The 54,542-nt window shown below is 72.7% G+C and carries 54 protein-coding genes, 2 tRNA genes, 1 pseudogene and 2 riboswitches (2 of these 59 cut by a window edge); of the genes and pseudogenes, 20 read left to right on the top strand and 37 right to left on the bottom strand.

The genetic code is table 11. The features are described 5' to 3' along the window. A protein-coding gene (locus ABD954_RS21680; RefSeq protein WP_345487993.1) for a transglycosylase domain-containing protein crosses the window boundary here: on the top strand, nucleotides 1-1,011 show its final stretch. Its footprint begins 1,467 nt before the window's first position; only the last 1,011 of its 2,478 coding nucleotides appear in the window; its start codon lies off the left edge, out of view; it ends in the stop codon at nucleotides 1,009-1,011. On the opposite strand, the gene ABD954_RS21675 is transcribed toward ABD954_RS21680, so the two are convergent. From ABD954_RS21675 to ABD954_RS21665, 3 genes are all read right to left on the bottom strand, one after another. After that, nucleotides 989-1,309, bottom strand: coding sequence for a DMT family transporter (locus ABD954_RS21675; RefSeq protein WP_345487991.1), 321 nt, complete (start codon nucleotides 1,307-1,309; stop codon nucleotides 989-991). The genes ABD954_RS21680 and ABD954_RS21675 overlap by 23 nt on opposite strands. A gap of 32 nt (nucleotides 1,310-1,341) precedes the next feature. Then, a riboswitch (guanidine-III (ykkC-III) riboswitch) is annotated at nucleotides 1,342-1,408 on the bottom strand. Nucleotides 1,409-1,491: 83 nt separating this feature from the next. After that, nucleotides 1,492-1,830, bottom strand: coding sequence for a GroES family chaperonin (locus ABD954_RS21670; protein WP_345487989.1), 339 nt, complete (start codon nucleotides 1,828-1,830; stop codon nucleotides 1,492-1,494). A 64-nt stretch (nucleotides 1,831-1,894) separates the two neighbouring features. After that, nucleotides 1,895-2,215, bottom strand: a complete 321-nt coding sequence (locus ABD954_RS21665) for a DUF3618 domain-containing protein (protein ID WP_345487987.1) — start codon at nucleotides 2,213-2,215, stop codon at nucleotides 1,895-1,897. Between the two features lie 131 nt (nucleotides 2,216-2,346). Here ABD954_RS21665 and bcp point away from each other — a divergent pair, with 131 nt between their 5' ends. From bcp to ABD954_RS21645, 4 genes are all read left to right on the top strand, one after another. Continuing rightward, on the top strand, nucleotides 2,347-2,820 hold the full coding sequence (gene bcp / locus ABD954_RS21660; protein WP_345487985.1) for a thioredoxin-dependent thiol peroxidase: 474 nt from the start codon (nucleotides 2,347-2,349) through the stop codon (nucleotides 2,818-2,820). 145 nt (nucleotides 2,821-2,965) lie between these two features. Next, nucleotides 2,966-4,462, top strand: a complete 1,497-nt coding sequence (gene proP / locus ABD954_RS21655) for a glycine betaine/L-proline transporter ProP (RefSeq protein ID WP_345487984.1) — start codon at nucleotides 2,966-2,968, stop codon at nucleotides 4,460-4,462. A 117-nt stretch (nucleotides 4,463-4,579) separates the two neighbouring features. Further along, entirely contained in the window at nucleotides 4,580-5,632 is a 1,053-nt protein-coding gene (locus tag ABD954_RS21650; RefSeq protein ID WP_345487982.1) for an HNH endonuclease signature motif containing protein, read from the top strand. Further along, a tRNA-Leu gene (locus tag ABD954_RS21645) sits at nucleotides 5,598-5,681 on the top strand. Before ABD954_RS21650 ends, ABD954_RS21645 begins: the two co-directional genes overlap by 35 nt. A gap of 55 nt (nucleotides 5,682-5,736) precedes the next feature. On the opposite strand, the gene rdgB is transcribed toward ABD954_RS21645, so the two are convergent. The 4 genes from rdgB to ABD954_RS21625 form a co-directional block, all read right to left on the bottom strand. Beyond that, on the bottom strand, nucleotides 5,737-6,339 hold the full coding sequence (rdgB, locus tag ABD954_RS21640) for an RdgB/HAM1 family non-canonical purine NTP pyrophosphatase (RefSeq protein ID WP_345487980.1): 603 nt from the start codon (nucleotides 6,337-6,339) through the stop codon (nucleotides 5,737-5,739). Between the two features lie 40 nt (nucleotides 6,340-6,379). Continuing rightward, complete coding sequence (locus tag ABD954_RS21635) at nucleotides 6,380-6,796, bottom strand: hypothetical protein (RefSeq protein WP_345487979.1); 417 nt, start codon at nucleotides 6,794-6,796, stop codon at nucleotides 6,380-6,382. 58 nt (nucleotides 6,797-6,854) lie between these two features. Further along, on the bottom strand, nucleotides 6,855-7,586 hold the full coding sequence (gene rph / locus ABD954_RS21630; protein ID WP_345487977.1) for a ribonuclease PH: 732 nt from the start codon (nucleotides 7,584-7,586) through the stop codon (nucleotides 6,855-6,857). Between the two features lie 87 nt (nucleotides 7,587-7,673). Further along, nucleotides 7,674-7,907, bottom strand: coding sequence for a PTS sugar transporter subunit IIB (locus tag ABD954_RS21625; RefSeq protein ID WP_345487976.1), 234 nt, complete (start codon nucleotides 7,905-7,907; stop codon nucleotides 7,674-7,676). Nucleotides 7,908-8,127: 220 nt separating this feature from the next. On the opposite strand from ABD954_RS21625, the gene ABD954_RS21620 reads away from it, so the two are divergent. Together ABD954_RS21620 and ABD954_RS21615 are read left to right on the top strand one after the other, a co-directional pair. Further along, complete coding sequence (locus ABD954_RS21620; RefSeq protein ID WP_345487974.1) at nucleotides 8,128-9,429, top strand: PTS transporter subunit EIIC; 1,302 nt, start codon at nucleotides 8,128-8,130, stop codon at nucleotides 9,427-9,429. Nucleotides 9,430-9,698: 269 nt separating this feature from the next. Continuing rightward, the gene (locus ABD954_RS21615; RefSeq protein WP_345487972.1) at nucleotides 9,699-10,964 is read left to right on the top strand and encodes a PTS transporter subunit EIIC; all 1,266 of its coding nucleotides are present in this window, start codon (nucleotides 9,699-9,701) and stop codon (nucleotides 10,962-10,964) included. Nucleotides 10,965-11,040: 76 nt separating this feature from the next. On the opposite strand, the gene ABD954_RS21610 is transcribed toward ABD954_RS21615, so the two are convergent. Then, entirely contained in the window at nucleotides 11,041-11,793 is a 753-nt protein-coding gene (locus ABD954_RS21610) for an MBL fold metallo-hydrolase (RefSeq protein WP_345487970.1), read from the bottom strand. Nucleotides 11,794-11,993: 200 nt separating this feature from the next. Between ABD954_RS21610 and ABD954_RS21605 the strand changes: the two genes are divergently transcribed. Next, on the top strand, nucleotides 11,994-12,479 hold the full coding sequence (locus tag ABD954_RS21605) for a type II toxin-antitoxin system PemK/MazF family toxin (protein ID WP_345487968.1): 486 nt from the start codon (nucleotides 11,994-11,996) through the stop codon (nucleotides 12,477-12,479). 15 nt (nucleotides 12,480-12,494) lie between these two features. Here ABD954_RS21605 and ABD954_RS21600 read toward each other — a convergent pair whose 3' ends face one another. The 10 genes from ABD954_RS21600 to clpS form a co-directional block, all read right to left on the bottom strand. Further along, nucleotides 12,495-13,445, bottom strand: a complete 951-nt coding sequence (locus tag ABD954_RS21600) for a PLP-dependent cysteine synthase family protein (RefSeq protein WP_345487966.1) — start codon at nucleotides 13,443-13,445, stop codon at nucleotides 12,495-12,497. Between the two features lie 5 nt (nucleotides 13,446-13,450). After that, nucleotides 13,451-13,729 (bottom strand): MoaD/ThiS family protein, encoded by a 279-nt coding sequence (locus tag ABD954_RS21595; RefSeq protein WP_345487964.1) that lies wholly within the window; start codon nucleotides 13,727-13,729, stop codon nucleotides 13,451-13,453. A gap of 102 nt (nucleotides 13,730-13,831) precedes the next feature. Next, entirely contained in the window at nucleotides 13,832-14,005 is a 174-nt protein-coding gene (locus ABD954_RS21590) for a putative leader peptide (RefSeq protein ID WP_345487963.1), read from the bottom strand. A 44-nt stretch (nucleotides 14,006-14,049) separates the two neighbouring features. After that, on the bottom strand, nucleotides 14,050-14,826 hold the full coding sequence (locus tag ABD954_RS21585; protein WP_382745920.1) for an ABC transporter ATP-binding protein: 777 nt from the start codon (nucleotides 14,824-14,826) through the stop codon (nucleotides 14,050-14,052). 83 nt (nucleotides 14,827-14,909) lie between these two features. Further along, a complete protein-coding gene (locus tag ABD954_RS21580; RefSeq protein WP_345487961.1) occupies nucleotides 14,910-15,941 on the bottom strand; it encodes a FecCD family ABC transporter permease in 1,032 nt (343 codons plus the stop codon). Beyond that, nucleotides 15,938-16,918: an ABC transporter substrate-binding protein gene (locus tag ABD954_RS21575; protein WP_345487959.1), complete on the bottom strand. Its 981-nt coding sequence runs from the start codon at nucleotides 16,916-16,918 to the stop codon at nucleotides 15,938-15,940. Before ABD954_RS21575 ends, ABD954_RS21580 begins: the two co-directional genes overlap by 4 nt. A gap of 39 nt (nucleotides 16,919-16,957) precedes the next feature. Beyond that, nucleotides 16,958-17,072, bottom strand: a riboswitch (cobalamin riboswitch). A gap of 44 nt (nucleotides 17,073-17,116) precedes the next feature. Further along, nucleotides 17,117-17,542 carry a M67 family metallopeptidase gene (locus ABD954_RS21570; protein WP_345487957.1) on the bottom strand — a complete coding sequence of 142 codons (426 nt, stop codon included), beginning with the start codon at nucleotides 17,540-17,542 and terminating at the stop codon, nucleotides 17,117-17,119. 85 nt (nucleotides 17,543-17,627) lie between these two features. Beyond that, entirely contained in the window at nucleotides 17,628-19,055 is a 1,428-nt protein-coding gene (locus tag ABD954_RS21565) for an amino acid permease (protein WP_345487955.1), read from the bottom strand. A gap of 331 nt (nucleotides 19,056-19,386) precedes the next feature. Beyond that, complete coding sequence (locus ABD954_RS21560) at nucleotides 19,387-19,971, bottom strand: DUF2017 domain-containing protein (RefSeq protein ID WP_345487953.1); 585 nt, start codon at nucleotides 19,969-19,971, stop codon at nucleotides 19,387-19,389. Then, entirely contained in the window at nucleotides 19,971-20,276 is a 306-nt protein-coding gene (gene clpS / locus ABD954_RS21555; protein WP_345487951.1) for an ATP-dependent Clp protease adapter ClpS, read from the bottom strand. Before clpS ends, ABD954_RS21560 begins: the two co-directional genes overlap by 1 nt. Nucleotides 20,277-20,402: 126 nt before the next feature. Between clpS and ABD954_RS21550 the strand changes: the two genes are divergently transcribed. Both ABD954_RS21550 and ABD954_RS21545 read left to right on the top strand, forming a co-directional pair. Continuing rightward, a complete protein-coding gene (locus tag ABD954_RS21550; RefSeq protein ID WP_345487950.1) occupies nucleotides 20,403-21,731 on the top strand; it encodes a nicotinate phosphoribosyltransferase in 1,329 nt (442 codons plus the stop codon). 108 nt (nucleotides 21,732-21,839) lie between these two features. Next, nucleotides 21,840-22,433 (top strand): isochorismatase family protein, encoded by a 594-nt coding sequence (locus tag ABD954_RS21545; RefSeq protein ID WP_345487948.1) that lies wholly within the window; start codon nucleotides 21,840-21,842, stop codon nucleotides 22,431-22,433. Between the two features lie 44 nt (nucleotides 22,434-22,477). Here ABD954_RS21545 and ABD954_RS21540 read toward each other — a convergent pair whose 3' ends face one another. Then, complete coding sequence (locus ABD954_RS21540) at nucleotides 22,478-22,783, bottom strand: hypothetical protein (RefSeq protein WP_345487946.1); 306 nt, start codon at nucleotides 22,781-22,783, stop codon at nucleotides 22,478-22,480. 144 nt (nucleotides 22,784-22,927) lie between these two features. Beyond that, a complete protein-coding gene (locus ABD954_RS21535) occupies nucleotides 22,928-25,336 on the bottom strand; it encodes an immune inhibitor A domain-containing protein (protein WP_345487944.1) in 2,409 nt (802 codons plus the stop codon). Nucleotides 25,337-25,667: 331 nt separating this feature from the next. Between ABD954_RS21535 and ABD954_RS21530 the strand changes: the two genes are divergently transcribed. Next, nucleotides 25,668-25,949: a hypothetical protein gene (locus ABD954_RS21530; protein WP_345487942.1), complete on the top strand. Its 282-nt coding sequence runs from the start codon at nucleotides 25,668-25,670 to the stop codon at nucleotides 25,947-25,949. Between the two features lie 34 nt (nucleotides 25,950-25,983). Here the strand turns inward: ABD954_RS21530 and ABD954_RS21525 are convergent, their stop codons facing one another. Both ABD954_RS21525 and ABD954_RS21520 read right to left on the bottom strand, forming a co-directional pair. Continuing rightward, the gene (locus ABD954_RS21525; protein WP_345487940.1) at nucleotides 25,984-26,676 is read right to left on the bottom strand and encodes an RDD family protein; all 693 of its coding nucleotides are present in this window, start codon (nucleotides 26,674-26,676) and stop codon (nucleotides 25,984-25,986) included. 164 nt (nucleotides 26,677-26,840) lie between these two features. Beyond that, nucleotides 26,841-28,442: an RDD family protein gene (locus tag ABD954_RS21520; protein WP_345487938.1), complete on the bottom strand. Its 1,602-nt coding sequence runs from the start codon at nucleotides 28,440-28,442 to the stop codon at nucleotides 26,841-26,843. A gap of 295 nt (nucleotides 28,443-28,737) precedes the next feature. On the opposite strand from ABD954_RS21520, the gene ABD954_RS21515 reads away from it, so the two are divergent. Further along, on the top strand, nucleotides 28,738-29,229 hold the full coding sequence (locus ABD954_RS21515) for an SsgA family sporulation/cell division regulator (protein WP_345487936.1): 492 nt from the start codon (nucleotides 28,738-28,740) through the stop codon (nucleotides 29,227-29,229). Nucleotides 29,230-29,267: 38 nt separating this feature from the next. Here ABD954_RS21515 and ABD954_RS21510 read toward each other — a convergent pair whose 3' ends face one another. Then, on the bottom strand, nucleotides 29,268-30,719 hold the full coding sequence (locus ABD954_RS21510; protein WP_345487934.1) for an FAD-binding oxidoreductase: 1,452 nt from the start codon (nucleotides 30,717-30,719) through the stop codon (nucleotides 29,268-29,270). 97 nt (nucleotides 30,720-30,816) lie between these two features. Between ABD954_RS21510 and ABD954_RS21505 the strand changes: the two genes are divergently transcribed. Beyond that, nucleotides 30,817-32,229, top strand: coding sequence for a tetratricopeptide repeat protein (locus ABD954_RS21505; protein WP_345487932.1), 1,413 nt, complete (start codon nucleotides 30,817-30,819; stop codon nucleotides 32,227-32,229). Nucleotides 32,230-32,436: 207 nt separating this feature from the next. Here the strand turns inward: ABD954_RS21505 and hppD are convergent, their stop codons facing one another. Then, nucleotides 32,437-33,582 (bottom strand): 4-hydroxyphenylpyruvate dioxygenase, encoded by a 1,146-nt coding sequence (gene hppD / locus ABD954_RS21500; RefSeq protein WP_345487930.1) that lies wholly within the window; start codon nucleotides 33,580-33,582, stop codon nucleotides 32,437-32,439. A gap of 121 nt (nucleotides 33,583-33,703) precedes the next feature. Here hppD and ABD954_RS21495 point away from each other — a divergent pair, with 121 nt between their 5' ends. From ABD954_RS21495 to ABD954_RS21475, 5 genes and pseudogenes are all read left to right on the top strand, one after another. Further along, a complete protein-coding gene (locus tag ABD954_RS21495) occupies nucleotides 33,704-34,186 on the top strand; it encodes an Lrp/AsnC family transcriptional regulator (protein WP_345487928.1) in 483 nt (160 codons plus the stop codon). 4 nt (nucleotides 34,187-34,190) lie between these two features. Further along, nucleotides 34,191-34,330 (top strand): annotated as a pseudogene (locus ABD954_RS21490) (ABC transporter permease); the annotation flags it as partial. A gap of 102 nt (nucleotides 34,331-34,432) precedes the next feature. Further along, nucleotides 34,433-35,158: a helix-turn-helix domain-containing protein gene (locus tag ABD954_RS21485; protein WP_345487927.1), complete on the top strand. Its 726-nt coding sequence runs from the start codon at nucleotides 34,433-34,435 to the stop codon at nucleotides 35,156-35,158. 38 nt (nucleotides 35,159-35,196) lie between these two features. Beyond that, nucleotides 35,197-35,385 carry a hypothetical protein gene (locus ABD954_RS21480; protein WP_345487925.1) on the top strand — a complete coding sequence of 63 codons (189 nt, stop codon included), beginning with the start codon at nucleotides 35,197-35,199 and terminating at the stop codon, nucleotides 35,383-35,385. 30 nt (nucleotides 35,386-35,415) lie between these two features. Next, complete coding sequence (locus ABD954_RS21475; RefSeq protein WP_345487923.1) at nucleotides 35,416-36,864, top strand: MFS transporter; 1,449 nt, start codon at nucleotides 35,416-35,418, stop codon at nucleotides 36,862-36,864. On the opposite strand, the gene ABD954_RS21470 is transcribed toward ABD954_RS21475, so the two are convergent. Together ABD954_RS21470 and ABD954_RS21465 are read right to left on the bottom strand one after the other, a co-directional pair. Further along, nucleotides 36,797-37,600 carry a hypothetical protein gene (locus ABD954_RS21470; protein ID WP_345487921.1) on the bottom strand — a complete coding sequence of 268 codons (804 nt, stop codon included), beginning with the start codon at nucleotides 37,598-37,600 and terminating at the stop codon, nucleotides 36,797-36,799. The two genes, ABD954_RS21475 and ABD954_RS21470, sit on opposite strands and share 68 nt — an antisense overlap. 53 nt (nucleotides 37,601-37,653) lie before the next feature. Continuing rightward, on the bottom strand, nucleotides 37,654-38,835 hold the full coding sequence (locus ABD954_RS21465; protein ID WP_345487919.1) for an alpha/beta hydrolase family protein: 1,182 nt from the start codon (nucleotides 38,833-38,835) through the stop codon (nucleotides 37,654-37,656). An 85-nt stretch (nucleotides 38,836-38,920) separates the two neighbouring features. Here ABD954_RS21465 and ABD954_RS21460 point away from each other — a divergent pair, with 85 nt between their 5' ends. Beyond that, the gene (locus ABD954_RS21460) at nucleotides 38,921-39,898 is read left to right on the top strand and encodes a helix-turn-helix domain-containing protein (RefSeq protein WP_345487917.1); all 978 of its coding nucleotides are present in this window, start codon (nucleotides 38,921-38,923) and stop codon (nucleotides 39,896-39,898) included. A 261-nt stretch (nucleotides 39,899-40,159) separates the two neighbouring features. Here the strand turns inward: ABD954_RS21460 and ABD954_RS21455 are convergent, their stop codons facing one another. The 5 genes from ABD954_RS21455 to ABD954_RS21435 form a co-directional block, all read right to left on the bottom strand. Continuing rightward, the gene (locus tag ABD954_RS21455) at nucleotides 40,160-40,801 is read right to left on the bottom strand and encodes an IclR family transcriptional regulator (protein ID WP_345487914.1); all 642 of its coding nucleotides are present in this window, start codon (nucleotides 40,799-40,801) and stop codon (nucleotides 40,160-40,162) included. A gap of 359 nt (nucleotides 40,802-41,160) precedes the next feature. Continuing rightward, nucleotides 41,161-42,954, bottom strand: a complete 1,794-nt coding sequence (locus ABD954_RS21450; RefSeq protein WP_382745918.1) for a DEAD/DEAH box helicase — start codon at nucleotides 42,952-42,954, stop codon at nucleotides 41,161-41,163. 105 nt (nucleotides 42,955-43,059) lie between these two features. After that, nucleotides 43,060-43,479: a type II toxin-antitoxin system death-on-curing family toxin gene (locus tag ABD954_RS21445; protein WP_345487910.1), complete on the bottom strand. Its 420-nt coding sequence runs from the start codon at nucleotides 43,477-43,479 to the stop codon at nucleotides 43,060-43,062. Next, nucleotides 43,476-43,724, bottom strand: coding sequence for a hypothetical protein (locus ABD954_RS21440; protein ID WP_345487908.1), 249 nt, complete (start codon nucleotides 43,722-43,724; stop codon nucleotides 43,476-43,478). Before ABD954_RS21440 ends, ABD954_RS21445 begins: the two co-directional genes overlap by 4 nt. 147 nt (nucleotides 43,725-43,871) lie before the next feature. Further along, nucleotides 43,872-45,344 (bottom strand): MFS transporter, encoded by a 1,473-nt coding sequence (locus ABD954_RS21435; RefSeq protein ID WP_345487906.1) that lies wholly within the window; start codon nucleotides 45,342-45,344, stop codon nucleotides 43,872-43,874. A 202-nt stretch (nucleotides 45,345-45,546) separates the two neighbouring features. Between ABD954_RS21435 and ABD954_RS21430 the strand changes: the two genes are divergently transcribed. Next, a tRNA-Cys gene (locus tag ABD954_RS21430) sits at nucleotides 45,547-45,621 on the top strand. Between the two features lie 413 nt (nucleotides 45,622-46,034). On the opposite strand, the gene ABD954_RS21425 is transcribed toward ABD954_RS21430, so the two are convergent. The 6 genes from ABD954_RS21425 to ABD954_RS21400 all read right to left on the bottom strand — a co-directional run. Beyond that, nucleotides 46,035-48,320, bottom strand: coding sequence for a xanthine dehydrogenase family protein molybdopterin-binding subunit (locus ABD954_RS21425; RefSeq protein ID WP_345487904.1), 2,286 nt, complete (start codon nucleotides 48,318-48,320; stop codon nucleotides 46,035-46,037). After that, the gene (locus ABD954_RS21420; RefSeq protein ID WP_345487902.1) at nucleotides 48,317-49,846 is read right to left on the bottom strand and encodes a 2Fe-2S iron-sulfur cluster-binding protein; all 1,530 of its coding nucleotides are present in this window, start codon (nucleotides 49,844-49,846) and stop codon (nucleotides 48,317-48,319) included. Before ABD954_RS21420 ends, ABD954_RS21425 begins: the two co-directional genes overlap by 4 nt. Next, nucleotides 49,843-50,730, bottom strand: a complete 888-nt coding sequence (locus ABD954_RS21415; RefSeq protein WP_345487900.1) for an FAD binding domain-containing protein — start codon at nucleotides 50,728-50,730, stop codon at nucleotides 49,843-49,845. Before ABD954_RS21415 ends, ABD954_RS21420 begins: the two co-directional genes overlap by 4 nt. 233 nt (nucleotides 50,731-50,963) lie before the next feature. Next, a complete protein-coding gene (locus ABD954_RS21410; protein WP_345487898.1) occupies nucleotides 50,964-52,655 on the bottom strand; it encodes a beta-N-acetylhexosaminidase in 1,692 nt (563 codons plus the stop codon). Nucleotides 52,656-52,659: 4 nt separating this feature from the next. Next, entirely contained in the window at nucleotides 52,660-53,445 is a 786-nt protein-coding gene (locus ABD954_RS21405) for a carbohydrate ABC transporter permease (protein WP_345492365.1), read from the bottom strand. A gap of 137 nt (nucleotides 53,446-53,582) precedes the next feature. Continuing rightward, on the bottom strand, nucleotides 53,583-54,542 hold the 3' portion of the coding sequence (locus ABD954_RS21400; protein WP_345487896.1) for a carbohydrate ABC transporter permease. It continues 18 nt past the right edge of the window; the window shows 960 of its 978 coding nt (coding positions 19-978); the start codon falls outside the window, past its right edge; its stop codon occupies nucleotides 53,583-53,585.

Raw genomic sequence — 54,542 nt, 5'->3', positions numbered from 1 at the left:
CCGGCGAAGACCCCCGACCTCACCGCCGGCCCCTCCATCGCGCTCGGCCCGGCCACGGCGAGCGTCCTGGACCTCGCACAGGCGTACGCCACCCTCGCGAACCACGGCCGACGCGCCGCGTACACCCTCGTCGAGAAGGTCACCAGGGACGGCGAGGAGTTCACGCTCCCGGCCGGCGAGGGCCGGCAGGTCATCGCCCGCGAGGCCGCCGACACCACGACCGCGGTCCTGCGCAGCGTCGTCGAGGGCGGCACCGGCACGGCGGCACAGGCGGCCGGGCGACCCGCGGCGGGCAAGACGGGCACGGCGGAGGACGACAAGGCCGCCTGGTTCGCCGGCTACACCCCCGAACTCGTCACCGTGGTGGCGATGATGGGCCAGGACCCCGAGTCGGGCCGGCAGCAGCCGCTGTACGGGGCGCTCGGGGAACCCCGGATCAACGGCGGCGGCACGCCGGCGGAGATCTGGGCCCGCTTCACCCGCGAGGCGCTGGCGGGCGTGCCCGCGAAGGACTTCGACCTGCGGCTGATGGCGGGCGTCGCGCCCGTACCACCGCTCGGGGAAGGGCGCGAGGGCGACGAGGGGCGCCAGGGACACGAGAACTACGACGGACACGAGGGGCACGACGGGCACGAGGGGCACGAGGGGCCGGCTGCGGCCGGCCGGCCGCAGCCGCCCAAGCCCTGGGCGCCGTGGACACCGGGATCGGTGGTACGGGCCGAGCCCCACGGAGCAGCAGGGCCCGCCGGACCGGACGGGCCCGCCCCCCGCGGGGAGCCCGGGCACCTCCAGGACCGGCGGGCACCGGCGGCCGGGCCGCAGCCCCCGGCACACCGGGAAGACCCACCGCCCGACACCCCCGCGCACCCGGTCGAAACAGGACCGGACCCCGGACCCGGACCCGTCTCCGAACCCGGACCGCAGCAAGCCCCGCCACCGGCCCCCGGCCCCGCCGACGGCCCGGTGGACGCCCCCGCCGACGCCCCGGTCAGTGCCCCGAGGTCGCCTTGAGGCCGACCACGGCCACCAGCAGCAGACACACGAAGAAGATCCGCGCGGCGGTCGCCGGCTCACCGAGCACCACCATGCCGAGCACCGCCGCACCGGCCGCGCCGATGCCGACCCACACGCCGTAGGCCGTACCGATCGGAAGGGACTTGGCGGCCTGCGAGAGCAGCACCATCGACGCGACGATCCCGGCAGCCGTGAAGACACTGGGCCACAGCCGGGTGAACCCGTCGGTGTACTTCATGCCGATCGACCAGCCGACCTCGAGCAGACCGGCGACGACGAGAAGAACCCAGGCCATGACGACGAACCTCCGCGAGACGGAACAACAAGGGTGCGTCGTCTTGTCGTGAAACCCGGTACGGCGCGTCTCGTCGGGGTACTTCCAGGCTAGCAAAATCCCCCCGGAAAACGGCGAAGAGCCCGGTGACGGTCGCCACCAGGCCCTAGTGCCAGTCCCCTCCACGACCCCGCCGCGGACGGCTACAGATACAGGCCCGTCGAGTCGGACGCCCCCTGGAAACGGTCCGCGGCCACCGCGTGCAGGTCGCGCTCCCGCATCAGGACGTACGCCACGCCCCGCACCTCGACCTCCGCACGGTCCTCGGGGTCGTACAGGACCCGGTCGCCGATCTCGACGGTACGGACGTTCTGCCCGACCGCGACGACCTCGGCCCAGGCAAGACGGCGGCCGACCGCCGCGGTCGCCGGGATCAGGATGCCGCCGCCCGAGCGACGCTCCCCCTCAGGGGTGTCGGACCGGACCAGGACGCGGTCGTGGAGCATCCGGATGGGCAGCTTGTCGTGGGTGTTCTCGCTCACGGCTCGAACCTACCTGCCCGGGCGTGTCGCCCGTACCCGGGACCGGCACACCGGACGCCGAGCGTCACCGCTTGCCCTTGCGCGAGGAGGCCGCGATCAGCCCGATGACGGCCACGGCCACCAGCGCCACCGGCACCACACGCTCCAGACGCGGCGCGCCGTCCGCGTCCGTGAAGCGGGCCTTCACGTCCGACACGACGCGATTGACCGCGACGAACGCCCGCCCCGCCGTGTGGTCGACCTGGGCGGCGACCTTCGCCTTCGCATCACCGACGATCGTCTTCGGGTGCAGCCGAATCCCGATCTCGTCGAGAGTGACGGCGAGCTGCTCGCGCCGGCGGACGATGTCCGCCTCGATCTGCGCAGGGGTCCTGGCGTCCGACACCGCGCTGCCTCCGTAGTCGTGTTCCGGTCGTTGTGGACAGTCTGTCAGCTCGGAGCCGCCGGGGTCGGCACAGACCCCCATTAGGCTGGGTTCGCGTACGCGTACGACCTGTCGAGGAGAGCCAGAGAGCCATGAGCGAGCGACTGCAGCCCGGCGACACCGCCCCCGCCTTCACCCTGCCCGACGCCGACGGCAACGAGGTCTCCCTCGCGGACCACAGGGGCCGCAAGGTCATCGTCTACTTCTACCCCGCCGCCCTCACCCCGGGCTGCACCAAGCAGGCCTGCGACTTCACCGACAACCTCGAGCTGCTGGCGGACGCCGGCTACGACGTCATCGGCGTGTCGCCGGACAAGCCGGAGAAGCTCGCCAGGTTCCGCGACAAGGAGGACCTCAAGGTCACGCTCGTCGGCGACCCGGACAAGAAGGTCCTGGAGGCATACGGCGCCTTCGGCGAGAAGAAGCTCTACGGCAAGACGGTGACGGGCGTCATCCGCTCGACCGTCGTCGTCGACGAGGAGGGCAAGGTCGAGCGCGCGCTGTACAACGTCAAGGCCACCGGCCACGTCGCCAAGATCATCAAGGACCTGAAGATCGGGGCCTGAGCCCTCCCCCGCCGCCCCGGCCCACCGCCACCCGCGCACGCCTCCGGCGTGACGAGGGTCGCACTCACGCCCGGAATCCGTTTGGGAACGGCGTGACCGTGCAGAAGTCCTTGCCGGAAGATCCCCGGAGAAAGGACGTACGGCCATGCCGGCCCCCGAGCACGACACCCCGGCCGATCCGGACGCCCTGCGGCGGCATCCCCGGCTGTTCCGGGCCGTCACCCGCCGACGACACCCCCGGCTGCGCCGCACCGACATCACGGTGACCGACGAGACGGCGGTCAAGCGGGCCGTACGGGCGGCCTCCCTCGGCAACGCCATGGAGTGGTTCGACTTCGGCGTCTACGCCTACCTCGCCGTGACCCTCGGCCACGTCTTCTTCCCCTCCGGCAACGAGACCGTCCAGCTGCTCTCGTCCTTCGCCACCTTCGCCGTCGCCTTCCTCATCCGGCCGCTCGGCGGCATGGTCTTCGGCCCGATGGGCGACCGGCTGGGCCGCAAGAAGGTCCTCGCCCTGACCATGATCCTCATGGCCGTGGGCACCTTCGCGATCGGCCTGATCCCCTCCTACGACTCCATCGGCTACTGGGCGCCCGTCCTCCTGGTGTTCTTCCGCATGCTGCAGGGCTTCTCGACCGGCGGCGAGTACGGGGGCGCCTCCACCTTCATCGCCGAATACGCCCCGGACCGCCGCCGCGGGTACTTCGGCAGCTTCCTGGAGTTCGGCACCCTCGCCGGCTACGTCGGCGCGGCCGGCCTCGTCACCGCCCTGACCGCCTGGCTCGGCCAGGACACCATGGAGACCTGGGGCTGGCGCGTGCCGTTCCTGGTCGCCGGGCCACTGGGCCTCGTGGGCCTCTACCTGCGGATGCGGCTCGACGAGACACCGGCCTTCCGGAAGCTGGAGTCCGAGTCGGCACACGCATCGGAAGCCGCGGACACCGTGGAGACGACCACCAAGGGCGACCTCGGCCGGATCTTCCGGGAACAGTGGCGGGCCCTCGTCCTGTGCGTCGCCCTGGTCGGCGCGTACAACATCACCGACTACATGCTCCTGTCCTACATGCCGACGTACCTCTCCGACGAACTCGGCTACAGCGAGACCCACGGCCTGCTGGTACTGCTGGTCGTGATGGTCCTGATGATGCTCCTGATCACCCAGGTCGGCCGGCTCAACGACCGCTTCGGCCGCAAGCCGGTCCTCATGACGGGCATGCTCGGCTTCCTCTTCCTGTCCCTGCCCGCCTTCCTGCTCATCGGCCAGGGCGGGGTGGTGGCGATCACCGCCGGCATGCTGATGCTCGGCCTCTCCCTGCTCTGCATGCTCGGCACCATGTCGGCCGCCCTCCCGGCCCTCTTCCCGACGTCCCTGCGCTACGGCTCCCTGTCCGTCGGCTACAACGTCTCCACCTCCCTCTTCGGCGGCACCACCCCCCTCGTCATCACCGCCCTCATCGGCGCCACCGGCAGCAGCCTGATGCCCGCCTACTACGCCATGGGCGCCGCCCTGGTCGGCGTCATCGCCGTCGCCTGCATGAAGGAGACCGCCCAGCGCCCCCTGGAGGGCTCGCCCCCGGCGGTCGAGACGCACGAGGAGGCGGCGGAGATGGTGATGGCGGGCGCGCCGGAGCCGAGGTTCTGACACCGCTCACGGGAGAGGGCACGCGATAGGGGTACGCGATATGACGTGACCGTCCGACGGCCGGCTCGTTAGTCCGTGCGAGGCCACGAACGGGTGGCCGAGCACGGAGGGGGCTCGATGGGGACGAGCGCGTACACGAAGGAACGCCTGAGCAGTGCCGTGGCGGAGTCGAGGGGCTGGGCTGATCTGATGCGCCGACTCGGTGTTGCCGAGAGCGGCGGGCGACGCCGGACGCTGCAGTCGAAGGTCGCCGAGTACGGCATCGACACCAGTCACTTCAAACAGCGCAGCCCCTGGCGCAAGTACACGGACAGCGCCATTGCCGAAGCGGTCGCCACCTCGACGACGCTGCGCGAGGTCGTGCAGAAGCTCGGCGTGCCGCCGGCGACCGGGACACTCTCGCACATCCGGCGCCGAATCGAGGCGGCCCGAATCGACGTCAGTCACTTTCCCGGCCTGAACCGTTCCACGACGGACCTGCCGTTCACCACGGACGAGCTACGAACGGCGGCGGCGTCCGCGCACAGCGTCAGGGAGATGGCCCGCTTGTTGGGTGTCGCCGAGGACAGCCGGACCCGTGCCGCACTGCGGCACATGCTTCACGAGCGGGGAGTCAACATCGCCCACTTCACCTACAGGCGGGCCGACGTGCCCGACGACAGGCTACGGGCGGCGGTGGCCGGCGCCACCAGCTTCGCCGACGTGATGCGAGCCCTCGGGCTCCCACTGAGCGACCAGAACCATCGGCGGGTCAGGCGGTGGGTGGCCAGACTCGGCCTCGACACCTCTCACTTCAAGCGGCGGACGTGGGGCTCGGTTCGAGCCGTCGCCCCCAGGAGCATCGCCGGCGCGGTCTTCCGTATACGCCCCGAGGGGTCGACGCGGGAGAACCGCGACCGGCTGCACCGCGCCCTTGCCGAGGTAGGCGTCCCCTATCGCTGCGTCGAGTGCGGGAACGAGGGCGCATGGCGGGGGCGACACATCACCCTGCACATCGATCACATCAACGGAGACTGGCTCGACAACCGTCGGGAGAACCTTCGTTACCTCTGCCCCAACTGCCATGCAGCCACCGATACCTGGTGCCGGGGAGGGGCAAGCCGGCAGGCGGGCCCCGGTACGATGACAGGCGAGAGCGGCGGTGGCGCAATGGCGACGCAGCAGACTTAGGATCTGTGGCCCTTGACCGGGCTTGAGGGTTCGAATCCCTTCCGCCGCACCGAGAACGGCCTGCGAATCGAAGAATCGATGCGCAGGCCGTTCCTGCGCGCCCCTCAGCCCAGCAGTTCCTTCACCACCGGCACCAGTGCCCGGAACGCCTTCCCCCGGTGGCTGATCGCGTTCTTCTGGTCCGGCGTCAGTTCGGCGCAGGTCACCTCGTGGCCCTCCGGCTGGAGGATCGGGTCGTAGCCGAAGCCGTTGGTGCCGACGGGCTCGTGGCGGAGGACGCCCGGCATGCGGCCTTCCACCACGCGCTCGGTGCCGTCCGGCAACGCCAGGGCGGCCGCGCAGGCGAAGTGGGCCGCGCGGTGGGGGGCGGCGATGTCGGCAAGTTGGGCCAGGAGGAGGTCGAGGTTGGCCTTGTCGTCGCCGTGGCGGCCGGCCCAGCGGGCGGAGAAGATGCCGGGGGCGCCGCCGAGGACGTCGACGCAGAGGCCGGAGTCGTCGGCGACGGCGGGCAGGCCGGTGGCGCGGGCGAGGGCGTGGGCCTTGAGGAGGGCGTTCTCGGCGAAGGTGACGCCGGTTTCCTTGACGTCGGGGATGTCGGGGTACGCGTCCGCGCCGACGAGCTCGTGGTCGAGGCCTGCGTCGGCGAGGATCGCGCGGAGTTCGGTGATCTTGCCCGCGTTGCGGGTGGCGAGGATCAGACGGGTCATGCCCTGATTATCCGGTCCTCGCCGGGCGGCCGGCCGCGGGTCAGCCGGGGGTGCAGACCTTGCCGATCTCGGCGGCGGCGTCCGTGACGGGCTTGATGTCGGGGGTGGTGTCGCCGTTCTTGACGGCCTGGCGGACGGTGTCGACGCCCTTGTTGAGGTCCTCGACGGCCTTGGACAGGTCGGCGTTGTCCGTCGTGTTCTTGAGGTTGCCCAGCTCGGTGTCGATGCTGTTGAGGGCCTCTTCGATCTTGGTGGGGTCGTTGGAGGCGTCACCGACGGCCTGGGTGAGCTTGTCGACGGAGGTGGCGATGGCGTCGGCGGTCTTGACGCAGTCCATCGCCTTGTCGAGCGCCCCGCAGCCGACCAGGCCGGTGACTGCGACGGCGGCCGTGGCGACGGCGAGGGCTATGGTGCGGCGGCGCTTCACGTTTCGGGTCCTCCCCCAAGCTGTGTACATGTGGACGGGGCGCACGGTTCGACCCGTGCGCCCGTGAGCGTAGAGACGCGGTGGCGTTCTACAGGGTTCCTTCGAGGGCCTTGCGCTGGAGTTCGGCGAGTTCGGCGCAGCCGCCGGAGGCGAGGTCGAGGAGGGCGTTGAGCTCCTTGCGGTCGAAGGGCTCGGCTTCGGCGGTGCCCTGGACCTCGACGAAGCGGCCGTCGCCGGTGCAGACGACGTTCATGTCGGTCTCGGCGCGGACGTCTTCCTCGTAGCAGAGGTCGAGGAGGGGGACGCCGTCGACGATGCCGACGGAGACGGCGGAGACGGTGCCGGTGAGGGGTTTGCGGCCGGCTTTGACGAGCTTCTTGTTCTGGGCCCAGGTGATGGCGTCGGCGAGGGCGACGTAGGCGCCGGTGATGGCGGCGGTGCGGGTGCCGCCGTCGGCCTGGAGGACGTCGCAGTCGAGGACGATGGTGTTCTCGCCGAGGGCCTTGTAGTCGATGACGGCGCGCAGGGAGCGGCCGATGAGGCGGGAGATCTCGTGGGTGCGTCCGCCGATCTTGCCGCGGACGGATTCGCGGTCGCCGCGGGTGTTGGTGGAGCGGGGGAGCATCGAGTATTCGCCGGTGACCCAGCCTTCGCCGCTGCCCTTGCGCCAGCGCGGGACGCCTTCGGTGACGGAGGCGGTGCAGAAGACCTTGGTGTCGCCGAAGGAGATGAGGACGGAGCCTTCTGCGTGCTTGCTCCATCCGCGTTCGATGGTGACGGGGCGGAGCTGTTCGGGGGTACGGCCGTCGATACGAGACATGGGTCGAGCGTAGTGTGTCGGGGCCGTCATGACGGAGGGGCTCGTTCCCCTGCCGGAACGGGCCCCTCGTCGGCTGGTGTCAGCTGCTCACATCATGTCTTCGATGTCGGCGGCGATGGGGTCGGCGTCGGTGCCGATGACGACCTGGATGGCGGTGCCCATCTTGACGACGCCGTGGGCGCCGGCGGCCTTGAGGGCGGCCTCGTCGACGAGGGCGGGGTCGACGACCTCGGTGCGGAGGCGGGTGATGCAGCCTTCGACCTCTTCGATGTTGTCGATGCCGCCGAGGCCGGCGACGATCTTCTCAGCCTTGCTGGCCATGTGTGTCTCCCTGTCCGTTCTGCGCACCGGTGGTCCGTTGTGTCACGGTAACCCACGGTTGGCCCAACCTCGCGCGCGCATACCGCCGTTCTGTCGAATGATGACGATCACCGGCGGCTTGCCCTTGGTGGCCTCCGTGAGCCTACCGCAACTGGTCTACACCAGTGCAGTGGCTGCCCTCGTTCGCAGCACCCGTCCGCAGGCCCCAGGGAGGACGCCGATGAGCAGCGCACGTGCCGCCGCCCCACCGAAGAAGTCGATGTGGGGCGGTTTCTTCCAGGGGCTGCAGAAGATGGGGCGCAGTCTTCAGCTGCCGATCGCCGTCCTGCCGGCCGCGGGCATCATCAACCGGCTCGGGCAGCCGGACGTCTTCGGTTCTGACGGCCTGGGCTGGGACAACGTCGCCAAGGTCATGTCGGGTGCGGGCGGCGCGCTGCTGGACGGCAGCCTGGGTCTGCCGTTGCTGTTCTGCATCGGTGTCGCCATCGGCATGGCGAAGAAGGCGGACGGTTCGACCGCGCTCGCCGCGGTGGTCGGCTTCCTCGTCTACTACACGGTGCTGCGGCAGTTCCCGAAGGACTGCCCGGCCGGGACGAGGGACGTGGGCGGTGGGTGCCTGGGCGCGGACGACGCGTTCGCCGGTTACACGTACCAGAATCCGGGTGTTTTCGGCGGCATCGTGATGGGTCTGCTGGCGGCCTATCTGTGGCAGCGGTTCCACCGGACGAAGCTGGTCGACTGGCTGGGTTTCTTCAACGGCCGCCGGCTCGTGCCGATCATCATGGCCTTCGTCGGCATCGTCTTCGCGGCTCTGTGCCTGTGGATCTGGCCGCCGATCGGTGATGCCCTGGAGAGCTTCAGCGACTGGCTGGTGGGGCTCGGGGCGTGGGGTTCGGGCATCTTCGGCGTGGCGAACCGGGCGCTGCTGGTGATCGGTCTGCACCAGTTCCTGAACGTGCCGATCTGGTTCCAGTTCGGTTCGTACACGAAGCCGGACGGGTCCACGGTCCACGGTGACATCAGCATGTTCCTGGCGGGTGACCCGGAGGCCGGTCAGTTCACCACGGGCTTCTTCCCGATCATGATGTTCGCGCTGCCGGCGGCGGCGCTGGCGATCACGCACTGCGCCCGGCCGCAGCACCGCAAGCGGGTGGGCGGCATGATGCTGTCGGTGGCGCTGACCTCGTTCGTCACCGGCATCACGGAGCCGATCGAGTACTCGTTCCTCTTCATCGCGCCGGTGCTCTACGCGATCCACGCGGTGCTGACGGGTGTGTCGATGGCGGTGACGTGGGCGCTCGGGGTCAAGGACGGCTTCAGCTTCTCGGCGGGTCTGATCGACTACCTGATCAACTGGAACCTGGCGACCAAGCCGTGGTTGATCATCCCGATCGGTCTGGGTTTCGCGGTCCTCTACTACGTGATCTTCCGCTTCGCGATCACCCGGTTCGACCTCCCCACGCCGGGCCGTGAGCCCGAGGAGGTGGAGGAGGAGATCGACCGCGACACGACCAAGGCGTGAGCGTGCGTGCCGTGGGGTGAAGCCGCGGCCTGAACCCGCGGCCACCAGGGCCCTCGGACCTCCGGTCCGGGGGCCCTTCGCCGTCCGCCGTCCGGTTATGGCTCAGTGCACAGAATTCACAGGTTCCTTATCTAAGTCCCACGTGCTACAACAGGTCTACACCAGTTATTGGTGTAGACCACGCGGTCCAGACCACCGCGTTCCCGAGACGCCGCCGTCACCCCCTTTTCCCTGTCCTCTGGCGGCGCCTTGCCTACTGGAGGAAGTTGATGAGTACGGCCACCGCCCAGGCCGCCGCTCCCGCGAAGAAGCGCGGATCCGGCCTGTTCCAGGGCCTGCAGAAGGTCGGTCGCAGCCTGCAGCTGCCGATCGCCGTACTGCCGGCCGCGGGTATCTTGCTCCGTCTCGGCCAGGACGACGTGTTCGGCAAGGACGGTCTCGGCTGGGACCAGGTGGCGAAGGTCTTCGCCACCGCCGGTGACGCGGTCTTCGCGAACCTGCCCCTGCTGTTCTGCGTCGGCATCGCCATCGGCTTCGCCAAGAAGGCCGACGGATCCACGGCCCTCGCCGCGCTCGTCGGCTTCCTCGTCTACAAGAACGTGCTGACCGCGTTCCCCGTAACCGACGCCGTCGTCAACACCACCGCCAACAAGGGCGTCGACGTCGCCGCGACGTACAACGACCCCAAGGTACTCGGCGGCATCGTCATGGGCCTGCTGGCCGCGGTCATATGGCAGCGCTACCACCGCACGAAGCTGGTCGACTGGCTCGGCTTCTTCAACGGCCGCCGACTCGTCCCGATCATCATGGCCTTCGTCGGCACGATCATGGGCGTCTTCTTCGGTCTGGTCTGGGAGCCCATCGGCAACGTCATCGCCGACTTCGGCGAGTGGATGACCGGCCTCGGCGCCGTCGGCGCGGGCATCTTCGGCGTGGTCAACCGCGGTCTGCTGCCCATCGGCATGCACCAGTTCGTGAACACCGTCGCCTGGCAGGAGATCGGCTCCTTCAAGGACTCCGCCGGCGCCATGTGGCACGGTGACCTGCCCCGCTTCTTCCACGGCGACCCCACCGCCGGTCAGTTCATGTCGGGCTTCTTCCCGATCATGATGTTCGCCCTTCCGGCCGCCGCGCTCGCCATCACGCACTGCGCCCGCCCCGAGCGCCGCAAGGCCGTCGGCGGCATGATGATGTCCCTCGCGCTGACCTCCTTCGTCACCGGCATCACCGAGCCGATCGAGTTCGCGTTCATGTTCATCGCGCCGGTCCTCTACGTGATCCACGCGCTCCTGACCGCCATCTCCATGGCCGTCACCTGGGCGCTGGGCGTGCACCACGGCTTCAGCTTCTCCGCCGGCGCGATCGACTACTTCCTCAACTGGGGTCTCGCCACCAAGCCCTGGATGATCATCCCCATCGGTCTGGTCTTCGCCGCGATCTACTACGTGGTCTTCCGCTTCGCGATCACCAAGTTCAACCTCCCCACCCCGGGCCGCGAGCCCGAGGAGGAGGTCGAGGACCTCACCAAGGCGTGAGCCTCGCCCCCCGCACGCACCAGGGGCCCGGAACCGTACGGTTCCGGGCCCCTGGCCGTCGGCGGGTCCGTACGGCTCAGACCTCGTAGACCGCGCCGGCGTACGCCAGCTCCGCCGGCCCCGTGAACACCTCGCGGGCGTCCGCCAGGTTCCGCTCGCCGTCCGTCCACGGCGGGATGTGGGTCAGCACCAGACGGCGCACGCCGGCGCGGGCGGCGTGGGCGCCGGCCTCGCGGCCGTTGAGGTGGAGGTCGGGGACGTCCTCCTTGCCGTGGGTGAAGGACGCCTCGCAGAGGAAGAGGTCCGCGCCGCGCGCCAGCTCGTCGAGGGCGTCGCAGACGCCGGTGTCACCCGAATAGGTGAGCGTGCGGCCGGCGTGCTCGATCCGGATGCCGTACGCCTCCACCGGATGGCAGACCTTCTCCGTACGGACGGTGAACGGCCCCACCTCGAAGGTGCCGGACTTCAGCGTCTGGAAGCCGAAGACCTCGCTCATCGACGTCGGCGACGGCGTGTCCGCGTACGCCGTGGTCAGCCGCTGTTCCGCGCCCTCGGGGGCGAAGACCGGGATCGCGTCGCAGCGGCCCCCCTCGTGGCGGTAGTACCGGGCCACGAAGTAGCCGCACATGTCGATGCAGTGGTCGGCGTGCAGATGGCTGAGGAAGATCGCGTCGAGGTCGTACAGACCGATGTGGCGCTGCAGCTCGCCGAGGGCGCCGTTGCCCATGTCGAGGAGCAGCCGGAAGCCGTCGGCCTCTACCAGGTAGCTCGAACAGGCCGATTCCGCGGACGGGAACGACCCGGAGCAGCCGACGACGGTGAGCTTCATGGAGCGTGAACCTCCGTGGACGGGTGCGGAAAGCGCGCTGAGAGGGGAGGTCGTGCGGTGGGTCGAGCGTACGGTGCGTGGCCGCCTGTCGCTCCTCCGTGGCGGCCCGTTGTGGGCGAACTCACGGGCTCTGTCACCGGTTCGGATGGATGGCGGGGCGTCCCGGCCGAGTGGCGGGCGCGACGGTACGGTCTTGAGGTATGGACACGTCGTGGTGGCCCGCGCTGATCGCGGTGGTGGTGCTCGCGCTGGTGGTGGCGCTCGCCGACGGATGGCGCCGCTCGGGGCGCCGTCCGGCCGGGCGGACCCGTCCGCCGGGGCGGCCGCCGGTGCGTCAGGCTCCGCGGGGCCGGGCTGCGGGGCGGATGCCGGAGCGGCTGCCGCGGGCCGGGGAGATCTGGTGGGCGGACGTGCCGTACGAGGACGGGCCGGGCTCGAAGGACCGGCCGTGCCTGGTCCTCGCGCTGCGCGGGGACCGTGCGCTGGTCGCCAAGATCACCAGCAGGTACCACGACGAGCGGCCGGGGGTGATCGCGCTGCCGCCGGGCGCGGTGGGCGATGCCCAGGGGCGTCCGAGCTTCCTGGAGACGGACGAGCTGCGGGACGTGCCGGTGTGGGAGTTCCGCCGGAGGGTGGGGACGGCGGACCCGGTGGTGTGGGACCAGGTCCGCCATCTGGCGCGCTGACGTGCGGCGGGGGGCTCAGGCCCAGAGCTGGTCCTGGACCGTCGCGATGGCCTCTTCCGTGGTGGCCGCGGTGTAGAGGCCGGTGGACAGGTACTTCCAGCCGCCGTCGGCGACGAGGAAGACGATGTCGGCGCTCTCGCCCGCCTTGAGGGCCTTCCTGCCGACGCCGATGGCGGCGTGCAGGGCCGCGCCGGTGGAGACGCCCGCGAAGATGCCCTCCTGCTGGAGGAGTTCGCGGGTGCGGGTGACGGCGTCGGCCGAGCCGACCGAGAAGCGGGTGGTGAGGACGGAGGCGTCGTACAGCTCGGGGACGAAGCCCTCGTCGAGGTTGCGCAGGCCGTAGACCAGGTCGTCGTAGCGGGGCTCCGCGGCGACGACCTTCACATCGGGCTTGTGTTCGCGCAGGTAGCGGCCGACGCCCATGAGGGTGCCGGTGGTGCCGAGTCCGGCGACGAAGTGGGTGATCGAGGGCAGGTCGGCGAGGATCTCGGGGCCGGTGGTGGCGTAGTGGGCGCCCGCGTTGTCCGGGTTGCCGTACTGGTAGAGCATGACCCAGTCCGGGTGCTGTCCGGCGAGCTCCTTGGCGACCCGTACGGCCGTGTTGGAGCCGCCCGCCGCGGGGGACGAGATGATCTCGGCGCCCCACATGGTGAGCAGCTGCCGGCGCTCCTCGCTGGTGTTCTCCGGCATGACGCAGACGATGCGGTAGCCCTTGAGCTTGGCCGCCATGGCGAGGGAGATGCCGGTGTTGCCGCTGGTGGGTTCGAGGATGGTGCAGCCGGGGGTGAGCCGGCCGTCCTTCTCGGCCTGCTCGATCATGTGGAGCGCGGGGCGGTCCTTGACCGAGCCGGTGGGGTTGCGGTCCTCCAGCTTGGCCCAGATGCGGACGTCGTCCGACGGGGAGAGCCGCGGCAGCCGGACCAGCGGCGTGTTGCCGACCGCCGCCAGCGGGGAGTCGTAACGCATGTGGATCAGACCATGCCGCCGGCCACGGCCGGCAGGATCGTGACGTTGTCACCGTCGGCGAGCTTGGTGTCGATGCCGTCGAGGAAGCGGACGTCCTCGTCGTTCAGGTAGACGTTGACGAAGCGGCGGAGCTTGTCGCCGTCGACGATGCGGGCCTCGATCCCGGCGTGGCGGGACTCCAGGTCGGCGAAGAGCTCGGCGAGGGTCTCACCGCTGCCCTCGACGGCCTTGGCGCCGTCGGTGTAGGTGCGGAGGATGGTCGGGATGCGGACCTCGATGGCCATGACGTGGGCTCCTGTCGGAAGGGCGGAGTGACGTGGTGGGCGCGCGGCTGGGGCCCCCGCGCGGGAAGGGGGTCGTGCTGGAGGTGCGCTCGAGCCGGTCGTTCAGCGAGCAGCGCGCGGCGGACACATCGCGCTGGCGAGGCGGCACAGGTCGACGTGCAGCCGCGCCGCTCCGCCTCCGAAGGCTCCGAGGAGCGCGGAGGCGGAGTGAGCGCCGGCGGACGCGGCGGGCAGGGGTGTGCCCGGCGCCTCTTCGCTCACGTCGTGGGAAACCATGCGGTCATCGTATCGATTCCCGGTCCGGGTTCCGGAATGTGATCTCACATGACGGACAGATCTCGCTCGAGGCGCGGACGGGGCAGATAGACGACGAGCGGGGTTCCGGTGCGCGGATGCGGGATGACCTCGGCTTCCACGCCGTATACGGCGTGGAGCAGGGCCGGGGTGAGCACGTCCGCGGGCGGCCCTTCGGCGACCACTCGTCCCTCCTTGAGGACGTAGAGGCGGTCGCAGTGGGCCGCGGCGAGGGTGAGGTCGTGCAGCGCGAGGAGGTTGGTGGTGCCCACGTCGCGGACGAGGGCGAGGGTTTCCAGCTGGTAGCGGATGTCCAGGTGGTTGGTGGGCTCGTCGAGGACGAGCAGGGCCGGGTCCTGGACGAGGGCGCGGGCGACGAGGGCGCGCTGCCGTTCGCCGCCGGAGAGGTCGGGGAAGGGGCGGCCGGCGAGGCCGGCGAGGCCGACCCGGGCCAGGGCCCGGTCGGCGAGGGCACGGTCCCGGGCGGTGTCGCCCTCCCAGAAGCGCTTGTGCGGGGAGCGGCCGAGGGCGACGAGTTCGCGGACGGTGAGCTCGAACTCGGCGGTGTTCTCCTGCGGCACGGTGGCCACCCGCCGGGCCCGCGCCCGGGGTCCGATCGCCTGGAGGTCCTCGCCGTCGAGCAGGGCGCGGCCGGTGGTGGGGGCGAGGGTGCCGTAGACGCAGCGCAGCAGGGTGCTCTTGCCGCTGCCGTTGGGGCCGACGAGGCCGACGGTCTCGCCGGGCCGCACCACGAGGTCGGCCGCGTGCAGCCGGTCCTCGTAACCGAGCCGCTCGACGCGCAGTTCGGGCGGGCGGCGGCGCGCCGGGTCACCGTTCTCGACCGGGCGGGGGCGCGCGGGGTCACCGTTCTCGACCGGGCGGGGCGTCACGCCGTCGCTCCTTCGGGGCGGCGGCGCATCAGCCACAGGAGGAACGGGCCGCCGGTCAGGGCGGTGAGGACCCCGACGGGGATGTCCTGGGGCGGGGCGACGGTACGGGCGGCGAGGTCGGCCAGGACCAGGGCGAGCGCCCCGCCGAGGGCGGTGACCGGCAGGAGGCGGCGGTGGGGGGCGCCGACGGCCATGCGGGCGGCGTGCGGGACCATCAGGCCGACGAAGCCGACGGCGCCGCTGGCCGCGACCAGGACGGCGGTGACCAGGGAGGCGAGGACGAAGACGGCGGCGCGGAAGCGGGCCGCGTCCAGGCCGAGGACGACGGCGTCCTCCTCGCCGACGAGGAGCAGGTCGAGCGGCCGGGCGAGGGCGATCAGCAGGGCGGTGCCCGCGGCGACGGCCGTCACGGGCAGCAGGAGGCTGTCCCAGCGGGCGCTGCCGAGGCCGCCGAGGGACCAGAACAGGGCCTCCTGGAACTGCTCGGGCCGCCCGGCGACGACCAGGAGCAGGGTGGTCAGGGCGGACAGGATGTAGGAGACGGCCACGCCGGCGAGGACCAGGCGGGCGCCGGTCATGGTGCCGCCGCGGCGGGCCAGGGCGTAGACGAGGACGAGGGCGAGCAGGGCGCCGGCGAAGGCACCGGCGGGCAGGGCGAGGGTGGTGGTGACGCCGCCGCCGACGCCGACGACCAGGACGAGGACCGCCCCGGCGGAGGCGCCGGAGGAGATCCCGAGCAGGAAGGGGTCGGCGAGCCGGTTGCGGACCAGGGCCTGCAGGACGGCGCCGACGACGGCGAGTCCGGCGCCGACGACCGCGCCGAGCAGCACCCGCGGCAGCCGGACGTCCAGGACGATGGTCCGGTACGGCGAGGGTCCGGCCCGGCCGGTCAGGGCGTCGAGCACCTGGCCGGGCGGGATGCGGACGGAGCCGAGCGCCAGCGAGGCCAGGACGGCCGCGGCGAGCGCCACCAGCAGTCCGGCGACGACGGCGGGGTGGCGGACGCGGCCCGTCGCGGCGCGCTTCACGGGGCGGAGGCGGCGGCCGGGTGCAGCTGGGCGGCCAGCTTGTCGACGGCCGCCGGGACCCGGACGCCGAGGACGGTGTCGGACAGCGGCAGGACGGCGAAGCGGCGGTTCTTCACGGCGGGGACCTCGCGCAGGGCGGGGTCGTCGAGGAGGCGCCGCTTCTTCTGCTCGACGGTGGTGGAGCCGTAGTCGTAGATGAGGATGACGTCGGGCTTGCGGGCGACGACCTGTTCCCAGCCGGCGTCGCCGAAGGGCTTGTCGAGGTCGGCGAAGACGTTGCGGCCGCCGGCGCGGGTGATCAGCTCGTTGCCGATGCCCTTGCCGCCGGCGGTGAAGGCGGTCTTGTCGCCGCTGTCGTAGACGAAGACGGAGACGGGCGGGGTGCCCGTCAGGCGCTTGTCGGTGGCGGCGAGGCGGGCGCGGGCCTCGCGGGTCCAGCGTTCGGCGCGGTCGGGCACGCCGAAGGTGCGGCCGACCTCGGTGACCTCGCGGTAGAGGTCGTCGAAGGAGGGGGTGCCGGAGGGGCAGTACTCGGTGTTGAGGCGGGTGGCGATGCCGGAGCGCTCGAGGTCGTCGCGGCCGCGGCCGGCCTTGGCGTCGAAGGCGGTGGAGTAGCCGCCGTAGACGAAGTCGGGATTCGCGGCGAGGAGTGCCTCCTTGGAGGGGTACTCCTTGGCGAGGACGGGGACGGAGTCGTACGCCTTCTTGTAGGCGGGCAGGACCGCGTCGTCCAGGTAGGCGGTGCCCGCCAGGGACGTGTGCAGGCCGAGGGCGAGCATGATCTCGGTGACGTGCTGGTTCATGGTCACCGCGCGCTTCGGCGGGGCCTGGTAGGTGGTCGTCACGCCGCAGTTGGTGACGGTGTACGGGAAGCCGGGGGCGGGCTTCGCGGTGGGCTGCTCGGCGGCCGGTGCGGAGCAGGCGGCGAGCAGGGGCAGCAGTGCGGCGGCGGGCAGCACCGTGCGGCGCCAGGACATGGCGGTTGCCTCCTGACGGGGATTTCCTCGTCCCCGGTCGGTGGTGAGAGGCGGCAGGTCAGTTCCTGGCTCGCGCCCCCGAGGGGGCGGTCACAGTGGCGGGACCGCGCCGGATTCGCACCGGCTTCCTGGGTCCTGCCGCCCGTTGGTCGCGCTCAGTGTCGCACGCGCGCGGGGCCGTTCACGCGGACGGGTCGTTCACTCGTACGCCTCGACGATCCGGACCTCTTCCTCCTCCACGACGCCGTCGACGATCGTGTAGGAGCGGAACTGGAAGGGGCCGGCGCCGTCGGTGTCGGCGGTGGAGACGAGGACGTAGTGGGCCTGCGGCTCGTTGGCGTAGGAGATGTCCGTACGGGAGGGGTACGCCTCGGTCGCCGTGTGCGAGTGGTAGATGATCACGGGCTCCTCGTCCCGGTCGTCCATCTCGCGGTAGAGCTTCAGCAGGTCGCCGGAGTCGAACTCGTAGAAGGTGGGCGAGCGCGCCGCGTTCAGCATGGGGATGAAGCGCTCGGGGCGGCCGCTGCCGACCGGACCGGCGACCACGCCGCAGGCCTCGTCGGGGTGGTCCGCGCGGGAGTGTTCCACGATCTGGTCGTACAGGGCCCGGGTGATGGTCAGCATGACGACAGGATAAGCAGACGGGCCGCCCCGTACCGAAGCTTGGTACGAAGCGGCCCGGATGCTGAGACCGTGCAGGTCGGGGGTGTTACGACCGCTTGGTGAAGGCGGCGCCCTCGGGGTTGCGGGCCTTGAGCACGAGGTAGGACACGGCGAGGATCAGGCCCCACAGCGGCGCGCAGTACAGCGAGACGCGGGCGCCCTCGTCGATGCCCATCATCACGATGACCATGCCGATGAAGAGCAGCGCGAACCAGCTGGTCCAGGGGGCGCCCGGGGCCTTGAAGGTGGACTCGGGCAGCTCGCCGCGGTCGGCCTTGGCGCGGTAGCGGATCTGGCAGACCAGGATCATGATCCAGGCCCACATGCCGGAGATGGTCGCGAAGGAGACGACGTACTCGAAGGCCTTGCCCGGGGCGACGTAGTTGATCCAGACGCCGACGAGCATCAGGGCGGCGGAGAAGGTCAGGCCGAGCAGCGGGGTGCCGTTCTTCGTCAGCCGCGTGAAGACCTTCGGGCCCTGGCCGTTGAGCGCGAGGTCGCGCAGCATGCGGCCGGTGGAGTACATGCCCGAGTTGCAGGAGGACAGGGCCGCGGTCAGGACGACGAAGTTGACGATGGCGGCGCCGACGCCGAGGCCCATCTTCTCGAAGGCCGCGACGAACGGGGAGACGCCGGGCTTGAACTCGGACCACGGCACGACCGACAGGATCATGATCAGCGCGCCGACGTAGAAGACGGCGATGCGCCACGGCACGGTGTTGATGGCCTTGGGCAGGACGGTCTTCGGGTCCTTGGACTCGCCGGCGGTGACGCCGACCAGCTCGACCGCGAGGAAGGCGAACATGACGATCTGGAGCGTCATCAGCGTGTTGCCGATGCCGTTCGGGAAGAAGCCGCGGTCGTTCCAGAGGTTGGCGACGGAGGCGGTCTCGGCGGCGTCGGAGAAGCCGACGGTGAGGATGCCGGCGCAGATCAGGATCATGCCGATGATGGCGGTGACCTTGACCATGGAGAACCAGAACTCCAGCTCGCCGAAGAGCTTCACGGAGATCAGGTTGGCGCCGTAGAGGATCACGGTGAAGACGAGGGCGGAGATCCACTGCGGGATGTTCCACCAGTACGTCATGTAGGTGGCGGCGGCGGTGACCTCGGTGATGCCGGTGACGACCCAGAAGAGCCAGTACGTCCAGCCGGTCACGAAGCCCGCGAAGGGGCCGATGAACTCGCGCGCGTACTCCGAGAAGGAGCCGGACACGGGGCGGTACATGAGCAGTTCGCCCAGGGCCCGCATGATGAAGAAGATGACCAGGCCCGCGATGGCGTAGGCGAGGATCAGGCTGGGGCCGGCCTTGGCGATGGCCTTGCCCGCGCCGAGGAAGAGGCCGGTGCCGATGGCGCCGCCGATCGCGATCATCTGGATCTGCCGGGCGCCGAGGCCACGCTGGTAGCCCTCGCCGCCGTCCACGGCCCCGTCGGTGCCGTCGTGCTGCTTGTCGACCTGCACTGAGGTCATGGTGGTGCGCCTTTCTCCATGCTGATCCGCGCGCCGGCCGCTGGGCCGTGTGTGCTGCGGATCAGGTCCTGATCCCCCCGGATGTGGATGGAGTGCCACCGGCGGTCAGCCGGTCGAAGCGCCCCCGGGGACAGGGGTGGCGTCCCCGGGTGGTCGTGAAGATTTATCACGGCGTTCACAGTGATCGACGGGGGCTTTCGTGACCCACATCACACCAAAATGTGGACAAAGAGGACTGGGCGCGGCAAAGGTGGACTCTTTGGTGACGTATTCGTTATGCGGATTTGAGCGTCCGCTGAGCGAACGCCCGCCGGCGCGGACGGGGGCCGCGTTACGGCATCAGGGTGCCGACGAGCGACTCCTGCAGGCCGCCCAGCCAGAGGTAGGCCATCACCATGGGCTTGCGCGGGTCGGAGTCGGGCAGCCGGTAGAGGCGCTCGCCCTCGTCGTCGTCCGTGACCTCGAGCCGGGTGCCGATCGTCAGCCGCAGGTCGTTGAGCGCGCCGAGCCAGCAACGGGACTGGTCCGCGGTGAGCTCGAGGACCCCGCCGCCCTCGCCGGCCGCCGCCGAGGCGACCGCGTCGAGGGTGCGGACCACGGTGAGCGCGTCCTCGCGCTTGCGGGTCCGCAGGTCGTTCTCGGTGAAGCGGCGGAAGTCGGCAGCGGCCTGCCGCAGCTCGTCGGTGTCGTCCCCGTACGCGTCGGGGAACAGCCGGCGCAGCGCCGGGTCGGAGGGCGGCTCGCTGGGCCCCTCGGCGAAGAGGGCGGCCAGCGGGTCCTCACCCTCGGCGGGCTCGTCGCCGGGACCGATCAGTTCCATGAGCTGGACGGCGAGGGAGCGCAGGATGGAGATCTCGACCTCGTCGAGCGCGACGGCCGCGCCGCCGCCGGGCAGCGCCTCGAAGTGCCCCGCCATCAGCCGCGGTCCTGCGACAGGGTCGCCCACAGGCCGTAGCCGTGCATCGCCTGCACGTCCCGTTCCATCTCCTCGCGGGTGCCGCTGGAGACCACCGCGCGGCCCTTGTTGTGCACGTCGAGCATCAGCTTGTGCGCCTTGTCCTTGGAGTAGCCGAAGTACGCCTGGAAGACGTAGGTGACATAGCTCATCAGGTTGACCGGGTCGTTGTGCACGAGGGTCACCCAGGGCACGTCGGGTTCGACGACGGCGGAGACCTCCTCGGCCGATGCGGTCCGTTCGATCTCGATAGGCGCAACGCTCACTCAGCCCATGCTGCCACCCCGACCGGCCCGCCGCACAAACGGGGCCACCCGCACGCGGCACGCCCGGTGCCACCTGCCCGGACCGCCTATTCGTCAATGTGACGAATACTGCGGTAGCATCCTCACATGAACGCTGCGGACCTTGGGCTGCCGGTGGACGTGCCGTCGACCGCGCTCTTCACCGACCAGTACGAGCTGACCATGCTCCAGGCGGCCCTCAGGGCCGGGACGGCGGACCGCAGGTCCGTCTTCGAGGTCTTCACCCGCCGGCTGCCCGAGGGGCGGCGCTACGGCGTGGTGGCGGGCATCGGGCGGGTCCTGGACGCCGTCGAGAACTTCCGCTTCGACCCGGCCGTGCTCGGCTTCCTGCGCGAGCGGGGCATCGTCGACGAGCCGACCCTGGAATGGCTCGGGCACTACCGCTTCTCCGGCGACATCTGGGGATACCCCGAGGGCGAGGTGTACTTCCCCGGCTCGCCGATCCTGCGGGTCGAGGGCTCCTTCGCGGAGTGCGTGCTCCTGGAGACCGTGATCCTGTCCATCCTCAACCACGACTCCGCCATCGCCGCGGCGGCCTCCCGCATGTCGGCCGCCGCGGGCGGCCGGCGGCTGATCGAGATGGGCGCCCGGCGCACCCACGAGCTCGCCGCCGTGGCCTCCTCGCGGGCCGCCTACGTGGGCGGCTTCGACTCCACCTCGGACCTGGCGGCCGGTTTCCGCTACGGCATCCCGACCGTCGGCACCTCCGCCCACGCCTTCACCCTGCTGCACGACACCGAGCGCGACGCCTTCCGGGCCCAGGTGGACTCGCTGGGCGGCGGCACCACCCTCCTGGTGGACACCTACGACGTCACCGAGGCCGTCCGCACCGCCGTCGAGGTGGCCGGGACCGGGCTCGGGGCGGTCCGGATCGACTCCGGCGACCTGCTGCTCGTCGCCCACCGGGTGCGGCAGCAGCTCGACGAGCTGGGCGCGACCGGCACCAGGATCGTGGTGACCTCCGACCTGGACGAGTACGCCATCGCCTCGCTCGCGGCCGCGCCGGTCGACGCGTACGGGGTGGGCACCCAGCTGGTCACCGGCAGCGGTCACCCGACCTGCTCGATGGTCTACAAGCTGGTCGCCCGTGCCTCCTCCGCCGATCCGAAGGCGCCGCTCGTTCCGGTGGCGAAGAAGTCGGTGGGCGGCAAGGCCTCCGTCGGCGGGCGCAAGTGGGCCGCCCGCCGGGTGGACGCCGACGGGATCGCCGAGGCCGAGGTCGTCGGCACCGGCCCCGTCCCGGCCGCCCTCGTCGACCGGCAGCTCCTGGTCGAGCTGGTCAAGGGCGGCGACGTGGTGGCCCGCGAGCCCCTGGAGGCGGCCAGGACCCGTCACATCGCGGCCCGCGCGGCACTGCCGATGTCGGCGATCCAGCTGTCGCGGGGCGAGCCGGTCCTGCCGACCGAGTACGTGTGACGCCCCGCGCGACCCGCGCGACGCCTCGAGAGCGCCCCCTCCCCCGCGGAGGGGGAAGTCTCTAGGCTCGAACCCGACCCCGACCGCCCGCTCGCGAAGGAACCCGCCATGCACCGCGCACTGATCGTTGTGGACGTACAGAACGACTTCTGCGAGGGCGGCAGCCTCGCGGTGGCCGGGGGCGCGGACGTCGCCGCCGCCGTCACCGAACTGGTGGGCGCCGCGGGCGGCGCCGCCTACCAGCACGTGGTCGCCACCCGCGACCACCACGTCGACCCGGGCGGCCACTTCTCGGAGCAGCCGGACTACGTGGACTCCTGGCCGCGGCACTGCGTGGCGGGCACCGAGGGCGTCGGCTTCCATCCGAACTTCGCGCCGGCCGTCGCCAGCGGCGCCGTCGACGCGGTCTTCGACAAGGGCGCCTACGCGGCCGCGTACAGCGGCTTCGAAGGGCGCGACGAGAACGGCAGCACGCTCGCCGAGTGGCTGCGCGCCCGCAAGGTCACCGAGGTCGACGTGGTCGGCATCGCCACCGACCACTGCGTGCGGGCGACCGCCCTGGACGCGGCCCGCGAGGGCTTCCGCACCCATGTGCTGCTCGACCTGACGGCCGGGGTGGCCAGACAGACCACCGACCGGGCCCTCGAGGAGCTGCGCGCGGCGGGTGTGGAGCTGACCGGCAAGCCGGTCGTGGCGGGCTGACGGCCGGCCCGGGGGCTTCGGGGCCCCCGGACCGGCCCGGGGGCTCAGACGGCCTTCGGGAGCGACCGTACGGGGTGCCACAGCTCCTGGGCGTGGCCGGGCGTGGAGCGCCACAGCAGGCCGTCCGGGTGGTGCAGCACGGCCGTGATCTCGTCCGGGGTGGGCGGCTCGGTGTTGCCGCGGAGGTAGACCGCCCGCAGGCCGAGGTTCCGCAGCCGGGTCAGGGCGCGGGCCCGGTTCGCCGCGTGCACCAGGAAGCGGACGGTGGCCCCGTCGCCGGCCGGGCTGGGCAGTCCTATGGCGACGACGACACTGCCTCCCGGCAGTCGGCTGAACCCTCCGTTGGGCATGCGGAACCACTCCCCCGTGGAACGACTGTCAATAAGGTCGGGCGGCCGAGGCCGTAAGACGCACCTAAACACGATCGGCCGCCGCCCGCTAGAGGGCGACGGCCGATCATGCTTTGACCTGCGACGATTCAGAAAATCTCGTCGTTACTTCGTCGACGGACCCACCTGGACGGTGATCGTCGAGCCGTCCTTCGCTTCCTTCAGGACCTGGATCTTGGTGTTGGTGTCAGTAACCTGGACACCCGCGCGCGGGGTCTCGGCGAACCAGTAGACACCCTTGCGGTCGTCGAAGACCGGGTTGCCGGCCTGCGACGGGACCCAGGTCGGCTCGCCCGCCTTGTGCAGCTGGAAGCCGTCGGTGCGGGTGAGGCCGAACGGCGAGTCGTACGCCTGGACGCGGTTGCGCATCAGGGTGCCGTCACGCCACTTCAGCGGGCTCGGGTGGGCGTCGACCGGGAGGACGAGGCCGGCACCCGGGTGCTGGGAGGTGTTGTTGTCCTTCTGGGACAGGTCCCACTTCCAGATCAGCAGGCCGGTCTGGTACGGGTAGTGCTCGACCCAGCTCGCCTTGTCACCGGCGAAGCCGAAGTTGTACGGGCCGACCTCGAGGGTCTTGTCGTACGACACGTACTGGCGGTTCTCCGCGATGTAGTACTGCTCGTACTCCTTCGTGAAGCCCTTGCCGATGCGCTGGAAGCCCTTGGCGGTCCAGCCGTTGGCACCGTTCTCGGCGTTGTCCGAGAAGACCGTGGCGCCGTCGGCGGTCAGGGTGATGGCGTCGGCCGCGAAGCCCTTGCCGCCCGCGCCGCCGTCCGTCTGGTAGCGGAAGCGGAGGTCGAACTTCTTGCCCGCGTAGGCGTTCAGGTCGTAGACCAGCTTCTGGTACGCGCCGGAGACGTCGGTCAGCGCCGGGGCGCCGGACGCGTCGCGCGGGAGCGGCTTGCCGTTGGCGGTGCCGTCGACGGCCGTCCAGTTGGCGCCGCCGTCCGTCGACACCTCGGTGTAGAGGTAGTCGTAGTCCAGCTCGATGTCGTACCAGCCCTGGAGCTCCAGGGAGGCCGAGCTCTTGCCGGTCAGGTCGACGGAACGGGTCAGGGTGTTCTTGAGGTCGTCACCCATGTCGCTCCACCACTGGGTGGCACCCTCGGCGGGGGCCACGACGTCGGTGGTGACGGCCTTCTTCGGCAGCTCGACGAGGAGCGCCTGCGGGTTCTTGGTGTTGTACTCGGACACGCCCAGCTTGTGGGTGGTCTTCGTACCGCGCTGCCAGTCGTTGACCTTGGCGTAGTTGAGCCAGCCGAGCTGCAGCTTGTCCCACGAGGTCATGTCGCCGGGCAGGTCGCCGATGGCGTCCTTGCCGGTGCCGAGCCAGGAACCGGACGACATGAGCGTCCAGTAGCCGGTCGAGTTCTCGCCGCCGGCGGTGTCGTAGTGGTCCGGCAGACCGAGGTCGTGGCCGTACTCGTGCGCGAAGACGCCGAGGCCGCCGTTCTCCGGCTGCACGGTGTAGTCGCCGACCCAGATGCCGGTGTCGCCGATCTGGGTGCCGCCGGCCTTGTTGTTCTCGGGGCCGGTCTTGCCGGCGTTGGTGCCGTACGCGTACCAGCGGTGGGCCCACAGGGCGTCGCCGCCCTGGGCGCCGCCGCCGGCCGACTCGTCCTCGCCCGCGTGCACGAGCTGGAAGTGGTCGATGTAGCCGTCGGGCTCGTTGAAGTTGCCGTCGGCGTCGAAGTCGTAGCGGTCCCACAGGTCGTACTGGGCCAGCGTCGACTTGATCTCGGCGTCCGACTTGCCCTTGGCCTTCTGGTCGGCGACCCAGGCGGTGACGCCGTCGCGGACCGTGTCCCACACGTTGGCGCAGTTGGACTGGCCGCAGTAGTTGGAGCCGTAGCGGGCCTCGTTGTAGGGGAGCTTGACCCAGTCGGAGACCTGGCCGTCGACCGAGTAGCGGCCGGACGAGGTCTTCTCGTAGTAGGTCTTCAGGGACTGCTTCGGCCGGCCGAAGGCGTCCTTGCCGGTGCCGAAGTACAGGTCCTGGAAGTGCTTCTGGTCGTAGTCCTCCTGCCAGGCCGTCGAGTTGTCCTTCGAGCGGTCGGGCTTGGCTATCTGGTTGTGCAGCGGGCCGGGCGTGCCGCCGTACTTCGGCTTCAGCTCGGTGGTGTCGTCGTCCTTGCGGTCGACCAGGGTCGTGGTGTCGACCTGGTCGCCGAACTCGACGAGGATGGTGAAGATCTTGTCGGTCTTCTCGCGGCCGAGCTCGACGTACTTCTTGCTGTCGAGCTTGACGACCTGGGAGCCGTTGCGGCGCTCGACCTTGGACTCGCCGTTGAGCACCTGCTCGATGGCGGCCTTGCGCTGCTGCTCCTGCTGCTTGCTGAACGGACCCTCGAGGTCGTGGTCGACCGTGAGCTTGTCCACGGCCCGCGGAGCGGTCGTGGGTGCGCCCGAGTGGTCGTCGGCCCACGCGGTGCTGAAGGTCGAGGCGGTGGCGGCGGTGGCCGCGAGCGCCACGACGACCGCGGACGCTCTGATGGCCCGTCGTCTGATGGTCACTTGGATCTGTCCTCCCCGGCGCTCCTCGCCGCGGACCGGTGGTGGGGTGTCCGCTCGGCGGGTTCGCGCGTCACAAGTGACGACATTCGACCGGAGATGAAGCAGAAAAGACAGATCTTGACTTGGACAGACCAACTGCACTATGCAGGAGCGGATTTCCGATAGTCGAACATCGAACCAACTTCCGGGGCCGCAGGCTGCCACGGCCGTGCGCCCCTGCGCCCCCCGTGCACCGGAGCCGTGGGTAAGGTCACGCTTACCGCCGGTTCCCCTCGGGCATCCACCGTCGTAGAGTCGCCAGTCGCCACGCGCCCGAGGGACGGTAACCGCCATGCAGCGACCGAACGCCGCACAGCTCGCCTACGGTTCGGCCACCGTCGTGCTCTCGACCGTCGCCCTGCTGCTGCTCTCCGGCACGACCGCGACGCTCGGCATCGCGGCGGTCTGCGCCGCCGGCCTGATGCTCGGTGTGCTGGTGGCGGTGACGATGCCGGTCCGCACGAGGCACGTCAAGACTCCGGTCGCCACAAGCCCGTCCGACCGCGCGGACAACGGGATCCGGGTGCCGGCCGCGCCCGTGGGGGCGGGGGCCGACACCCGGGTCGGTTCGTAACACTCGTCCTTTTCGGCCCGGTTGACCCGAAGGGTCACTGGGGCACGGAGACCACGACGGTCTTGGCCGCCTTGTCGTGAAGGCCCTGCTTGTACGGCTTGTCCACCAGGATGAGGATCAGGATCAGCAACGGCCACAGACAGGCGCAGCAGATCAGCGCGGGCAGCCAGAGCACGATCGCGCGGATGAGGGCGGTGCTCATCGGCGGCGTGGAGCCGTCGTTGAGCATGGCGACCCGCAGCTTCATCAGCTTCTTGCCGAGGGTCTGGCCGTTCTTCGCCGTCATGACGGTGTCGTAGGCGACGTAGGCGACGATGGTGATGAGCTGGAAGACCAGCTGGCCGCCGCCGTTGAGGCTGTTGACGGTGTCGCCGAAGTCGTTCTCGTCCCCGGCGCGTTCGTACACCTTGAAGGGGATGCCGATGATCGCCAGCGGGATGGCGATGATCAGCCAGTCGATGACGCGGGCGGCGATGCGCCGCCCCGACTCGGCCAGCGGCGGCATCCCGGCGAGCGGATCGGTGCCGCCGTAACCGCCTCCGTAGCCGCCGTAGGGCGGCGGCGGCGCGCTGTCGTAGGGCGAGCCGTACGGGCTTCCCGGCGGCGGCCCGCCGGGAGGCGGACCTCCCGGGGGCGGGCCGCCCGGCGGCGGTTCCTGGGGCCTCTTGCGGAACGGATCGTCATCGGGCGGCTGTCCCGGGGACGGCGGCGGCTGATCGTTGCTCATGGGGGCAGTGCACCCCGGCGCCCGGGCCCCCGCAAGGAATCGCCGCCCGTTCGAGCGACGGCCCCGCGGGTGGCCTGCCGCCGGCCCCCGGGGGCGCCCCGTCGGCCGGGCCGGATCAGGGAGCGGCGTCCGGTGCCGCGAACCCGGCAGGACCGGCGGGGCCCCTAGCGGGCGACGAAGGTACGGGCCGCCTTGTCGTGCCAGCACTGCCGCCAGGGCCGGTCGAACAGGCACCACAGCACGTTGACCACGCCGACCGCGAGCAGTCCGAGGACGCCGTAGACCAGCCAGCGGCGCAGCGCGGCGCCGAAGGTCGGCGGCTCGTGGGCCTCGATGTCCCGCACCTCGATCCCGCACAGCTTCTTGCCGAGCGTCCGGCCCCACTTGGCGGTGGGCAGCGCCTCGTAGAGCGCGCCGAGCACGAGGAAGGCGGCGAGGGCGATGCCGAACTGCACGGAGGTGGTGGAGTCGACCAGCCACACCTGGACGGTGACGCCGGACTGCTTGGCGGCCTCGATCTTGCCGTTGATGTGGGTGAGGGCGGCGCTGACGAAGGGGTACGAGACCGCGCCGACCGCCGCACCGAGCACGAGGGTGTCGACGAGCCGGGCCAGGAGCCGCCGCCCCATCCCGGCCGGTCGCGCCGCCGCCTGCGCCCGGGCCGCCGACAGGAACGGGTCCTCGGCCACCGGCTTCCAGGGCAGCACGGGCTGGGCGGCGTCCGGCGAGGCGGGGCCGGGCGCGAGGCCGGCGGTGGGGGCGGGGGCGGCGGGATTCGCCGGTGCGGGGGCCGGGGCGGGAGCGGGCGCCGGGATGTGCGGGGCGGGGGCCTGCGGGGCCGGAGCCGGCTGGGGGGTCCAGGAGGCGGCGGCGGGCGCCGGGTTGACGGGCAGGCCGCCGAGCCGGGCGGCGGCTCCGCCCGGGGCGGCGGTCCGGCCGGCGGGACGGCCTTCGGCCTGGACCTCGGCCGGACCCACGGGCGCGGGCCATGCGGGGGCCGCCGCGGCGGCGGGCGACGGCTCGGCGGGGGCGGGGGAAGGACCGGGGGCGGCCGGGGTGCTGCCCGAGCCCTGCGCGGGCAGAGCGGCCCGGGCGGCGGCGTCGTCGGCCGCCGCGGTGCCGCCGGCGGCGGGCCAGGCGGGGGCGGGGGCCGCGGGGCCCGCCGGCACGGGGGCCGGGGCGGGAGCGGGGGCCGGGGCCGGAGCGGGGGCCGAGGCCGGAGCGGGGGCCGGGGCGGCCGTCTCGCCGGCCGCGGGCCGGTCGGGGCGCGCCGTACCGGAGCCGTCCGCCGGTGCGCCGGTGGCGCCGGCCGCGGGCCACGCGGCGCGCGGGTCCGGGGTGCCGCCCCAGGAGACCTTCTGGTCGCGTTCGCCGCCGAAGCCGGTCTGGCGGTCGGTGGTCGCCTGCCAGGCGGTCGAGGGCTCCTGCGGGGCGGCCGCCGGGTCCACCGGGTCCGCCGGGGCGGTCTCGCGGGCCGGGGCAGGGGAGGGGGACGCCGGTTCGGGATCCTCGTCGAGGAAGACCGGTCCGGTCTCCTCGACCGCGGGCACGGCCGGCACCGACGGCGCCGGCGCCGGGCTCGCGGCGAGCAGGGGGGCGACGGAGACCGGCGGGGCCGGCAGGGCCTCGCCCTCCTTGGGGGCCGGCCGGCTCGTACCGGGGACCCACGCGCCGCCGTTCCAGTACCGGATGTAACCCGGAATGGACGGGTCCGGGTAGTACCCCGCCTGCGGTACCTCTCCGCCGCCTCCAGGAGGAGTAGCCACTGCCCCGACTCCGTTCAGTCACAACGCCTTTGATCCGCCAGGGCCGCGCTCCGTCCGCACCGACCGCGCCGAGCCCAAGGAGGACAGTAACGAAGAACGCCGCCGCACGGACAAGGAGCCCGCCAGAAAGCCCGCCTTCGAGGGACACCTCCGCATTTTCGTCACACAGGGTGATCCTCGGGCCCGGGAAAAAATTTCCCGGAAACTCTCCCGAAGTCGCGTAATGGATCCGTCCGACCCCGCTCTCTCCCTGTGAAGGACCCTCCACGTACCCACCGCACAGGGAGACAGGACCATGCAGAACACCGAGAACAACGTCGTCGAGCGCGAGCTGGAGCTGAGGCTGGTCCTCTCCCCCGAGCGCTCGATCCCCGTCCCGGCCCGGCTCGCCTACCGGGTGGACGACCCGTACGCCGTCCACATCACCTTCCACATCGGATCCGACCACCCCGTCAACTGGACCTTCGCCCGCGAACTCCTCGTCGAAGGCGTCTTCCGGCCCTGCGGCCACGGCGACGTCCGCGTCTGGCCGACGAAGGTCGACGGCCGCAACGTCATCCTGATGGCGCTCTCCTCCCCCGACGGCGACGCCCTCCTGGAGGCACCGTCCGCGCAGGTGTCCGCCTGGCTGGAGCGGACCCTGCGCGCGGTCCCGCCGGGCACGGAGGCCGAGCAGCTCGGCATCGACGAGGGGCTCGCCGAGCTCCTGGCCACGACCGTCGTGGGGGACGACCTGTGGCTGCGCGACCCGTGGCCGTCGGACGAGTCCGGCGACGGCGAGCTGTGAGCTTCCGGCACCCGCGGCAGGCCGGGCCCGGAACGGCTTCAGAAGACCTTGCCGGGGTTCAGCAGGCCCAGCGGGTCGAAGGTCCGCTTGATCCCGCGCTGCAGCTCGACGCCCACCGGCCCCAGCTCCCTCGCCAGCCACTCCTTCTTCAGGACGCCCACCCCGTGCTCGCCGGTGATCGTGCCGCCGAGTTCCAGCCCGAGCGCCATGATCTCGTCGAAGGACTCCCGCGCCCGCCGCGACTCGTCCTCGTCGGCGTGGTCGAAGCAGACGACGGGATGGGTGTTGCCGTCTCCCGCGTGCGCGCAGACCCCGATGGTCAGCCCGTGCTTCGCGGCGATCGCCGCCGTGCCCGAGAGCATCGCGGCGAGCCGGGTGCGCGGCACGCACACGTCGTCGATCATCGTGGCCGTCCTGACGGTCTCCAGGGCGGTGAGCGCGAGCCGGCGTGCCTGGAGGAGCAGTTCGGATTCGGCGACGTCGTCGGCCGGTACGACCTCCGTGGCGCCCGCGGCCCGGCAGAGCTCCCCCACGGCGGCCAGATCGGCGGCCGGGTCGGGCGTGTCGAAGGCGCACAGGAGCAGTGCCTCGGTGGTGTCGGGCAGGCCCATGTGGGCCAGCGCGTTGACGGCCCGGACGGTGGTGCCGTCCATCAGTTCGAGGAGCGACGGGGTGTGGCCGCGCTCCATGATCGCGCAGACGGCCGCACAGGCGGCCTCGGCGGTGGGGAACTCGGCCGCGAGCGCGAGCTGGACGGGCGGCTGCGGCCGCAGCGCGAGCACCGCCCCGACGACGATGCCGAGCGTGCCCTCGGAGCCGACGAAGAGGCGGGTCAGGTCGTATCCGGCGACGCCCTTGGCGGTGCGGCGGCCGGTCCTGAGCAGCCGTCCGTCGGCGAGGACGACGTCCAGGCCGAGCACGTACTCGGCGGTGACCCCGTACTTCACGCAGCACAGACCGCCGGACGCGGTGCCGATGTTGCCGCCGATGGTGCACATCTCCCAGCTGGAGGGGTCCGGCGGGTAGTACAGCCCGTGCTCGGCGACGGCGCGGGACAGCACGGCGTTGATCACGCCCGGTTCGACGACGGCGATCCGGTCGACCGGGTCGATCTCCAGGATGCGGTCCATCCTGACCAGGGACAGGACGACGCAGCCGTCGGAGGCGTTGGCGGCGCCGGACAGGCCGGTGCGGGCGCCCTGCGGGACGACGGGGACCCGCAGCTCGGTCGCGGTGCGCATGACGTGCTGGACCTGTTCCACGGTGCGCGGGAGCACGACGGCCGCGGGGGTGCCGGCCGTGCAGAAGCTCGCCATGTCGTGGGCGTAGGAGGCCATGACGTCGGGGTCGGTGATCAGGGCCTCGGCGGGCAGCCCGGCGGCGAGGGCCTGGTGGAGCCGGGAGGGGCCGGGCCCGGCCGGGTCGAGTCCGGCCGGGTCGAGTCCGGCCGGGTGGCCGGTGCGAGGATCGCTCTGCTGAAGATCGTCCATACGACCAGCGTGGCACCCGGGGCCATCGGTGTGAACCCGCCGGAACGGGCGCTCGTGTGCTCTTCGTACAGCCGCGCGCGGGCGCACAGTGAGCGCCATGAAGACCGAGAACGTGTCGAGGACGGTCCTCGCCTGCGGCGTGGGCGCGGTGCTCGCGGCGACGGCGCTGCTGTACGTGCCCGAGCTGGTCGGCCGGACGCCGCCGCCCGCGCCCGGTCCCGTCGAGCGGGCGGTGGACGCGGCGAACGCGGGGGCGCAGGCGGCCCTGCCGGATCTGGCCGCGCTGATTGCCGACCGGGAGACGTGGCTGCGGGCCCATCCGGGTGACGAGGCGTCCTGGGCGGTGCTGGGCGCCGCCTACACGGAGCGGGGGCTGCGGCGCGCGGACGCGGCGGACCTCCCGCGCGCGGAGCACGCCCTGAAGCGTTCGTTCGCGGTGCGGCCGGCCGCGCGCGGCAACCTGGACGCCCAACTGGGGATGGCGGCGCTGGCCAACGCCCGCGGGGACTGGAAGACGGCGAAGGAGTGGGGCGAGCGGGTGCGCACGGCGAGCCCGAAGCGCTGGTCGGCGTACCCCGTGCTCATCGACGCGTACAACGGCCTCGGCGACTACAAGGCGGCGCGGACGGCGACGGAGACGCTGGCCGGACTCCACTCGGGCGCGGTGGTCAGCACCCGCTCGGCGCAGATGTACCGCGACCGCGGCTGGCGCGAGGACGCGGGCGCGGCGGCCCTGGACGCGGTGGCCCTCGCCAAGGCGCCGACGGAGAAGGCGGCGGCCCTGGCCCGGCTCGGCGACCTCGCGTGGGAGCGGGGCGAGCCGGCGGAGGCGCTGGGGCAGTACGGGGCGGCGCTGGGACTCGTACGGGACCACGCCCCGTCGCTCGCGGGCCGCGCCCGCGCCCTCGCGGCCCTCGGCCGGACGCGGGAGGCGGTCCGCGACTGGCAGGCGGCCCTGGAGCGGCTGCCGCTGCCGGAGTACTTCCTCGAGGCGGGCGAGCTGTACGAGGCGCTGGACCGGGACGGTGAGGCGCAGGCGCTGTACGAGCGGGCCCGGACCGGCGGCTGGCCGCGGGCGGAGGTGGTCCTCGGCCTGCTGGAGGCCGAGCACGGCGACCCGGCGGCGGCGGTGCGGCGGCTGCGGGCGGAGTGGGCGCGGGGGCACCGCTCGACGCAGGTGGCGGACGCCCTGGGGTGGGCGCTGCACCGGTCGGGCGAGTCGGAGGAGGGGCTGGAGTACGCGAAGCGGGCGACGGACGAGGGGCTGCGCAGCGCGCTCTTCGCCTACCACCGCGGCGAGATCGAGCGGGCGCTCGGCGCCGACGGGCCCGCGCGGCGCCACCTCGCGGAGGCCCTGCGGACCAACCCCCACTTCTCGCCGCTCCTCGCGGCGCGGGCGAGGCAGGCGCTGACGGTGCTGGGCGACCCGCCGGACACGCTCCCGGACGACGCCGTGGGCCCCCGCCCGCCGAAGCCGACCCCACCGGCGCCGCCGGCCGAGCGCGCGTAACGCCGCGCGCGGGGCGGCGCCACGCGCGCGGGTCGCGCCTGCCAGGGACGCCGCCCCGTGCGGGTGGGCGCCTCCGCCCCGTCGTGTGGGGCTCCGTCCCGCTGGTGCGGGGCCCCCCCTTGCCCGCCGTCGCGGCCCGTGGCGCGGGCCCGCACGCGCGGCGCGAGGACGGGGCCCGGCGGCCGGGCCTCGTCCTCGCGGTGGCGGCTAGAGGTTGCCGCGCTTCTCCTGCTCGCGCTCGATCGCCTCGAACAGCGCCTTGAAGTTGCCCTTGCCGAAGCCCATCGACCCGTGCCGCTCGATCATCTCGAAGAAGACGGTCGGGCGGTCCTGGACCGGCTTGGTGAAGATCTGCAGCAGGTAGCCGTCCTCGTCGCGGTCCGCGAGGATCTTCAGCTCGCGCAGCTCGTCGATGGGGACACGGGTGTCGCCGACCCACTCGCCGAGCGTGTCGTAGTACGCGTCGGGGACGGACAGGAACTCGACGCCCGCGGCCCGCATCGCCCTTACGGTGGCGACGATGTCGTTGGTGGCGAGGGCGATGTGCTGGACGCCGGGGCCGCCGTAGAACTCGAGGTACTCGTCGATCTGCGACTTCTTCTTCGCGATCGCCGGCTCGTTGATCGGGAACTTCACCTTCTTGGTGCCGTCGGCGACGACCTTGGACATCAGCGCCGAGTACTCGGTCGCGATGTCGTCGCCCACGAACTCCTTCATGTTCGTGAAGCCCATGACGTTGTTGTAGAAGGCGACCCACTCGTTCATCTTGCCGAGCTCGACGTTGCCGACGCAGTGGTCGATCGCCTGGAAGGTGCGCTTGGCCGGCGGCTCGACGATCGGCTTGGCGGCGACGTAGCCGGGCAGGTACGGGCCGTCGTAGCCGGAGCGCTCGACGAGGGTGTGGCGGGTCTTGCCGTACGTGGCGATGGCGGCGAGGACGACGGTGCCGTGCTCGTCCTTCAGCTCGTACGGCTCGACGAGACCGGTGGCGCCCTGCTCGACGGCGTGGGCGTAGGCGGCGCGGGCGTCCGGCACCTCGATGGCGAGGTCGACGACGCCGTCGCCGTGCGCGGCGACGTGCTCGTCGAGGAAGCGGCCCCAGTCGCTCGTGGCCTTGATGACGGAGGTGAACACGAAGCGGGCGGCGCCGTTGGTGAGGACGTAACTGGCGGTCTCGCGGCTGCCGTTCTCCGGTCCGGAGTAGGCGACCAGCTTCATGCCGAAGGCCGTGGAGTAGTAGTGGGCGGCCTGCTTGGCATTGCCGACGGCGAAGACGACCGCGTCCATTCCCTTCACCGGGAAGGGGTCGGCCTCACGCGCGGTGCTGGGGGTGTGATCGATGGTCTCAGTCATGGGAGCAGCGTCGCGCCGGTCGTCAGGCTGCGCAATAGTTTGTTGTTTCTCTGGTCAATGTGTACAGCGGCCAGCCAGTATGGGCGTGCGACTTGTACATCCTGACCACCGGGAGGCCGCCATGGCGATCGATCATCTGGACGGGCGGCTGATCGTGCTCCTCGCCGAGGAGCCGCGGATCGGCGTCCTGGAGGCGTCCCGGCGCCTCGGCGTGGCGCGCGGCACGGTCCAGGCGCGTCTCGACCGGCTTCAGTCGAACGGAGTCATCCGCGGATTCGGTCCCCAGGTGGACCCGGCGGCCCTCGGCTACCCGGTCACCGCCTTCGCGACCCTGGAGATCAAACAGGGCCAGGGAGCCGATGTACGGGGACACTTGGCGACCGTGCCGGAGGTGCTCGAGCTGCACACCACCACCGGCCACGGGGACATGCTGTGCCGGCTCGTGGCCCGGTCCAACGCCGATCTCCAGCGGGTGATCGACCGCGTCGTCGGTTTCGACGGCATCGTCCGGGCCTCCACGGCGATCGTCATGGAGAACCCGGTCCCGCTGCGGATCATCCCGCTGGTGGAACAGGCCGCGGAGGACCGGGACCCGCCGCGGTAGCCCCGTCCCGTCCCTCGCCCCGCGATCGGCCCGCTGATCCCGCCCGTCGGCCTGGGCGTGCCGCCGACCGTCGTCACCCTCACGCTCTACGGGCTGCTCCCGGTGGTCCGCGACGCGATCGTGGGCCTGCGCGGGGTGGACCCGGGCAGGGAGGGGTGAGGCGTCCGGCCCGTCCGACCGCGAGTTGCAAAGCCTTCTCTGCAAAAAAGCCTTGCAGAGAAGGCTTTGCAACTCTACGGTGGAGTCATGTCCGAGAAGCACGAGTCCGAACCCCGGTCCGGGGCCGGGCACACGCCCCGGTCCGGGGCCGGGCACACGCCCCGGTCCGGGGCCGGGCACACGCCCCGGTCCGGGGCCGGGCACACGCCCCGGCCCGAAGCCGCCTCCGGGGGCCGCCCCGCGCCGCCCCCGCCCCGCGTGCTCGACCCGCGCTCGCTGCGCGGCCTCGCCCACCCGCTGCGCATCCAGCTGCTGCGCGCGCTGCGCCACCACGGCCCCGCCACCGCCTCCCAGCTCGCCGAGCGGCTCGGCGAGTCCAGCGGCGCCACCAGCTACCACCTGCGCCAGCTCGCCGCCCACGGCTTCGTCGAGGACGACCCCGAGCGCGGCAAGGGCCGGGAGCGCTGGTGGAAGGCGGCCCAGCAGGGCACCGCCATCGACGAGTCGCTGCACGCCAACCCGGACCCCGAGGTGCAGGGCGCGGTCGAGGTCTTCCTCTACGAGATCGCGAACATCCACACCCAGGAGCTCCACACCTTCCTCGGCAACCGCCACCAGTGGATCGACGAGTGGAACGGCGCCACCGACATCAGCGACTTCACGCTGCACCTGTCCCCGGAGCGGCAGCGCGAGCTCAACGAGCGGATCCACGCCCTGATCGGCGAGTACCACGCGGCCGAGGACCGCGACGCCCCCGGCGTCCAGCGGGTGCGGATGCACCTGCACGCCTTCCCCCAGCACGGCGTGAACTGACCGACCCGCGAACGGATCCGACCGGAAGGGCCACCCCCATGCACTGCGACGTCCACCTGATGCTGCACGCCCTGACCGCCGACGAACTGCGGCGGACCGCCGCCGAGTCCACACCCGCCGTTCCGCTCCGCGTCCGACTGGGCTGGACCCTCGTCGAGTTCGGTCTCAGGCTCGCCGCGTCCCGCCCCCGGACCGCCCCTGCCGCCGTCCGGCCGGCCACCGTCTGACCGGGCTGCGAAGGAAACGGGGGGACCACCGTGCGCTCACGCACACCACTGGCCGGCGTTCTCGCCGCCAACGCCATCTCCATCAGCGGCAACTCACTCACCCTCATCGGCGTGCCGTGGTTCGCCCTGGAGACGACCGGAAGCCCCGGCAAGGCGGGGTTCGTCGCCTTCTGCGCCGCCGTGCCCGTCGTCGTCTCCGCCCTCGCCGGCGGGCCCGTCATCGACCGGATCGGCCGGCGCCGCGTCTCCATCGCCTCCGACCTGGTCTGCGCCCTCGCGCTCGTCGCGATCCCCCTGCTCAACCGGGCCGGACTCCTGCAGTTCTGGATGCTGTGCGCGCTCATGGCCGTCACCGGGCTGTTCCACGCGCCCGGCGAGACCGCGCGCCACGTCCTCGTCCCCGACCTCGCCGAACGCGCCGGCACCCCGCTCTCCCGCGTCGCGAGCCTCTACGACGCCGTCTCGCGCGGCGCCCGCATGACCGGCGCCGCCCTCGCCGGCCTCCTGGTGGCCCTGGTCGGCGCCGACACCGTCCTGTACGTGGACGCCGCCACCTTCGCGGCCTCGGCCCTCCTCGTCCTGGTGACCCTGAGGGGCGTCCCCTCCGCGGAGCCGCTGCGCGCGGCGCCCCCGCTCTCCCTCGCCGTCTACCGTTCCGACCTGCGCGCGGGCTACGGCTTCCTGCTCCACACCCCGCTGCTCCTCGGCATCAACCTGATGGTGATGGTCACCAACGGTCTCGGCCAGAGCTGGAACGCGGTCCTGCTCCCGGTCCACGCCCGCGAGAACCTGGGCGGTTCGGCCGCGCTCGGCCTGCTGGTCGCCGTCTTCGGCGGCTGCGCCCTCCTGGGCGCCCTGCTCTACGGGGCGATCGGGCACCGCTTCCCGCGCCGTCCGGTCTTCACCGTCGGCTTCCTGCTCGTCGGCACTCCCTCGTACGTGACCGCCGCCTTCACCGACACCACCCTGCCGCTGCTCGTGACGATGGCGCTCGGCGGCCTCGGCGCCGGGGTGCTCAACCCGATCCTCACCACCGTCTTCTACGAGACGGTCCCCGACGAGCTGCGCAGCCGGGTGGGCGGGGCGAGCACCGCGAGCGTCCTGATGACCACGCCGCTCGGCGGCCTCGCCGCCGGCTGGCTCATCGAGCGGGCCGGTCTCACCACCGCCCTGCTCTGCCTCGCCGCCGTCTACTTCCTGGCCACCCTCGCGCCGCTGGTGTTCCCCGCATGGCGCGGGATGGAGGCTCCCGTCCGGGCCGCCGAGCCGGGTCCGGCCCCGGAGGAGGACGGGGACAGGGACAGGGGCAGGAACGGGGGCAGGGGGGACGGGGCGGCTGCCCGCGCCCCCGGTCCGGACCGCGCCCCGGACCACGACCCGGCCCAGGCCCGGCCCCGGCCCCGAACCGCCGTCAGCAGCTCGGAACCTTCGTCTCCTGCCCCTGCTCCAGGGCCCGAAGGGACGATACGGCGTCGCTGAGGGCCGTCACCGGGACGAGCCGCAACCCCTTCGGCCGCTCCGCCTCGGCCTGGGAGCACTCGTCCTTGGGCACCAGGAACACGGTGGCGCCGTCACGGGCGGCGGCCTGCGTCTTCAGGGAGACCCCGCCGACGGCGCCGACCGTCCCGTCCGGCTCGATCGTGCCCGTGCCGGCGACGATCCGGCCGCCGGTCAGTTCGCCGCCGTCGCCGTCCCCGGCGATCTTGTCGACGATGCCCAGCGAGAACAGCAGTCCGGCACTGGGGCCGCCGATGTCGGCGAGGTGCAGCCGGACCTTCACCTTCTTCGGGTCCAGCTTCAGATAGCCGAGGGCGGCGAGGGTGGCGGCGTCCTGGGACTCCTTCATCTGCCCGAGGTTGTGCTTCTCGATCTCCTCGTCGGACTTGCCGGACGGATAGACGGAGGACTTCGGCAGAACCGCCTGATCGGTGCGGAACCACGCCTCGGCGACCTCGCCGAGGTCGATGGGCTCGGACGGCCCGGTCGCCACGATCGTCGTCATCCTCAGCTGGCCCTCGGTCGGGCGGACCGGGACACCGGAGACGGTGATCACCTCACGCCCCTTGTCCTTGCCGAGCACGTCGGCGGTCGAGCCGGGCTGTGCGATCGAGTACGGCAGCGGTGCGAGCCCGGCGACGGCGAACAGCGCGACGACGGGCAGGGCGCAGAGCGCGAGGGCACGGTGGCGCGGGAGACCGGCGAGACGGGAGAACACGCCCCCAATCTACTGCTCGGCCGCCCGCGTCCGGCCTGCGGCCCGCGCAGGCCCTACGGCCGGTGGCGGGCCACGGCGGGCGGCAGGGCGCGGGCGAGGAAGCCGCCCACCCGGTGCCGTACCGATGCCATCGCCGCGTCGCCGTCACCGGGGCCGACGAGGCCGGCGCGGGCGGCGGGCGTCACGAGTCCGGCGGCCTGGAGCCGGGGGACGAACGCCGCGTAGTCGGTGAAGGCCCAGTGGTTCGCTCCGGTGAGCAGGGCGCGGCGGCCGGGCAGCCCCGCCCAGGAGCTCTCGATGCGGGCGGCGCCCTCGAAGCCGTCCGTGCGCAGGAGCAGCAGCGGCCGGTCGAAGCCGTCGAGCGGAGCGAGGTCCAGGTAGCCCTCCAGGTTGGCCACGGCCCGGATCCGGCGGTCGCCGTGCGCCGCGTACACGGCGGCCGTGCCGCCCGCCGAGTGCCCGCACACACCGATCCGGCGCCGGTCCATGACCGGGGCCAGGGGCAGCTCCCCGAGCCGGTCCAGGACGTGGCGGAGGTCCGCGATCCGGGTGTCGATCATGGTGCGGACGGTCTCCGGGCTCGGCGGCCCCAGCAGGACGGTGGGCCGCATCCCGGTGGGCAGTTCCACCTGGGTGGCGTCGCCGGGGTGGTCGACGAGGACGACGATGCGGCCGTGGCTCGCCAGGTCCTCGGCGAGGCTCGTGCCGAGCGTCCGGGAGTCCCCGCCGCCCGGGGTGTACAGCACCACCGGCCGCCGCCCCGGCAGGGCGGGCGCGCCGACGTGCCCGTGGGTGAGGACGGCGCCCCAGTCCACCGCTCCCGGACCCGGAAGCCCCGGCCGGACGTGGGGCGCGAGATCGGCGAAGAGGACCGCCTCGGCCGGGGTGAGCTGCGGGGCGCGCGGAAAGCCGCGCACGGTGCGGGCCGGGTAGAGGACGGTGAGCATCAGCTCCCGCGCGCCGCCGGCCCAGGGGTCGGTGCGGGAGGGGTCGGTGAGGTGGACGGTGCGCAGGCCCACGGGGTGCGGGCCGGTCGGCGCGGGCAGCCGGAGCAGCGGCCCGGGGCCCGGCTCGGACCGGGTGCGGGACCGGGCGGGGGCGGGGGCGGTGGCGCCGGCGGGGGCGGGGGCGGGGGCGGTGGCGCCGGCGGGGGCCGAGGGCAGCAGCCCGGCGGCGGCGCCGAGCAGGGCACCGGTGGCGAAGGAGCGGCGGCTGAGGGCGGGATGCGCTGTCATACCGGCATCCTTGGGTCGGGGCGGGGGCCCGCGCGAAGGTTCAGGTCCTGCCCGAAAGGCCGGCGCGAGACGAGGAGTTGTGCGGGTGCTGCGGATCCACTTCACGGCGGACGATCTCGCCCGGGTCCGGTTCGCCGCCCGGCCCGCACCGCTTCAGGAGCTCCACGCGGCCCTCACGACCGCCGTCGTGCCCCGCCCCGGACCGCCGCTGCTCGGCCGCTGGCGCGGCCGGGTGCTGCGTACCCTGCCCGGCGCCGCCGGACCGCTGGCCGACCTGGTGCCGGCCGGTCGCCCGCCGTCCTTCCTCGACGTCCTCGGCGACACCCTCCCCGACGCCTTCGAACGGATCCGCTCGACCGCCCCGGCGCTCGTCCGCTCCGAGCTGGAGAGGGCGTACGGGACCGTGCCCGCGCCCCGGTGGATCCGGGGCCTGTACGCGGCGGAGGAGGCGTCCTGGCAGACGGTCCAAAGGGCCCAGCGGGCCGCGTACGAGAGCGTCCTCGCTCCCGTCTGGGCGCGGGTGCAGGACCTGCACCGCGAGGAGTTCGCCCGGTACGCCCTGGCCGTCGCCGAGCACGGCGTGGCCGCCGCCCTGACCGCCCTGGCCCCGGGCACCCGGCTCCACGAGGGCGTGTGGGAGTGGCCCGGCCCGTCGTCCCGTGAGGTCCGGCTCGTCGGCCGGGGCCTCGTGCTCCTGCCGACCTTCCACCACCCGGCGGGCCCGCTGCTCCAGGACCTCCCCGGCCGTCCGGTGGTCCTCACCTACCCGGCGGGCCCCGGCCTCCCGCCCGCCCCGGACGCCTCCGCCACCGCGGAAGATCCCCTGCCGCCCGTCCTGGGCCGCACCCGCACCGACCTCCTGCGCCTCCTCGCCACGCCCCACACCACGACGGGCCTGGCCCGCGCCCTGGACGTCAGCAACGCGACGGCATCGGCGCACGCGGCCGCCCTGCGGGCGGCGGGCCTGGTGACCACGACACGGACCGGCCGGTCGGTCACCCACGTCCGCACGGCCCTGGGCGCGCTGATGACGGGCCGAGACGGCTCCCCCACCCGCGGGTGACGCACCGCTCGGGAGCCGTACCCGTACGCGCCCGTCGCGGCACCCGGCGGCCGCAGCACACGTACCGGCACCGTCCCGGCCCCTCCCGGCGCCCGGAGCCGCACCCGTACGCGCCTTCCGTACCGGTCCCGCGTGGCCCCGAGCCGTACGCGCATCCGTACCGGTCCCGCGTGCTCCGAGCCGTCCACGTAGCCGTACCGGTCCCGCGTGCTCCGAGCCGTGCGCGCGGGCCCGCGCCGCCCCGGGCCGCCGCCGCCCGCCCTAGCGCAGGGCGTCGGCGACTTCCCTCGCCGCGTCGACGACCCGGGGGCCCACCCGTTCCGGTACCGCGTCGGCCAGCATGACGACGCCGACGCTGCCCTCGATGCCGGTCACGCCGACCAGCGGGGCGGCGGCGCCGCTCGCGCCCGCCTCCAGCTCGCCGTGGGTGAGGGTGAAGCCCGGTTCGGTGAGTTCGCCCTGGCGGGCGGCGAGGATCGCGCGGCCGGCCGCCCCGCGGTCCAGCGGGTGGCGGAAGCCGGCCCGGTAGGCCACGTGGTAGTCGGTCCAGGTCGGTTCGACGACGGCGACGGCGAGTGCCTCCGCCCCGTCGACGAGGGTCAGGTGCGCGGTGGCGCCTATGTCCTCGGCGAGCGAGCGCAGCGCGGGCAGCGCGGCCTCCCGCACCAGCGGGTGGACCTGCCGGCCGAGCCGGAGCACGCCGAGGCCCACCCTGGCGCGGCCGCCCAGGTCCCGGCGGACGAGGGCGTGCTGTTCCAGCGTGGCGAGCAGTCGGTAGACCACGGTCCTGTTCACACCGAGTCGGTTGGACAACTCGGTGACGGTCAGGCCGTGGTCGGTGTCGGCGAGCAGTTTGAGGACTCGAAGTCCCCGGTCGAGCGTCTGGGAGGTCTCCGCGGTCACGACGCCCTCTCCTTCGGAGTGAGTGACGGCGGACTCGAACGAAAGCTGCGGCACCGGTCCCATCGGCGACGCACGTCAGAGGCCGCCGGCAGGACGGGGTACACCGGCTGCGCTCCGCGGCGGCGCTGCCACGGGGCGTTTGCTTGAGCCGGGACAGTAGCGACCTGCTCCGCTGAGCGGAAGACCTCGTCCAGAATCCGGGCGCGTGCGACCGGATACGGGCGGTTCGGATCCTTAAGTCGGCCGAACGGGGGACTTTGGCGGACAAGACCGCCCGCGCCGCCCTCCCGTCATGGAGGAACGGCCCGGGGCCCGTACGCGTCGTGCGCACGGGCCCCGGGCCGCTCCTGCGGGCCGCGTCACCGCATGCGGGTGGCCCACTCCTGCACCTTCTTGATCCGCTCGCGGATCTGCCCGGCGGTCGCCTCGGCGCTCGGCGGCCCGCCGCACACCCGGCGCAGCTCGGTGTGGATCACGCCGTGCGGCTTGCCGCTCTGGTGCACGTACGCGCCGACCATCGTGTTGAGCTGTTTCCTGAGCTCCAGCAGCTCCTTGTGCGAAACGACGGGCCGCCGCTCCGCCGGAAGCTCCAGGAGGTCGGCCTCGCTGTCGGGCTTCTTGCGGCTGTGGGCGATCTGCCGGGCCTGCCGCTTCTGGAGGAGCAGCTGCACCTGGTCCGGTTCGAGGAGGCCGGGGATCCCGAGGTAGTCCTGCTCCTCCTCGCTGCCGGGGTGCGCCTGCATGCCGAACTCGGCGGCGTTGTAGAGGACCCGGTCGAAGACGGCGTCGGACTCCAGGGCCTCGAAGGGCAGCATGTCCTGCTCACCGGTGTCCTCGTCCTGCTGCTTCTCGGCCTCCGCCATCTCCTTCTCGGACTCGGCGTACGGGTCCTCCTCGCCCTCCTTCTTCGGCCGGTCGAGGACGTGGTCGCGCTCGACCTCCATCTCGCTCGCGAAGCCGAGCAGGCTCGGGATGGTGGGAAGGAACACGGACGCGGTCTCGCCGCGCCTGCGGGATCGCACGAAGCGGCCGACGGCCTGCGCGAAGAACAGCGGCGTGGAGATCGTCGTCGCGTACACGCCGACCGCGAGGCGCGGCACGTCGACGCCCTCGGACACCATCCGGACGGCGACCATCCAGCGGTCGGTGTTCGCGCTGAACTCGTCGATGCGGCCGGAGGCCCCGGCGTCGTCGGAGAGGACGACCGTGGCCTTGGTGCCGGTGATCTCCCGGATGAGCTTGGCGTAGGCGCGGGCCGAGTCCTGGTCGGAGGCGATGACGAGGCCGCCCGCGTCGGGGATGGACTTGCGGACCTCGGTCAGCCGCTGGTCGGCGGCGCGCAGCACGTTGGGCATCCACTCGCCGCGCGGGTCGAGGGCGGTGCGCCATGCCTGCGAGACCGCGTCCTTGGTCATCGGCTCGCCGAGCCGCGCGGCGATCTCGTCGCCGGCCTTGGTGCGCCAGCGCATGTTGCCGCTGTAGGAGAGGAAGATGACCGGGCGGACGACCCCGTCGGCGAGCGCGTTGCCGTAGCCGTACGTGTAGTCCGCGGAGGACCGCCGGATCCCGTCGTTCCCCTCCTCGTACGTGACGAAGGGGATGGGGTTGGTGTCGGAGCGGAAGGGCGTACCGGTGAGGGCGAGCCGGCGGGTGGCCGGCTCGAATGCCTCCAGGCACGCCTCGCCCCAGGACTTGGAGTCTCCGGCGTGGTGGATCTCGTCGAGGATGACGAGGGTCTTGCGCTGTTCGGAACGGTTGCGGTGGAGCATGGGACGCACGCCGACACCGGCGTACGTGATGGCGATGCCGTCGTACTCCTTGCTGAGCGGCCCGGCGCTGTAGTCGGGGTCCAGCTTGATCCCTATCCGCGCCGCGGCCGCCGCCCACTGCTTCTTCAGGTGCTCGGTGGGCGCCACGACGGTGATCTGCTGCACCACGTGGTGGTGCAGCAGCCAGGACGCGAGGGTCAGCGCGAAGGTGGTCTTGCCGGCGCCGGGCGTGGCGACCGCGAGGAAGTCACGGGGCTGCTCCTGGATGTACTTCTCCATCGCGCCCTGCTGCCAGGCTCGCAGCTTGTTGGCGGTGCCCCAGGGGGCGCGGCCGGGGAAGGCGGGAGAGAGGTGGTGGGAGGAGGCGGTGGTAGTAGTCACGATCTCCGGTTCGACGCTCGTCCAGATATGACAACCGGGCCACCTTACCGGTGCGGTGGCGGCGACCCCGTACGAACGAGTCCGTGCCGCCCCGCCGTGAGAGAGTCCTCACAGACCTCGCAAACGCCCCGCGATGTCCGCGATGTCCGTGAGTTCGCCGCCGGCGACGGCGATGACCAGCTCGTATGCCCGGTCCTGGTCGATGTCCGCGAGATCGACTCCGTTGGCGGCGAGGAACACGGCCGCGGACAGCCATGCGGCCCGCTTGTTCCCGTCGACGAACGGATGGTTCGACGCGAGGGCGTGCAGCAGGACGGCGGCCTGCTCGTACATGTCCCCGTACGCGCTCTGTCCGAACATCCGCGCCCTCGGCCGGTGCACGGCCGACTCCAGGAGCGCGGGCGCCCGCAGCTCGGGGACGCCGTCCCCGGTGAAGGCGATGCGGGCGATCTCCGTCACCTCGGCGAGGGTGAGGAACCTCGTCCCGGCCCCGGGGCCGGCCTGGGGCCGGTTCTCCGTCCCGGTCATGCGCCGAGCCGCTTCAGGAGCGGGAGGTGCCGCAGGGCGAGGCGCTGGGCGTGCTGCCGTACGAGCGTGGCCTCGTGCGCGACGTACCGCTGCACGGCCTCGCCGACGAGCTCCTCGACGGAGACGCCGCGAGCGTCGGCGAGGTCGGCGACGTCGTCACCGACGGGCAGGGTCACGGTGCCGCGTGGGTCGTGGGTGTCAGGGGTGTCGCGGGTGCCAGGGGTGTCAGGGGTGTGGCGGGACATGCGCCGACCCTAGGGAGCCGGGTCGGGCCGTGCGACCGGTTTTCATCTCCCGGGGACTCCGGGACTCCGGGACTCCGGGGGCTCCCGGGTGCTCCCGGGGTCCTCCGGGGACTCCCGGGACTCCGAGCCGAAGGCCCGCGCGCCGGCTCACCCCCGCGTGCGTCCCGTGTCCAGCCGGGTCGCCACCCACGCCCCCACCGCCGCCACTCCCGCCATCGGCAGGAAGACCGCCGCGAAGGCCGCCGGATGGGAGCCGGTCGCGGCGTCGGCGCTCACGACGTGGCCGACGGTGCCGCCGCCGAGGGCGGCGAAGGCCGCGCCGCCCAGGGCGAGGAGCAGGACGTTGGAGAGGCCGTCGGAGATCTGGAGGGCGGCGGAGTTCGCGCCCGCCTCCTCGGGCGCGGAGAGCTTGAGCAGGAGCACGCTCGTGGAGGCGATGACCATGCCCATGCCGAAGCACCCCCAGGCCCAGGCCGCCGCGACCACCCACACCGGCACGGCCGTGAGCAGGACGGTGGGCGCCGCCGCGATGGCGGTGGCGACGAGGACCATGCCGAGGACGACGAGCCGCTCCCGGTACGGCTCGGTGCGCGGCCGGGACTGGACCCAGGAGCCGAGCGCCCAGGTCAGGCCGCCGACCGCGAGCGAGAGCCCGGCGAGGGTGGGGGACAGCCCGCGCTGGGTGACCAGCATGAGCGGCACGAAGGACTCGGCCGCGATGAACGAGCCGGCGGCCACCCCGCGGAGCAGCACCACGGAGGGCAGACCGCGGGCCGCCCGGTAGGTGCCGCGCGGGAGCAGGCCCCGCACGGCGGGGACGAGCAGGGCCGCTCCGACGGCGGCGGGCAGGAGGGAGAGCCAGCGCAGTTCCTGCCCGGCGTACTGGAGCAGCGCGGCGCCCGCGGAGATGCCGAGGGCGAGCCGGATGCGGCGGCGGTCCCACGGCGCCACCGGGGCGCCGGGGCCGGCGGGCCCGGAGGCCGTGCGCCGGATGGCCGGCAGGGCGAGGGCGAGCGGGAAGACGACCAGGGCGGGGATGCCGACGAAGACCCAGCGCCAGCCCAGGTGCTCGGTGATGGTCCCGGAGGCGAGCGGCCCGACCACCGAGGGCACGACCCAGCTCGCGGCGAACGCCGCCATGATCGCGGGCCTGAGGTGTTCCTCGTACGCGCGGCTGATCACCACGTACAGCGCGACGATCACCAGGCCGCCGCCGAGTCCCTGGACCGCCCGTCCGAGGATGAACAGCCACATGGCGCCCGCCGTCCCCGACAGCAGCAGTCCGGCGGCGAAGCAGCTCATGCCGACGGCGAGCGGGCCGAGCGGCCCGCCGCGGTCGGACCACTGACCGGCGAGGACCATGCCGAAGAGGCTGGTGGTGAAGTAGGCGGAGAAGGCGAAGGCGTAGAGCGAGACGCCGTCGAGCTCGCGCGCGGCCACGGGCATGGCCGTGCCGACGGCCGTGGCCTCGAAGGCGATGAGCAGGACGACGGAGACGATGCCGATGCTGAGCGCCCGGTGCCCGCGGTCGAGCACGGATCCGCCGCCGGCGGGGGCGTCGGCGGCGGAAGCGGGCGGAGGTCCGGCGATGTCGGCATCGCGGGGTTCGAGGGCGCTCATAGCCACCAGAGTAAGGGCCGTATCCGGTTTTGGCCCCTGTCCTGAGGCGGAACCGTCCTGCTCCGCAGGTCGTACGACCACCGCCCGCCGTGAACGCCTCATGGCAGGCGTATGGCAGTCGTGTTGCGGGCCGCGGCGAACCGTTGAACCCCCGCCCCGCCCCCGCCTAACGTCTTTCTCGTCAGCAGCACGACACCCGCCCGACCGTGTGCCCGAGTGGTTCAGGGGCTCGCCTGCAAAGCGAGTGACGTCGGTTCGAATCCGATCACGGTCTCCACGCCCGGGGCGCACCCGCCCCGGCCACCCTCGTCTCCCCCTGATCGTCATGATCACCGCTTGAGTAGGCTCTCCCTGCTCAGGCGACGATCAGGGGGGATTCGCACATGGAACGGCCACGGTCGTATCGGCTCATCACGCGCCTGGACCCGCCGGGATCCGTCCCCTCGCCCCCGTACCGCCGCTTCGTCGCCAGGGAGACGGCCGGCGACCGTACGGTTGGCAGCTGGTTGAGCCGCACACCGACGCGGTCCGCCGCGGCGCTGCGCTCCGCTGCCCACTCCTGCTCGAACGACATGAGTCCCCCCGCTCCGGTCACCACCTGGACGCCGGAGTTTACTCATGCACACGCTCCCGCACAGGCGTCCGGGACGAGATCCCGCCAGACGCCGAGACCGGAGGGCGGGGTGGCCCTCAGCCCACCACCACCGCCGCCTGCGGGCGGATCGGGAGGCGGTTGACGGGGCGGCCGGTGGCCGCGCGGACCGCGGCGGCGACGGCGGCCGGGGAGGTGACGACGGGGACCGCGCTCGCGGGCTTCGCGCCGAAGGGCGCGACGACGTCGCGTTCCTCGACGAGTTTCACGATGCGAATGTCGGGGGCGTCCAGGGACGTGGGCAGGGCGTAGCCCGTCAGGTCGGGGTGGCGGACCAGGCCGCGGGAGGTGCGGAGGTTCTCGGTGAGGGCGGCGCCGACGCCCTGGGTGACGCCGGCCTCGATGCGGGTGGCGAGCTGGGCGGGGTTGAGGATGCGGCCGACGTCCTGCGCGACGGCCATCTCGACCACCCGCACCGTGCCCAGTTCCACGTCGACGTCCACCACCGCGCGGATCGCGCAGAAGGCCAGGCCCACGAAGGCGTCGCCCTGGCCGTTCTCGTCGAGGGGCTCGGTGGGGTGCGGGCGGCACTGGGCGGTGGCCCAGAGTTCCTTGCCCTCCAGGGCCTCGCCGACCGTGGTGGACAGCACGCCGTCGTACGAGGTGATCTTGCCGTCGGCGATCTGGAGCAGCTCCGTCGACATGCCGAACTTGTGGGCGAGCGGCTGGAGGAGCTGCGTGCGCACCATCTTCGCCGCGCGTTCCACCGCCCCGCCCGAGACCCAGGTGTGCCGGCCGTGGGTGGCGGGCCCGGCCGGGGGCTGGTCGGTGTCGACGGGGGCGACGTACACCTCGTCGATGCCCAGGGTGTCCTGGACGATCTGGCGGGCCAGGGTCGTGAAGCCGGATCCGGTGTCCACGGCCGCGCAGATGACGGTCGCGACGCCGTCCTGGACCCGGACCGTGGCCGTCGAGACCTCGTCGGTGCCCTCGGCGCCCAGCATGTGCACCATGCCGAGCGCGTAGCCGACGCCCCGCCGCACCGCGCCGGGCTCCCCCGCGCCGTCCGGGCCGCCGGGCAGCAGCCAGTCGTCCTCCGGGGCGTCCATGGGCAGCGGCGGCAGCGGGTGGTCCCGTACGGCGGAGAGGAGTTCGGCCACCGGCGCCGGGCAGGTCACCGTCTGGCCGGTGGGCAGGATGTCGCCCGTCGCCAGGACGTTGCGCATCCGCAGCTCCGCCGGGTCGACGCCGAGCCGCGCGGCCAGCTTGTCCATCTGCGCCTCGTACGCCGCGCACACCTGCATCGCGCCCTCGCCCCGCACGTGGCCGGACGGCGGGTTGTTGGTGCGCACCGCCCAGCCCTCGACGAAGGCGTGCGGGACGACGTACGGGCCGCAGGCGAAGGCCACGGCCGCGGCCAGGGACTCGGACGAGGAGTCGGCGTACGCGCCCGCGTCCAGCAGGATCTGCGCCTCCACCTTCACCAGCCGGCCCTCGGCGTCCGCGTGGTGGCGGTAACGCAGCAGGGTGGGGTGGCGGTGGGCGTGGCCGAGGAAGGACTCCTCGCGGGTGGCGGTGAGTTTGACCGGGCAGCCGGTGCGCAGGGCCAGCAGGCCCAGCGGGATCTGGAAGCCGGGGTCCTCGCGGTCGCCGGTGGCTCCGGGCACGCCGGTGACGACCAGCTTGACCTGGTCGGGTGCCAGGCCGAAGCAGGCCGCCGCCAGGTCGCGGTCGGTGTGCGGGTCGGTCGAGGCGGTGTAGAGCTCGACGCCGCCGTCGGGGCGCGGCACGGCGAGCGCGGCCTCGGCGCCGACGGGGGCGGTGTCCTGCCGGCCGATCCGGTAGAGCCCCTCGACGACGACCTCGCCGGTCGCCTCGGGGTCGCCGAAGCGCAGCGGGATGTGCCGGATCAGGTTGCCGTCCGGGTGCAGGGGCGGGGCGGCGAAGGCCTTCTCGGGGTCGGTGACCGGTTCCAGGACCTCGTACTCGACGGTGATGGCGGCGGCCGCGAGGCGCGCGGTGTCGGGGTGGTCGGCGGCGACGGCGGCGATGGCCTCGCCGTGGTGGCGGACGAGGTCGGCGGCGAAGACGGGGCGGTCGGCGACCGTGCGGCCGTAGGTGGCGGCGCCGGGCACGTCGGCGTGGGTCACCACGGCCCGTACCCCCGGCATCTCGGCGGCCGCCGTGGTGTCGATCGACACGATGCGGGCGTGCGGGTGCGGGGAGCGCAGGACGGCGGCCCACAGCAGGCCCTCGGCCCACAGGTCGGAGGCGTACGGGAAGGTGCCCTCGGTCTTCGCGCGGGCGTCGGCCTGCGGGAGCGAGACGCCGAGACCGAGGCCGAGGCCGTCGGCCGGCTCCGTGGTCGTCGTGTCGCTGCTCACGCCGTGCCTCCGTCGTGCGGGTGGGGAATCTGGTGCGGGATGCGGGCGGTGTTCTCGTCGCCGGGCCGGCCGGTCGCCTCGCGCTCGGCGACCACCTCCCGTACGGCGTCGAGCACGCCCCGGTAGCCGGAGCAGCGGCACAGGTTGCCGCACAGCGCCTGGCGGGTCTCGAGCTCGGTGGGGGCGTGGTTGCCCTCGAGCAGGTCGTGGACGGTCATGGCCATGCCCGGGATGCAGAAGCCGCACTGCACGCCGCACTTGGCCAGGGCCCGCTGCACGTCGGACGGCTCGCCGTCCACGGCCAGGCCCTCGACGGTCCGCACCTCGCACCCGGCGGCCGTCGCCGCCGGCACCAGGCAGGAGGCGACGAGCCGGCCGTCGACCTGCACGTTGCAGGCGCCGCACTCGCCCTGCGAGCAGCCGTCCTTGGCCCCGGCGAGGCCGAGCCGCTCCCGCAGGACGTAGAGCAGCGACTCGCCGATCCAGGAGTCGGTGACGGGGCGGTCGGCGCCGTTCACGCGGAGCGTGTACGAGATGTGGGGGTGCTCGTCGCTGTCGGCCGACGTGTCGGTCGGCATGTCGACGGGCGGGGCGGCGGGCGGGTCCACCGGCGGAACCGGAAGGTCCGCGCCCGCGTCCCCGTCCGCCGACCCCTCCGCCACCGGCTCGTGCGCGTGCTCGTGCCCGGCCCCGGGCGCGTGCTCGGCCCCGGGCGCGTGCTCAGCCGCGGGCGCGTGCTCGGCCCCGGGCGCGTGCTCAGCCGCGGGCGCGTGCTCGGCCGCGGGCGCGTGTTCAGCCCCGGGCCCGTGCTCGGTCTCCGATACGGCAGCGGGTACGTGCTCGGGCGCGGCTCCGGACTCCGCTACGGCCACGGGCTCGGGCTCGCCCGCGGGCGCCGCTCCGGCCCCCGCGCCGGTCTGCGTCCCGGCCCCCGTCTCGTACGCCTCGTAGGCCGGGTAAGCCGCCGCCGGCTGCCCGGTCCCCGGCTCCGGCTGCCCGGTCACCGCCCACGGTGCCGGGGCGCCGCCGGGAAGCGTCGCCGGGGCACCGCCCGCGTACTGCGCCGACGTCGACGCCGTGTACTCGCCCGGGCCGTCCAGGGCGTCCCGGCCTCCGGGGGCCTCCTCGATCGTCGGGAGGGTCCAGGAGGCGGTCTGCTCGTACGCGCCCGGCTCGTACGGGGCCTCCTGGACGGGCTGCCGGGGCGCGGGCTCCGGGGTGAATCCCGTACCGTCCGCTCCCGCGGGCTGCTGCGCCGCCCACGGATCCGTCGCCGCCGGGTTCGTCGCCGAGGGGTCCGCCGCCGGGTCCTGAGGCGTCAAGGGGGTCAGCGGGGTGATCATCGGCGGCGGGACGTAGCCGTGGCCCGGTGCCTCCAGCGGCACGCCCTCCAGCATGAACTCGGGCGGCAGCTGCACGAACGCGGTCGCGTCGCCGTCGTAGCCCTCGCTCTGCGGGATCGGCTCCCAGCCGCCCGTTCCCTGTGCCCGGCCCTCGTGTGCCCGGTCCTCGTGTGCGTCGCTCACGACAGCGCCCTCCCCAGTGCTCGTCGGGCCAGCGCGGCGACCGTGCGCCGCAGGTGCAGTACGGCGGGGGGCAACTGCTCGTCGCCCTGCGGGTCCGGGATGCACGCGGCGGCCACGTAGTCGCCGAACGCCGCCAGCGCCTCCGGGGCCAGGCCCCGCTCCCCGTCCCAGTCCACCAGCGAGGCGATCCACTGCTCCGCCTCCAGGGGCCGCAGCGGCATCGGCGCGATCGCCCCCACGGCGCAGCGCACCCCGCGCCGCGCCGGGTCGAGGACGACGGCGACGGACGCGGTGGCGCGGGCCGGGCCGGTGCGGCCGGTGGCCTTGAGGAAGACCTGCGGGGCGTGCAGCAGCGGTACGCGGACGAAGGCGACCAGCTCGCCGGGGGCCAGCAGGTCGCGCCCGGCCAGCAGGTGGCTGACCGGAAGTTCGCGGCTGCCGAGCGGGCCGACGACGACAAGCTCGGCCTCCAGGGCGGCGAGCACCGGCAGCGAGTCCCCGGTGGGCGCGGCGGACACGACGTTGCCGCCGAGGGTGCCGGCGTTGCGGATCTGCGGCGGGCCCGCGACGCGCGAGGCGGCGGCCAGGGCCGGGATGAGGGCCGCGAAGTCGGGGCGGCCCATCCGGGCGTGGGTGAGGCCCGCGCCGAGCAGGGCGTGGCCGTCCTGGTACTGCCAGCCGCGGATCTCGTTGATCCGGCTCAGGCCGACCAGGCCCGCGGGGCGCAGCTGCCCGCGGTTGACGGCGGCCATCAGGTCGGTTCCGCCGGCCACGGGCACGGCGGCCGGCATGGCCGTCAGCGCCGCCACTGCCTCGTCGAGCGAGGCGGGCAGCGTCACGGACCGCGCCGTCCGTGATGCCGTCTGTGGTGCGTGCGTGGTCAACCCGCTGCCCCTTCCCGGTGTCCCGGTGATCCCCGACCGTCCCCGGCTGTCACGCCTGTGTGGCCGTACCGTACGTGCTCACAGCCCGGACGTGGCAACTCTGGCACATCTTCCGTGCCGTACGTCGCGAGGGTCCGTGAAGGGACGGTTCCGTCCGCGAGATGCCGGGAACTCCCGCGAGCGCCCGGGACTTCCGTTTTGCCGCTCTTGGGTGACGGGAGGGGGCGGGCGCCTCACACGTTCGGGGGTGGCCCGTCGATCGGACGGCCCGGCACGCCGGGGCGGCGCTGCCAGGGGTGCGGTCCCGCGGGCGGCCGGTAGTCCACGCCGAGGGCGTCCAGGCGCCGGTAGTGGACGGCCATGCGGCGCTCGAATCCGTCGAGGTCACGGGCGTCCGGGGCGGGCAGCGGGGACCAGGCGACCTCGGCGAAGGCGGCGAGCCGGGGGAAGACCTGGTAGTCGACGCGGGCCCGGTTCTCCATCACCTCCGTCCACACGTTGGCCTGCGTGCCCAGGATGCGGGCGGCGGCCTCGGGGGCGAGGCCGGGTGGCACGGGGTCGAACCGGTAGACGTCGGCGAGGGTGCGGACGTAGCCGATGGGCATCGGCTCGTCGGAGCCGGGCGCCTGACGGTGGTCCAGGTACACGTGCTGTTCGGGGCACATCACGACGTCGTGCCCGGCCTCGGCGGCGGTGATCCCGCCCGCGTAACCGCGCCAGGACGAGACCGCCGCCCCTTCGGTGAGGCCCCGCCGCGCCGTGCCGCCCTCCAGGATCTCATCCCAGCCGATGAGCCGGCGGCCCCGGGCGGCGAGCCAGCGGTCGAAGTGCCGGACGAACCAGGACTGCAGCCCGTCCTCGTCGCCGGCGCCGAGCTCCTCGATCCGGGCCCGGGCGGAGGGCGACGCCTTCCACTGGTCCTTGGGGCACTCGTCGCCGCCGAGGTGGACGAACGGCGAGACGTCGGCCGGGAAGAGGTCGAGGACCTCCTCCAGGACGCCCTCGTAGAAGCGCAGGACGTCGTCGGTGGGGGCGAGTACGTTCGGACTGATCCCCCACGTGTCCCAGACGGAGAGGGCGGTGGTGTCGACGACGTCGGTGTTGCCGAGTTCCGGGTACGCGGCGATGGCGGCCTGCGAGTGGCCGGGCACGTCGATCTCGGGCACGACGGAGATGTGCCGGTCGGCGGCGTAGGCGACGATCTCGCGGATGTCGTCCTGGCGGTAGAAGCCGCCGTGCGGGGTCTCGTTCCACAGCGGTGACGCCCGGTGCCCCCACTTGGTCCGCGCCCGCCAGGCGCCGACCTCGGTGAGGCGGGGGTGGCGCCGGATCTCGATGCGCCAGCCCTGGTCGTCGGTGAGGTGGAGGTGCAGGACGTTCAGCTTGTGCGCGGCCATCAGGTCGAGGTGGCGCAGGACGTCGTCCTTGGGCATGAAGTGGCGGGCGACGTCGAGCATGAGGCCGCGCCAGCGGAAGCGGGGGCCGTCGGAGACGGTGAGCAGGGGCAGGTCCCAGTCGTGCCCGGCCGGCACCACGCGCGCCCTGCGGTGCGCGTCGGGCCCGAGGAGTTGACGCAGCGTCTGGGCGCCCCAGAACACCCCGGCCGGGCCGCCGCCTTCGATGAGGACCGCCACGTCGGCCATCGAGCCGTCGGTGGACAGCACGTAGCCCTCGGGGCCGTGCCGCCGCTCCACGTCCTCGCTGATCCTCAGCCGGATCGCGTACGGGCCGCTGCCGTCGGCGAGCGGCAGGCCGGTGGCGGCGCCGAGCACCGACCTGAGCCAGCGGGCGGTGGCGTGCGTGCCGGGTCCGGCGTCGAGGGTGGTGCGCTCGTCCAGGGCGAAGTACCCGGGCGAGCCGGCGCGGCACGCGGCCTCCGCCGGCGCGGGGATCAGGTCGTGGACGAAGTCGTCGTGGGCGGTCATCGCGTCAGTCCTTCACCGCCCCGCCCAGGCCCGAGACCAGGCGGCGCTGTACGAGTACGAAGAAGACGAGCACCGGGACCGTCATCACGGTCGAGCCGGCCATGATGCCTCCCCAGTCGTTCTCGTCCGGCTTGAAGAACACCAGCAGCGCCATGGGGAGGGTCGACTGCGAGGTGTCGCTGATGAGGAAGGACTTCGCGAAGAGGAAGTCGTTCCAGGTCGAGATGAACGAGAAGACGCTCGTCGCTACGAGTCCGGGGAGCACCAGGGGGAAGAGGATCTGCCACAGGAACCGGGTGCGGCTCGCGCCGTCGATCATCGCCTGCTCCTCCAGGGCCTCCGGCACGGCCTTCACGAAGCCGCGGAGCATCCAGATCGCGAAGGGCAGGGAGAAGGCGATGTGCGGGAGGACCAGCGAGCCCAGGGTGTTGAGCTGGCCGAGGTCCCGCATGAGGAAGAACAGCGGGATGGTCAGCGCCTCGACGGGGACCATCTGCGCGATGAGGAACATGACGAGCAGGGTGGTGCGGAAGCGGAAGCGGAAGCGGGTGACGGCGGTCGCCGCGAGGAAGGCGATGACGGCGGAGGCGAGCACCACCGCGCACGCCACCGTGAGCGAGTTGAGGAAGTAGCGGCCGAACTCCTGCTGTTCGAGGACGCGGCGGAAGGAGTCCAGGGACGGGGCGAGGGTCCACGGCCGTGGCGCGGCCGACTGGATCTCGCCGGCCGGTTTGAAGGCGGAGAGGACCATCCAGTAGAGGGGGAAGGCGACGACGGCCGCGACGAGCAGGGCCGCCGCCTCGGCGGCGAGCCGCCAGGGGCGGGCGGGGCGGCGGAGGCGCGGCGCGCGCGGCCGGGCGGGGCGGACGCGGGGCGGGCCCGGGTGCTGGGGGCGGCGGCCGGTGCGGAGCCCTCCGGCGGGTGCGGTCACAGTTCTTCTCCCTGGCGGCGCAGCAGGCGGAGGTGGAGCAGGGTCACGGCCAGCAGGATGAGCAGCATGACCACGCCGATCGCCGCGCCCAGGCTGTACTGGGAGGAGGCGAACGCCTTCTGGTAGGCGTACACGTTGAGGACCAGGTTCTGGCCGGCGATGCCGCCGCCCCCGGTCATCACGTAGATCTGGGTGAAGACCTTGAAGTCCCAGATGACCGACTGGATGGTGACGACGACGAGGATCGGCCGGAGCACGGGCGCGGTGACGGACCGCCAGATCCGCCACTGGGAGGCGCCGTCGAGGGCGGCGGCCTCCAGGACCTCGGCGGGGACGGCCCTGATGCCGGCGTAGACGGTGACCATCACGAAGGGGAACGAGCACCAGACGACCTCCGCCAGGACCAGGGCGAAGGCGCTGTAGCGCCCGTAGGTCCAGGAGAAGTCGCCGAGGCCGAGGACCCGGTTGACCGGCCCGTGGTCGGGGTCGAAGAGGAAGACCCAGACGGTGGAGCCGGTGACGGCGGGGGTGGCCCAGGCCCCGAGCGCGGCCAGCATCAGGGCGAGCCGGGGCAGTGCGCGGACGCGGGTGAGGAGGACGGCGAGGGCGCAGCCGACGACGAGGGTGGTGACCACGCAGGCGGCGGCGAAGAGGACGGTGGCGAGGAGGACCTGCCGGAACTGGGGGTCGGCGAAGAGGGTCGTGTAGTTGGCGAGGCCCCGGAAGGAGGTGGGTTCGCCGCCGCTGACCTGGGCCTGGGTGTACTCCAGGAACGAGATCAGGCCGAGTTGGTAGATCGGGTAGACGAGGAGCCCGCCGAGGACGGCGAGGGCGGGGAGCAGATAGAGCCAGGGGGTCCAGGCGGAGCCGCCGCGGCGGGCGGCCCGGCGGGGCGCGGGGGCGGGAGGGTGCGCGGGGTCGGTTTCCCCGGCCTGCCGAACGGCGCTTCCGGGTGC

Source organism: Streptomyces roseoviridis (assembly GCF_039535235.1).
GTDB classification, from domain to species: Bacteria; Actinomycetota; Actinomycetes; order Streptomycetales; family Streptomycetaceae; genus Streptomyces; species Streptomyces roseoviridis.
Note: the sequence above shows the minus strand (reverse complement) of the source record. Positions and strands in the feature narration are given on the sequence as shown.

What these genes read in the sequence shown, in the direction of transcription:
- ABD954_RS21675 (WP_345487991.1), bottom strand. Translation starts at nt 1,309, where the DNA reads ATGGCCTGGGTTCTTCTCGTCGTCGCCGGTCTGCTCGAGGTCGGCTGG.
- bcp (WP_345487985.1), top strand. Translation starts at nt 2,347, where the DNA reads ATGAGCGAGCGACTGCAGCCCGGCGACACCGCCCCCGCCTTCACCCTG.
- proP (WP_345487984.1), top strand. Translation starts at nt 2,966, where the DNA reads ATGCCGGCCCCCGAGCACGACACCCCGGCCGATCCGGACGCCCTGCGG.
- ABD954_RS21650 (WP_345487982.1), top strand. Translation starts at nt 4,580, where the DNA reads ATGGGGACGAGCGCGTACACGAAGGAACGCCTGAGCAGTGCCGTGGCG.
- rdgB (WP_345487980.1), bottom strand. Translation starts at nt 6,339, where the DNA reads ATGACCCGTCTGATCCTCGCCACCCGCAACGCGGGCAAGATCACCGAA.
- ABD954_RS21635 (WP_345487979.1), bottom strand. Translation starts at nt 6,796, where the DNA reads ATGTACACAGCTTGGGGGAGGACCCGAAACGTGAAGCGCCGCCGCACC.
- rph (WP_345487977.1), bottom strand. Translation starts at nt 7,586, where the DNA reads ATGTCTCGTATCGACGGCCGTACCCCCGAACAGCTCCGCCCCGTCACC.
- ABD954_RS21625 (WP_345487976.1), bottom strand. Translation starts at nt 7,907, where the DNA reads ATGGCCAGCAAGGCTGAGAAGATCGTCGCCGGCCTCGGCGGCATCGAC.
- ABD954_RS21620 (WP_345487974.1), top strand. Translation starts at nt 8,128, where the DNA reads ATGAGCAGCGCACGTGCCGCCGCCCCACCGAAGAAGTCGATGTGGGGC.
- ABD954_RS21615 (WP_345487972.1), top strand. Translation starts at nt 9,699, where the DNA reads ATGAGTACGGCCACCGCCCAGGCCGCCGCTCCCGCGAAGAAGCGCGGA.
- ABD954_RS21610 (WP_345487970.1), bottom strand. Translation starts at nt 11,793, where the DNA reads ATGAAGCTCACCGTCGTCGGCTGCTCCGGGTCGTTCCCGTCCGCGGAA.
- ABD954_RS21605 (WP_345487968.1), top strand. Translation starts at nt 11,994, where the DNA reads ATGGACACGTCGTGGTGGCCCGCGCTGATCGCGGTGGTGGTGCTCGCG.
- ABD954_RS21600 (WP_345487966.1), bottom strand. Translation starts at nt 13,445, where the DNA reads ATGCGTTACGACTCCCCGCTGGCGGCGGTCGGCAACACGCCGCTGGTC.
- ABD954_RS21595 (WP_345487964.1), bottom strand. Translation starts at nt 13,729, where the DNA reads ATGGCCATCGAGGTCCGCATCCCGACCATCCTCCGCACCTACACCGAC.
- ABD954_RS21590 (WP_345487963.1), bottom strand. Translation starts at nt 14,005, where the DNA reads ATGGTTTCCCACGACGTGAGCGAAGAGGCGCCGGGCACACCCCTGCCC.
- ABD954_RS21575 (WP_345487959.1), bottom strand. Translation starts at nt 16,918, where the DNA reads ATGTCCTGGCGCCGCACGGTGCTGCCCGCCGCCGCACTGCTGCCCCTG.
- ABD954_RS21570 (WP_345487957.1), bottom strand. Translation starts at nt 17,542, where the DNA reads ATGCTGACCATCACCCGGGCCCTGTACGACCAGATCGTGGAACACTCC.
- ABD954_RS21565 (WP_345487955.1), bottom strand. Translation starts at nt 19,055, where the DNA reads ATGACCTCAGTGCAGGTCGACAAGCAGCACGACGGCACCGACGGGGCC.
- ABD954_RS21560 (WP_345487953.1), bottom strand. Translation starts at nt 19,971, where the DNA reads ATGGCGGGGCACTTCGAGGCGCTGCCCGGCGGCGGCGCGGCCGTCGCG.
- ABD954_RS21550 (WP_345487950.1), top strand. Translation starts at nt 20,403, where the DNA reads ATGAACGCTGCGGACCTTGGGCTGCCGGTGGACGTGCCGTCGACCGCG.
- ABD954_RS21545 (WP_345487948.1), top strand. Translation starts at nt 21,840, where the DNA reads ATGCACCGCGCACTGATCGTTGTGGACGTACAGAACGACTTCTGCGAG.
- ABD954_RS21540 (WP_345487946.1), bottom strand. Translation starts at nt 22,783, where the DNA reads ATGCCCAACGGAGGGTTCAGCCGACTGCCGGGAGGCAGTGTCGTCGTC.
- ABD954_RS21530 (WP_345487942.1), top strand. Translation starts at nt 25,668, where the DNA reads ATGCAGCGACCGAACGCCGCACAGCTCGCCTACGGTTCGGCCACCGTC.
- ABD954_RS21525 (WP_345487940.1), bottom strand. Translation starts at nt 26,676, where the DNA reads ATGAGCAACGATCAGCCGCCGCCGTCCCCGGGACAGCCGCCCGATGAC.
- ABD954_RS21515 (WP_345487936.1), top strand. Translation starts at nt 28,738, where the DNA reads ATGCAGAACACCGAGAACAACGTCGTCGAGCGCGAGCTGGAGCTGAGG.
- ABD954_RS21510 (WP_345487934.1), bottom strand. Translation starts at nt 30,719, where the DNA reads ATGGACGATCTTCAGCAGAGCGATCCTCGCACCGGCCACCCGGCCGGA.
- ABD954_RS21505 (WP_345487932.1), top strand. Translation starts at nt 30,817, where the DNA reads ATGAAGACCGAGAACGTGTCGAGGACGGTCCTCGCCTGCGGCGTGGGC.
- hppD (WP_345487930.1), bottom strand. Translation starts at nt 33,582, where the DNA reads ATGACTGAGACCATCGATCACACCCCCAGCACCGCGCGTGAGGCCGAC.
- ABD954_RS21495 (WP_345487928.1), top strand. Translation starts at nt 33,704, where the DNA reads ATGGCGATCGATCATCTGGACGGGCGGCTGATCGTGCTCCTCGCCGAG.
- ABD954_RS21485 (WP_345487927.1), top strand. Translation starts at nt 34,433, where the DNA reads ATGTCCGAGAAGCACGAGTCCGAACCCCGGTCCGGGGCCGGGCACACG.
- ABD954_RS21480 (WP_345487925.1), top strand. Translation starts at nt 35,197, where the DNA reads ATGCACTGCGACGTCCACCTGATGCTGCACGCCCTGACCGCCGACGAA.
- ABD954_RS21465 (WP_345487919.1), bottom strand. Translation starts at nt 38,835, where the DNA reads ATGACAGCGCATCCCGCCCTCAGCCGCCGCTCCTTCGCCACCGGTGCC.
- ABD954_RS21445 (WP_345487910.1), bottom strand. Translation starts at nt 43,479, where the DNA reads ATGACCGGGACGGAGAACCGGCCCCAGGCCGGCCCCGGGGCCGGGACG.
- ABD954_RS21440 (WP_345487908.1), bottom strand. Translation starts at nt 43,724, where the DNA reads ATGTCCCGCCACACCCCTGACACCCCTGGCACCCGCGACACCCCTGAC.
- ABD954_RS21435 (WP_345487906.1), bottom strand. Translation starts at nt 45,344, where the DNA reads ATGAGCGCCCTCGAACCCCGCGATGCCGACATCGCCGGACCTCCGCCC.
- ABD954_RS21410 (WP_345487898.1), bottom strand. Translation starts at nt 52,655, where the DNA reads ATGACCGCCCACGACGACTTCGTCCACGACCTGATCCCCGCGCCGGCG.